Origin of the sequence: Agromyces sp. Root1464, from assembly GCF_001427265.1 — a bacterium.
GTDB lineage: Bacteria > Actinomycetota > Actinomycetes > Actinomycetales > Microbacteriaceae > Agromyces > Agromyces fucosus.
Genome location: NZ_LMFU01000002.1, coordinates 797965 through 855635, shown reverse-complemented (window position 1 = coordinate 855635; position 57671 = coordinate 797965). Strand labels below are relative to the sequence as shown.

The 57671-nt window shown below is 69.7% G+C and carries 41 protein-coding genes and 2 tRNA genes (2 of these 43 only partly in view); 34 read left to right on the top strand and 9 right to left on the bottom strand.

What is annotated here, in order from left to right; genetic code table 11:
• Both ASD23_RS09730 and ASD23_RS09725 read right to left on the bottom strand, forming a co-directional pair.
• On the bottom strand, positions 1–106 hold the start of the coding sequence (locus tag ASD23_RS09730; RefSeq protein WP_056009817.1) for a hypothetical protein. The gene continues 383 nt to the left of window position 1, outside the view; only the first 106 of its 489 coding nucleotides appear in the window; the start codon lies at positions 104–106; its stop codon lies off the left edge, out of view.
• A gap of 102 nt (positions 107–208) precedes the next feature.
• Positions 209–397: a hypothetical protein gene (locus tag ASD23_RS09725; protein ID WP_056009815.1), complete on the bottom strand. Its 189-nt coding sequence runs from the start codon at positions 395–397 to the stop codon at positions 209–211.
• Positions 398–494: 97 nt separating this feature from the next.
• Here ASD23_RS09725 and ASD23_RS09720 point away from each other — a divergent pair, with 97 nt between their 5' ends.
• The 3 genes from ASD23_RS09720 to ASD23_RS09710 are packed head-to-tail and all read left to right on the top strand — an operon-like array spanning position 495 to position 5961.
• Positions 495–1097 (top strand): TetR/AcrR family transcriptional regulator, encoded by a 603-nt coding sequence (locus ASD23_RS09720; RefSeq protein ID WP_056009813.1) that lies wholly within the window; start codon positions 495–497, stop codon positions 1095–1097.
• An 8-nt stretch (positions 1098–1105) separates the two neighbouring features.
• Complete coding sequence (locus ASD23_RS09715) at positions 1106–3991, top strand: MMPL family transporter (protein ID WP_056009811.1); 2886 nt, start codon at positions 1106–1108, stop codon at positions 3989–3991.
• On the top strand, positions 3988–5961 hold the full coding sequence (locus ASD23_RS09710) for a YhgE/Pip family protein (RefSeq protein ID WP_056009809.1): 1974 nt from the start codon (positions 3988–3990) through the stop codon (positions 5959–5961). Before ASD23_RS09715 ends, ASD23_RS09710 begins: the two co-directional genes overlap by 4 nt.
• Before the next feature lie 58 nt (positions 5962–6019).
• Here the strand turns inward: ASD23_RS09710 and ASD23_RS09705 are convergent, their stop codons facing one another.
• The gene (locus ASD23_RS09705; RefSeq protein WP_056009807.1) at positions 6020–6421 is read right to left on the bottom strand and encodes a RidA family protein; all 402 of its coding nucleotides are present in this window, start codon (positions 6419–6421) and stop codon (positions 6020–6022) included.
• An 88-nt stretch (positions 6422–6509) separates the two neighbouring features.
• Between ASD23_RS09705 and ASD23_RS09700 the strand changes: the two genes are divergently transcribed.
• The 6 genes from ASD23_RS09700 to ASD23_RS09675 all read left to right on the top strand — a co-directional run bounded on the left by ASD23_RS09700 (position 6510) and on the right by ASD23_RS09675 (position 16029).
• Entirely contained in the window at positions 6510–8756 is a 2247-nt protein-coding gene (locus ASD23_RS09700; RefSeq protein ID WP_082571341.1) for a bifunctional alpha,alpha-trehalose-phosphate synthase (UDP-forming)/trehalose-phosphatase, read from the top strand.
• Between the two features lie 9 nt (positions 8757–8765).
• A complete protein-coding gene (gene ilvD / locus ASD23_RS09695) occupies positions 8766–10460 on the top strand; it encodes a dihydroxy-acid dehydratase (protein ID WP_056009804.1) in 1695 nt (564 codons plus the stop codon).
• Positions 10461–10504: 44 nt separating this feature from the next.
• A complete protein-coding gene (locus ASD23_RS09690; RefSeq protein ID WP_056009802.1) occupies positions 10505–12313 on the top strand; it encodes an acetolactate synthase large subunit in 1809 nt (602 codons plus the stop codon).
• A gap of 2 nt (positions 12314–12315) precedes the next feature.
• Entirely contained in the window at positions 12316–12825 is a 510-nt protein-coding gene (gene ilvN / locus ASD23_RS09685; RefSeq protein ID WP_056009800.1) for an acetolactate synthase small subunit, read from the top strand.
• A gap of 35 nt (positions 12826–12860) precedes the next feature.
• The gene (gene ilvC, locus ASD23_RS09680; protein ID WP_268753233.1) at positions 12861–13946 is read left to right on the top strand and encodes a ketol-acid reductoisomerase; all 1086 of its coding nucleotides are present in this window, start codon (positions 12861–12863) and stop codon (positions 13944–13946) included.
• 196 nt (positions 13947–14142) lie between these two features.
• Positions 14143–16029 (top strand): bifunctional metallophosphatase/5'-nucleotidase, encoded by a 1887-nt coding sequence (locus ASD23_RS09675; RefSeq protein ID WP_082571340.1) that lies wholly within the window; start codon positions 14143–14145, stop codon positions 16027–16029.
• Between the two features lie 71 nt (positions 16030–16100).
• On the opposite strand, the gene ASD23_RS09670 is transcribed toward ASD23_RS09675, so the two are convergent.
• A complete protein-coding gene (locus ASD23_RS09670; protein ID WP_056009795.1) occupies positions 16101–16946 on the bottom strand; it encodes a hypothetical protein in 846 nt (281 codons plus the stop codon).
• Between the two features lie 116 nt (positions 16947–17062).
• On the opposite strand from ASD23_RS09670, the gene ASD23_RS09665 reads away from it, so the two are divergent.
• The 4 genes from ASD23_RS09665 (at position 17063) to serA (ending at position 20472) form a co-directional block, all read left to right on the top strand.
• Positions 17063–17803, top strand: a complete 741-nt coding sequence (locus ASD23_RS09665) for a copper homeostasis protein CutC (protein WP_056009793.1) — start codon at positions 17063–17065, stop codon at positions 17801–17803.
• Positions 17804–17852: 49 nt separating this feature from the next.
• Positions 17853–18350 (top strand): DNA polymerase III subunit gamma/tau, encoded by a 498-nt coding sequence (locus ASD23_RS09660; protein WP_115957501.1) that lies wholly within the window; start codon positions 17853–17855, stop codon positions 18348–18350.
• A 1-nt stretch (position 18351) separates the two neighbouring features.
• Positions 18352–18750, top strand: coding sequence for a hypothetical protein (locus ASD23_RS09655; protein WP_056009789.1), 399 nt, complete (start codon positions 18352–18354; stop codon positions 18748–18750).
• A gap of 132 nt (positions 18751–18882) precedes the next feature.
• On the top strand, positions 18883–20472 hold the full coding sequence (gene serA / locus ASD23_RS09650; RefSeq protein ID WP_056009787.1) for a phosphoglycerate dehydrogenase: 1590 nt from the start codon (positions 18883–18885) through the stop codon (positions 20470–20472).
• A gap of 65 nt (positions 20473–20537) precedes the next feature.
• Here the strand turns inward: serA and ASD23_RS09645 are convergent, their stop codons facing one another.
• Complete coding sequence (locus ASD23_RS09645; RefSeq protein ID WP_056009785.1) at positions 20538–21101, bottom strand: TetR/AcrR family transcriptional regulator; 564 nt, start codon at positions 21099–21101, stop codon at positions 20538–20540.
• A gap of 104 nt (positions 21102–21205) precedes the next feature.
• Between ASD23_RS09645 and ASD23_RS09640 the strand changes: the two genes are divergently transcribed.
• The 5 genes from ASD23_RS09640 to ASD23_RS09620 all read left to right on the top strand — a co-directional run bounded on the left by ASD23_RS09640 (position 21206) and on the right by ASD23_RS09620 (position 26445).
• A complete protein-coding gene (locus ASD23_RS09640) occupies positions 21206–22792 on the top strand; it encodes an MFS transporter (RefSeq protein ID WP_082571339.1) in 1587 nt (528 codons plus the stop codon).
• 71 nt (positions 22793–22863) lie between these two features.
• Positions 22864–23928, top strand: a complete 1065-nt coding sequence (locus ASD23_RS09635; RefSeq protein ID WP_056009783.1) for a 3-isopropylmalate dehydrogenase — start codon at positions 22864–22866, stop codon at positions 23926–23928.
• Between the two features lie 40 nt (positions 23929–23968).
• Positions 23969–25084, top strand: a complete 1116-nt coding sequence (locus tag ASD23_RS09630; RefSeq protein WP_056009781.1) for a branched-chain amino acid aminotransferase — start codon at positions 23969–23971, stop codon at positions 25082–25084.
• On the top strand, positions 25081–25572 hold the full coding sequence (locus ASD23_RS09625) for a GNAT family acetyltransferase (protein WP_235507698.1): 492 nt from the start codon (positions 25081–25083) through the stop codon (positions 25570–25572). The genes ASD23_RS09630 and ASD23_RS09625 overlap by 4 nt, the downstream gene beginning before the upstream one ends.
• A gap of 99 nt (positions 25573–25671) precedes the next feature.
• A complete protein-coding gene (locus ASD23_RS09620; RefSeq protein ID WP_056009779.1) occupies positions 25672–26445 on the top strand; it encodes a fumarylacetoacetate hydrolase family protein in 774 nt (257 codons plus the stop codon).
• A gap of 39 nt (positions 26446–26484) precedes the next feature.
• On the opposite strand, the gene ASD23_RS09615 is transcribed toward ASD23_RS09620, so the two are convergent.
• A complete protein-coding gene (locus ASD23_RS09615) occupies positions 26485–27516 on the bottom strand; it encodes an aminotransferase class V-fold PLP-dependent enzyme (RefSeq protein WP_056009777.1) in 1032 nt (343 codons plus the stop codon).
• 82 nt (positions 27517–27598) lie between these two features.
• Between ASD23_RS09615 and ASD23_RS09610 the strand changes: the two genes are divergently transcribed.
• From ASD23_RS09610 to ASD23_RS09595, 4 genes are all read left to right on the top strand, one after another.
• Positions 27599–28540, top strand: coding sequence for a LysR family transcriptional regulator (locus tag ASD23_RS09610; protein WP_056009775.1), 942 nt, complete (start codon positions 27599–27601; stop codon positions 28538–28540).
• Between the two features lie 11 nt (positions 28541–28551).
• The gene (gene gltX, locus ASD23_RS09605; RefSeq protein WP_056009772.1) at positions 28552–30066 is read left to right on the top strand and encodes a glutamate--tRNA ligase; all 1515 of its coding nucleotides are present in this window, start codon (positions 28552–28554) and stop codon (positions 30064–30066) included.
• A gap of 98 nt (positions 30067–30164) precedes the next feature.
• Positions 30165–30239, top strand: a tRNA-Gln gene (locus ASD23_RS09600).
• A 199-nt stretch (positions 30240–30438) separates the two neighbouring features.
• Positions 30439–32853: a transglycosylase domain-containing protein gene (locus ASD23_RS09595; RefSeq protein WP_056009770.1), complete on the top strand. Its 2415-nt coding sequence runs from the start codon at positions 30439–30441 to the stop codon at positions 32851–32853.
• Positions 32854–32876: 23 nt separating this feature from the next.
• Here ASD23_RS09595 and ASD23_RS09590 read toward each other — a convergent pair whose 3' ends face one another.
• Complete coding sequence (locus tag ASD23_RS09590) at positions 32877–34229, bottom strand: hypothetical protein (RefSeq protein WP_056009768.1); 1353 nt, start codon at positions 34227–34229, stop codon at positions 32877–32879.
• 373 nt (positions 34230–34602) lie between these two features.
• Here ASD23_RS09590 and ASD23_RS09585 point away from each other — a divergent pair, with 373 nt between their 5' ends.
• Positions 34603–36072: a serine hydrolase domain-containing protein gene (locus ASD23_RS09585; protein ID WP_056009766.1), complete on the top strand. Its 1470-nt coding sequence runs from the start codon at positions 34603–34605 to the stop codon at positions 36070–36072.
• A 20-nt stretch (positions 36073–36092) separates the two neighbouring features.
• Here the strand turns inward: ASD23_RS09585 and ASD23_RS09580 are convergent, their stop codons facing one another.
• Positions 36093–36728, bottom strand: coding sequence for an MBL fold metallo-hydrolase (locus tag ASD23_RS09580; protein ID WP_056012861.1), 636 nt, complete (start codon positions 36726–36728; stop codon positions 36093–36095).
• Positions 36729–36789: 61 nt separating this feature from the next.
• On the opposite strand from ASD23_RS09580, the gene ASD23_RS09575 reads away from it, so the two are divergent.
• Together ASD23_RS09575 and ASD23_RS09570 are read left to right on the top strand one after the other, a co-directional pair.
• Positions 36790–37692, top strand: coding sequence for a diacylglycerol/lipid kinase family protein (locus ASD23_RS09575; protein ID WP_056009764.1), 903 nt, complete (start codon positions 36790–36792; stop codon positions 37690–37692).
• A gap of 98 nt (positions 37693–37790) precedes the next feature.
• Positions 37791–37863: transfer RNA gene (locus ASD23_RS09570), tRNA-Glu, on the top strand.
• A 156-nt stretch (positions 37864–38019) separates the two neighbouring features.
• Here ASD23_RS09570 and ASD23_RS09565 read toward each other — a convergent pair.
• Positions 38020–38718 (bottom strand): TIGR00645 family protein, encoded by a 699-nt coding sequence (locus ASD23_RS09565; protein ID WP_235507697.1) that lies wholly within the window; start codon positions 38716–38718, stop codon positions 38020–38022.
• A 253-nt stretch (positions 38719–38971) separates the two neighbouring features.
• Between ASD23_RS09565 and ASD23_RS09560 the strand changes: the two genes are divergently transcribed.
• The 9 genes from ASD23_RS09560 to ASD23_RS09520 all read left to right on the top strand — a co-directional run.
• Positions 38972–40009: a TerC family protein gene (locus tag ASD23_RS09560; protein WP_056009762.1), complete on the top strand. Its 1038-nt coding sequence runs from the start codon at positions 38972–38974 to the stop codon at positions 40007–40009.
• A 123-nt stretch (positions 40010–40132) separates the two neighbouring features.
• Positions 40133–41026 carry a PP2C family protein-serine/threonine phosphatase gene (locus ASD23_RS09555; protein ID WP_235507696.1) on the top strand — a complete coding sequence of 298 codons (894 nt, stop codon included), beginning with the start codon at positions 40133–40135 and terminating at the stop codon, positions 41024–41026.
• Entirely contained in the window at positions 41007–42254 is a 1248-nt protein-coding gene (locus ASD23_RS09550) for an FHA domain-containing protein (protein WP_056009760.1), read from the top strand. Before ASD23_RS09555 ends, ASD23_RS09550 begins: the two co-directional genes overlap by 20 nt.
• Positions 42254–43951 carry a serine/threonine-protein kinase gene (locus ASD23_RS09545; RefSeq protein WP_056009758.1) on the top strand — a complete coding sequence of 566 codons (1698 nt, stop codon included), beginning with the start codon at positions 42254–42256 and terminating at the stop codon, positions 43949–43951. Before ASD23_RS09550 ends, ASD23_RS09545 begins: the two co-directional genes overlap by 1 nt.
• Positions 43939–44640 (top strand): hypothetical protein, encoded by a 702-nt coding sequence (locus ASD23_RS09540; RefSeq protein WP_056009756.1) that lies wholly within the window; start codon positions 43939–43941, stop codon positions 44638–44640. The genes ASD23_RS09545 and ASD23_RS09540 overlap by 13 nt, the downstream gene beginning before the upstream one ends.
• The gene (locus tag ASD23_RS09535) at positions 44637–49862 is read left to right on the top strand and encodes an Ig-like domain-containing protein (RefSeq protein ID WP_056009754.1); all 5226 of its coding nucleotides are present in this window, start codon (positions 44637–44639) and stop codon (positions 49860–49862) included. The genes ASD23_RS09540 and ASD23_RS09535 overlap by 4 nt, the downstream gene beginning before the upstream one ends.
• Positions 49863–50011: 149 nt before the next feature.
• A complete protein-coding gene (locus ASD23_RS09530; protein ID WP_056009752.1) occupies positions 50012–50683 on the top strand; it encodes a hypothetical protein in 672 nt (223 codons plus the stop codon).
• Positions 50684–50693: 10 nt separating this feature from the next.
• Entirely contained in the window at positions 50694–55211 is a 4518-nt protein-coding gene (locus ASD23_RS09525; protein WP_056009750.1) for an Ig-like domain-containing protein, read from the top strand.
• 139 nt (positions 55212–55350) lie between these two features.
• A protein-coding gene (locus tag ASD23_RS09520) for an Ig-like domain-containing protein (RefSeq protein WP_056009748.1) crosses the window boundary here: on the top strand, positions 55351–57671 show its start. It continues 2932 nt past the right edge of the window; only the first 2321 of its 5253 coding nucleotides appear in the window; its start codon is at positions 55351–55353; its stop codon lies beyond the right edge, outside the window.

Below are 57671 nucleotides of genomic sequence, written 5' to 3'. Positions count from 1 at the left end.
AGATGTGCTCGCCGCGAAGGTCGGCCGCAGTGGGGTGCGGGGTCGGGGCGGCAACATGGGCGGAGGCCTGGGCGGCAAGCCGTGCACGGCGCCAGCGGCGGAACATCGGTGACCCCTCTCGTGGGTTCTTCTCGGGTCGTTCGTCCCAGTTTCGGGCACGCTGGAGCGGATTGCGAGTGACACGCCGCGCAACGCCGTCGCGGGGTCGTTATTCGCCGATCTCGCCCTGCTTGGTCTCCTCGGCGACCGTGCCGATGGCGATCGCGAGGCTCGCGGCCCACGACACCCACATGAGCAGGAGGCGCCAGTCGCGGGGTCCGGAGGCGGTGGTCTTCACCACGCCGATGCCACTGATGATGGCGCTGATCACGGCGCCGCTGAAGAGGTACTTGCGCATGTCGCAACGCTACCGTGCCGTTTCCATGGGCTGAGAGACATCCGTGAATCTGACCGATCGTGCAGGAGCTGACCGATCGGTCAATTACCGTGGACGTATGCCCACCGATGCATCCGTGCCCTCCCGCGTGCGCGCCAGCGACGAACTGCGCCAGGTCGCACTCGAGCAGTTCGCGACCGTCGGCTTCGCCGCGAGTTCGCTGCAGCAGATCGCCGACCACGCCGGCTACTCGAAGTCCAGCGTGCTCTACCACTACGCGTCGAAGGAGGCGCTGCTCGAGGCGGCGATCGGCCCGTCGATCGACCGGCTCGAGTCCCTGCTCGGGGACTTCGTCGCAGGCGGCCGCTCGGCGGCTGCGCGGGCGGTCTTCATCGAGCGCTTCGTCGACTTCCTGCTCGGCAATCGGCTCGCCGTGCACACCTTCGTGAATCAGGGCCAGTCGCTCCGGGGGCTGCCGGTCATCGAACGTGCGAACACCGCCATCCGTGGTCTCGCCGACTCGATCTGCGCCGACGACGCGAGCCTCGCCGAGCAGATGCGCTTCGGCGTCGCGCTCGCGGGCGCCACGTACACGCTCGTCGCCGGCGCCACCTTCCTCGACGACGACGAGCAGCAGTTCGCCGACGCCGACGTGCGCGACGCGCTGATCTCCGTGCTCTCCGAACTCCTGCTGACGGCCGACGGCCGCCCGACCCGATAGGCCCGCCCATGGCTCTCCTCCTCCACCGCATCGGCCGCTTCGCGTTCCGCCGCGCCTGGTACGTCATCGTCGCGTGGGTGCTCCTGCTCGGCGGCCTGCTGGGCACCGGTCTCGCGCTCGGCGGCCAGCTGCAGGACTCCTTCGCCATTCCCGGCACCGAGTCGCAGACCGCGATCGACCAGCTCGCCGCCGTGTTCCCCGAGACCGCCGGCGCGTCCGCCAAGGCCATCGTCGAGGCGCCCGACGGCGAGACGGTGGAGGCCGCCTCGGCGCGCGATGCGATCGAGGCGATGGAGACCGAACTCGAACAGGTCGACGGCGTCGCGAGCGTGCTCGGTCCGTTCGACGAGTACGCGGGCGACCAGGTCTCGGGCGACGGTCGCACCGCCTACATCCAGATCCAGTTCGACGGCCCGGTGACCGACGTCGCGCCGGAGTCGCTCGAGGCGGTCGAGGCGACCGGCGAGCTCGGCAGCGATGCCGGTCTCACGGTGGCGTTCGGTGGCGACGTCTTCCAGGAGACGAGCTTCGGGCTGACGATCACCGAGGTGTTCGGCGTGCTGTTCGCCGCCGTCGTGCTCATCATCACGTTCGGCTCGCTCCTCGCGGCCGGCATGCCGCTGCTCACCGCCCTCGTCGGCGTCGGCGCGGCCTTCGGCGGCATCTCGATCGTGGCCGCGTTCACGACGGTCTCCTCGACCGCGCCCATGCTCGCCGTCATGATCGGGCTCGCGGTCGGCATCGACTACGCGCTCTTCATCCTGTCGCGGCATCGGAACCAGCTCGCTCGCGGCCAGGACCCCGAGGAGTCGGCCGCCGAGGCGGTCGCGACGGCGGGCGGCGCCGTGGTCTTCGCAGGGCTCACCGTCATCATCGCGCTGCTCGGGCTCCTCGTGGTCGGCATCCCGTTCCTCAGCGTCATGGGCGTCGGAGCGGCCTTCGCCGTGCTCATCGCCGTGGCGGGCGCCGTCACGCTGCTGCCGGCCCTGCTCGGCGTCTTCGGCCGCAAGCTCGTGCCGAAGCCGGGCAGCCGGGCTCACCGCCGCGCGAACGCCGACGACGACAGCGGCAAGCGCACGATGGGCCGCCGCTGGGTCGACCTCGTGCTGAAGGCTCCCGTGGCGTTCGTCGTGATCGTGGTGGGCCTGCTCGGCGCAGCCGCCGTGCCGGCCCTCAGCCTCGACCTCAACCTCCCGAACGGCTCGGGCACCGAGGGTTCGAGCCAGCGCGAGGCCTACGAGATGATCGAGGACGGCTTCGGGCCGGGCTACAACGGCCCGCTCATCGTCACCGTCGACATCACCCAGACGACCGACATCTTCGGCGACCTCGACGCCATCGGCGCCCGCATCGGCGAACTCGACGACGTCGCGTTCGTCGGCCAGGGGCTCCCGAACGCGACCGCCGACACGGCGATCATCCAGGTGATCCCCGAGAGCGCTCCGGATGCTCCGGCGACGAAGGTCGTCGTCGAGAACATCCGCGAGCTCGAGCCCTCGATCACCGCAGACTTCGGCACGCCCATCGCCGTCACCGGCTACACGGCCGTCGCGATCGACATCTCGAACCGGCTCGCCGACGCGCTGATCCCGTTCGCGCTCATCGTCGTGGGGCTCTCGATCGCGCTCCTGCTCATGGTGTTCCGCTCGGTGTTCGTGCCGATCAAGGCCGCCCTCGGCTTCTTGCTCTCGGCGTTCGGCGCGATCGGCGTCACCGTCGCGATCTTCCAGTGGGGATGGTTCGCCGACCTGCTGCACGTCGAGCCGGGTCCGATCCTGAGCTTCCTGCCGATCCTGCTCATGGCGGTGCTGTTCGGTCTCGCCATGGACTACCAGGTGTTCCTCGTGTCGGGCATGCGCGAGGAATACGTGAAGACGGGCGACGCTCGCAAGTCCGTCGTGCACGGGTTCCAGCACGCCGCACGCGTCGTCACGGCCGCCGCGCTCATCATGTTCTTCGTCTTCTTCGCCTTCGTGCCCGAGGGCGCCGGCGTGATCAAGGGCATCGCGTTCGCGCTCGCCGTCGGCGTCGCCTTCGACGCGTTCCTCGTACGCATGACGCTCGTGCCCGCGGCGATGGCGCTCGCCGGCAACGCCGCCTGGTGGCTGCCGAAGTGGCTCGCGAAGGCACTGCCGAACGTCGACATCGAGGGTGAGGGGCTGCGCACCCACCTCGAACAGGAGGAGTGGGCCGCATCCCGCCCGGCCGCCGTGAACGCCGAGGCCGCCGTCTTCGGGCTGCCCGAGCGGCCGATCGGCCCGCTGAACGTCGAGGTGCCCGCAGGCGGCGTGCTCGTCGTGCAGGGCGACGCCGTCGCTCGCCGGGTCGTCTCGGCGACGCTCGCGGGCCGGCTCGCGCCGGTCGGAGGGCGCCTCGCGGTGCTCGGCTCGCCGCTGCCGTCCGGCGCGGGCACCGTCATGCGCGGTGTCGCGATCGCCGAGGTCGCAGCAGATGCGGCGACGGGCGGCACGGTCGGAGAGCTCATCGCCGCCCGCCTCGACGCCACGCGCCCGTGGTACCGCATCGCCCCGTCGAACGGCCTCGTGCGCACCTGGACCGAGCGAGCGGCCGACGCCATCGGCCACGGCCCCGACGGGCCGCGGTTCACGACCGAGACCCCGCTGTCGGCCCTCGGCGTCGAGGCCCGCACGCTCGTCGCCGTCGCGGCGGCGCTCGCCGAACGGCCGAAGGCGATCGTCATCGACCTCGACGACGATCCGGGTTCGGCCACGGGCGGCCTCTGGCACGCGCTCGCCGCGCTCGTGCCCGCCCAGGTCACCGTGATCGTCGGCCTCGGCACCTCGGCCGTGTCACCCGCGGTCTCGCCGCAGCTCGCGGCCCGCGGCATCCGCACCCTCGAACCCGTCTCGCCCGCCCAGGAGGCCCTCCGATGAGCACCCGACTCTCCCGACTCTTCGGCTCGACCCCCGGCCAGCGGCGCGTGCGCTTCGGCGTGCTGGTCGCGGCGGTCATCGCCGTGCCGCTCGCGGTCGCCGGGCTCGTGTCGGGCGCCGTCGGCAGCGGCGGCGACAACCTCGAGCAGATTCCGGCCGTCGTCGTGAACAACGACGAGATGGTCACGATGACGCTGCCCGACGGCACCGAGCAGCCCGTGCTCGCGGGCCGCCTGCTCGTGACCGAGCTGACCGACCCCGAGACCTCCGGGTTCCAGTGGACGATCTCGAACGACGAGGAGGCCGCCGACCTGCTCGCCTCGGGCGACGCCTACGCGGTGCTGACGATCCCGTCCGACTTCTCGGACTCGGTGACCTCGCTTTCGAGCGCCGACCCGACGCAGGCGAACCTCGACATCCGCACCGACGACGCCCACGGCTACCTCGCCGGCTCGGTCGCCCAATCGGTGGGCGACGCGATGTCGGCGACCTTCGGCCGAGAGCTCACCGCGCAGTACCTCGAGGGGTTCTACACGAACCTCGCGACGATGGGCGGCTCGCTCGGCGACGCCGCCGACGGCGCGACGCAGCTCTCGAGCGGTGCGGGCTCCCTCGCCGGCGGGCTCACCACCCTCTCGAGCGGGGTCGCCTCCGCGACCACGGGCGCAGCGGATGCCGCGAGCGGCGCGCACCAGTACGCCGCGGGTGTCACGCAGTACACGCAGGGCGTCGACGGGCTGGCAGGCGGGCTCGGTCAATTGAACGCCGGTGCCGCCGGGCTCGACGACCTGTCATCGGGAATCGCCGCGTACACCGGCGGGGTCTCCTCGATCAACACGAACTACGCGGCCCTACAGCCCGGCCTGCTCGGCCTCATCGACGCGAGCATCCCCGGCGGCGCCGCAAGCTGCGCAGTGGCACCGCTTCCTGATCCGCTGACGGACATCTGCGGCCTCCGAGCCGGAGTGACGGGCATCGGCGGCGGACTCGCCCAGCTCGACACGCAGGGTGCGACCCTGTCGGCATCGGCGTCGAGCGGTATCGACGGCGTCCAGGGCGGCATCGCCCAATCGGCGGACGGTGCCGCGCAGCTGGCCGGGGGATCGGCCGCGCTCCGCGACGGCGCCGACGGCCTCGCCACGGGCCTCGACAGCCTCGCCGGCGGACTCGGCGCACTCCAGGGCGGCGCGGCGGATGCCGCGAGCGGCGCGACGCAGCTCGCGAGCGGCGCCGACACCCTCGCCGCGGGCCTGGCCTCGGGTGCCGAGAGTGCGACCGCGCTCACCGACATCGACGCCTCCAAGACCGCCGACGTGATCGCCGAACCGGTCACGGTCGCCGCGTCCCGCGACCACGAGATCGTGGGCATCGGCGACGTCATCGGCATGCTCTTCGTACCGGTCGGCCTCTGGCTCGGTGCCCTCGCGCTCTTCCTCGTGTTCCGGCCGTTCGGGCGGGAAGCGCTTCGCTCCACCGCCTCGACCGGCGGACTCGTCTGGCGCACCCTCGCACGTGCCGGCCTCATCGCCCTCGCGCAGGCCGTCACGGTCGTGCTGCTCCTGCACGGCGTCATGGGCGCGTCGTGGAGCCTGCTGCCTCAGACGCTCGCCTTCGCGGCGCTGCTCGCCCTCGTGTTCACCTCGCTGCACGCGTTCCTGACGGTCTGGCTCGGGCGGGCGGGCCTGCTCATCTCGCTCGTGCTCGTCGCGCTGCAGCTCACGGCGTCGGGCGGCCTGTACCCGGTCGAGGTGCTGAGCGGGCCGTATCAGGTGATCAGCCCGTTCCTGCCGCTCACCTGGGCCGTGCAGGGCATGCAGTTCATCGTCTCCGGCGCAGGCGGGGGATCGGTCGCGATGGCGGCGGGAGTGCTCGTCGTCTTCGGCCTCGTGGGCGTGTTCGGCACGGCCATCGTGGTCGGTCGGCGCCGAGGCATCCGCTCGATCGGCTTCGCAGCGGCGGCGCTCGGCTGAGCCCCGACGCGCGACGCGCACGCATCGGGAACCGGCAAGGGCCGGGAGGTCGGCCGGGTCAGGCGGGGTTCAGCGCAGCGATCGCGCTCACCTCGATGAGCGCGCCTGGCACGCCGAGCCCGGCGACGAGCGCCGCGGTCACGAGCGGCGGAGCCCCTGCGCCGGCGAGTCGCGGTGCGATCGCCCCGTAGGCGGCGCCGAGATCTGCGCCGTCTGCGATGAACACCGTCCACTGCACGACGTCGGCGAGCGAGGCGCCCGCCGCCTCGAGCGCGACGGCGGTGTTGTCGATGGCCCTGACGGACTGGGCGGCGACGTCGTCGGAGACGACGGCGCCGGTCTCGTCGACGCCGTTCTGGCCGCCGACGTAGATGGTCGTCGCGCCAGCGGGGACGACGGCGACATGGCTGAACGCCGGGCTCACCACGAGACCGGCCGGTTGGATTCGTGTGATCTCCATGCACGCATGGTCCCACCTGCCGCCGACAGCCGAGCCGAGTCCGGGCGGCTGTTAGCCTGAGCGGAGCGCGAGGAGGGACATCCGCTGTATGAACGCCCCTGAACCAGCACGCGACGATCTCTACGTCGACGCCGCCTACGACATGATCGTGGTCTCGAACCGCTTGCCGGTCGACTACCTGCAGGGCCCCGATGGGGAGACCACCTGGAAGAGCTCGCCGGGCGGGCTCGTCACCGCCCTCGAACCCGTGATGCGTGCCGCCGACGGCGCCTGGGTCGGCTGGGCCGGCGTCGCCGACCGCGAGTTCGACCCGTTCGAGCACGACGGCATCAACATCATCCCGGTGCCGCTCTCGGAATCGGAGCTCGAGGAGTACTACGAGGGCTTCTCCAACGACACCCTCTGGCCGCTCTACCACGACGTCATCGCGCCGCCGTCGTACCACCGGGAATGGTGGGACGCCTACGTGCGGGTCAATCGACGCTTCGCCGAGGCCGCTGCACGCGCGGCGTCGCCCGGCGCGGTCGTGTGGGTGCAGGACTACCAGTTGCAGCTCGTGCCGCGGATGCTGCGCGAGAAACGCCCCGACCTCGTGATCGGCTTCTTCAACCACATCCCGTTCCCGGCATACGGCATCTACTCGCAGCTGCCGTGGCGGCGACAGGTGCTCGACGGACTGCTCGGCGCCGACGTCATCGGCTTCCAGCGTGCCGCCGACGCCGGCAACTTCACGCGCGCGGTGCGGCGCCTCTTCGGGTACGCCACCCGTGGCAGCGTCCTCGACGTGCCCGGCCCCGACGGCGAGGTGCGGCACGTCGTCGCCCGCCAGTTCCCGATCTCGATCGACTCCGCCGGATTCGAGGAGCTCGCGCGGCGACCCGACGTGCAGGCGAGGGCCCACGAGATCCGCGAGAGCCTCGGCAACCCCGAGACGATCATGCTCGGCGTCGACCGCCTCGACTACACGAAGGGAATCCGGCACCGGCTGAAGGCCTTCGGCGAGCTGCTGCGCGACGGCCGGCTCTCGGTCGAGGACGTCACGCTCGTGCAGGTCGCGAGCCCGTCGCGGGAACGCGTCGAGACGTACCGCCAATTGCGCGACGAGATCGAGCTCATGGTCGGGCGCCTGAACGGCGACCACTCGACCCTCGGCCACCAGGCGATCGCCTACCTCCACCACGGCTATCCGCGCGAGGAGATGGTCGCGCTCTACCTCGCCTCCGACGTCATGCTCGTGACGGCTCTGCGCGACGGCATGAACCTCGTCGCGAAGGAGTTCGTGGCCTGCAGCTTCGACGACGACGGCGTGCTCGTGCTCAGCGAGTTCACCGGGGCATCCGACGAACTGCGCCAGGCGATCCTCGTCAACCCGCACGACATCGAGGGCCTGAAGGACGCGATGGTCGAAGCGGCGCACATGCCGCGCAAGGAACGCGCCCGGCGCATGCGAGCGCTCAGGCGCCGCGTCCGCGAGAACGACGTCGCGAAGTGGTCGTCGACGTTCCTGAAGACCCTCACCGGCGCGGGCATCATCGCTTCCGGTGTCCCCGACGGGTTGGATGCCGCGATCACGCGTCTGGCCCGCACCGATCGGCTGCTCGTCGCCCTCGACTTCGACGGCACGCTCGCGCCGCTCGTCGACCGACCAGAAGACGCGCGCGCGACCAATCGCGCCCGCGCAGCGATCGAACGTCTCGCGGCGACCGACGACACCAGGGTCGCGATCGTCTCCGGGCGTGCGCTCGAGAGCCTGAAGGAGGTCGCCGATCCGCCCGCCGGGACGCTCATGAGCGGTTCGCACGGCGTCGAGCTGCAACTCGACACCGGCGGCGTCACGATCGACCTCCGGGATGCCGAGCTCGCGGCCCTCGAGCACCTCACCCGGGTGCTCGACGAGGTCGCCGCGGGTGTCGACGGCGCGTGGGTCGAGTGGAAGCCGGCGGGACTCGCGCTGCACACGCGGAAGGTGGCGCCCGATGCCGCGAGCGACCTGCAACGCGCAGCGAAGGCCCGCGTCGAAGCCGAGATCCCCGAATTGACGGTGCGCGGCGGCAAGGGCGTGATCGAGTTCTCGGTGCGCCCGAGCGACAAGGGGGAGGCCCTCACCCGGCTCCGCCAGCACGCGGGTGCCAGCGCCGTCATGTACGTCGGAGACGACGTCACCGACGAGGACGCGTTCGCCGCACTCGAGTCCGAGGACCTGGGCGTGAAGGTCGGCCAGGGTAGATCGCTCGCGGCCCATCGCGTACGCAGCCCCGAAGACGTCGCCGACCTCCTCGAGCGCCTCGCCGAGGCCCGTGAAGCGACGCACGGGGGCCCCTCGCGCTGGCCATAGACTCGTTGCATGTCGGAGTTCGATCCCAAACCTCGTAGCCGCACCGTCACCGACGGTATCGAAGCCATGACCAGCCGGGGCATGCTCCGAGCCGTCGGCATGGGAGACGCCGATTGGGACAAGCCGCAGATCGGCATCGCGTCCTCCTGGAACGAGATCACCCCCTGCAACCTGTCGCTCGCCCGTCTCGCGCAGGCCGCGAAAGAGGGCGTGCACGGCGGCGGCGGCTACCCGCTGCAGTTCGGCACCGTCTCCGTCTCCGACGGCATCTCGATGGGCCACGAGGGCATGCACTTCTCTCTCGTCTCGCGTGAGGTCATCGCCGACTCCGTCGAGGTCGTCATGCAGGCCGAGCGCCTCGACGGATCAGTGCTGCTCGCGGGTTGCGACAAGTCGATCCCCGGCATGCTCATGGCGGCCGCGCGTCTCGACCTCGCCTCGGTCTTCCTCTATGCGGGCTCGATCGCGCCGGGCTGGGTGCGACTGTCCGACGGCACCGAGAAGGACATCACGATCATCGACTCGTTCGAGGCGGTCGGCGCGGTCAAGGCCGGCACCATGAGCGCAGAGGACGCGCACCGCATCGAGTGCGCGTTCGCGCCGGGCGAGGGCGCCTGCGGCGGCATGTACACCGCCAACACCATGGCCTCGGTCGCCGAGGCCCTCGGCCTCTCGCTTCCTGGCTCGGCATCGCCGGCCTCCGCCGACCGCCGCCGCGACTACTACGCGCACCGCTCGGGCGAGGCCGTCGTCAACCTCCTGAAGCACGGCATCACCGCCCGCCAGATCCTCACGAAGAAGGCGTTCGAGAACGCGATCGCCGTCGGCATGGCCCTCGGCGGCTCCACGAACATCGTGCTGCACCTGCTCGCGATCGCTCGCGAGGCCGAGGTCGACCTCACGCTCGACGACTTCAACCGCATCGGCGCGAAGGTGCCGCACATCGGCGACCTGAAGCCCTTCGGCAAGTACGTCATGAACGACGTCGACCGTCGCGGCGGCGTGCCCGTGCTCATGAAGGCGCTGCTCGACGCGGGCCTCCTGCACGGCGACGTGCTGACCGTCACGGGCAAGACCATGGCCGAGAACCTCGAGGAGCTGAACCTCCCGCCCCTCGACGGCGAGGTGCTGCGAACGCTCGACAACCCGATCCACGAGACCGGCGGGCTCACGATCCTGCACGGTTCCCTCGCACCCGAGGGAGCGGTCGTGAAGACCGCCGGTTTCGACGCTGCCACGTTCGAGGGCCCTGCGCGCGTGTTCGAGCGCGAGCGATCCGCCATGGACGCCCTCACGGCGGGGGAGATCAAGGCCGGCGACGTGGTCGTCATCCGCTACGAAGGACCCAAGGGCGGCCCCGGCATGCGCGAGATGCTCGCCATCACCGCGGCCATCAAGGGCGCCGGGCTCGGAAAAGATGTACTACTCTTGACGGACGGTCGATTCTCAGGCGGCACAACCGGCCTCTGCATCGGCCATCTGGCACCCGAAGCGGTGGACGCAGGTCCCATCGCCTTCGTGCGCGATGGTGATCTCATACGGGTCGATATCGCAGCTCGTTCCATCGACCTACTGGTCGACGATGCCGAGCTGGCTGCCCGCCGTGAAGGCTGGGCTCCGCTTCCCCCGCGCTATACCCGTGGCGTCCTCGCGAAGTACTCGAAGCTCGTGCGTTCCGCCGCAGAAGGCGCCACGACGGGCTGAGTGCTGCGTTTCCCGCACACACCGTCCACCAGAACAGGAACCGAATGACCACGGAATCCAGTCCCGTGCCATCGCCCGCATCAGTGCCCTCCGGCGCTCCCGTGGAGATCACGGGCGCCGAGGCGGTCGTCCGTTCACTCGAGATGCTCGGCATCACCGACGTGTTCGGCCTCCCCGGCGGCGCGATCCTCCCCGTCTACGACCCGCTGCTCGACAGCAAGAAGCTCCGGCATATCCTCGTTCGCCACGAGCAGGGCGCCGGTCACGCAGCCGAGGGGTACGCCTCCTCGTCCGGCAAGGTCGGCGTCGCCATCGCGACGTCGGGCCCGGGCGCGACGAACCTCGTCACGGCCATCGCCGATGCCCACATGGACTCGGTGCCGATGCTCGCGATCACCGGTCAGGTGTTCTCGAACCTCATGGGCACCGACGCCTTCCAAGAGGCCGACATCGTCGGCATCACGATGCCGATCACGAAGCACTCCTTCCTGGTGAAGGATGCCTCGGAGATCCCGGCGACCATCGCGGCGGCGTACCACATCGCCTCGACCGGCCGACCGGGCCCCGTGCTCGTCGACATCACGAAGGACGCGCAGCAGGCGAAGGCCGTCTTCCGCTGGCCGCCGAAGATCGACCTGCCGGGCTACCGGCCGATCACGAAGGCCCACGGCAAGCAGGTCGCGGCTGCCGCCCAGATGCTCGCCGAGGCGAAGCGCCCGGTGCTCTACGTCGGCGGCGGCGTGATCCGCGCAGGTGCCTCCGAAGAGTTGCTCGCCCTCGCCGAGACGACGAACGCGCCGGTCGTGACGACGCTCATGGCCCGCGGCGCCTTCCCCGACTCGCACCGGCAGCACCTCGGCATGCCCGGCATGCACGGAACGGTCCCCGCCGTGATCGCGCTGCAGGAGGCCGACCTCCTCATCGCCCTCGGTGCTCGCTTCGACGACCGCGTGACCGGCAAGGCGGCGCTCTTCGCGCCGAACGCCAAGGTCGTGCACGTCGACATCGACCCGGCGGAGATCTCCAAGATCCGCGTCGCCGACGTGCCCATCGTGGGCGACGCGAAAGACGTGCTCGTCGACCTCGAGGCCGCCTACCGCGACGCTGTCGCGGGCGCGACCGGCACTCCCGACCTCGACGAGTGGTGGGCGACGCTCGACGGACTCCGCGCGGAGTTCCCGCTCGGGTTCTCGACGCCCTCTGACGGACTGCTCGCTCCGCAGCAGGTCATCCAGCGCATCGGCGAGCTCACCGGACCCGAGGCGGTCTACGCCGCGGGCGTCGGCCAGCACCAGATGTGGGCCGCGCAGTTCATCAAGTACGAGCGCCCCAACTCGTGGCTGAACTCGGGCGGCGCCGGCACGATGGGCTACGCCGTTCCCGCGGCGATGGGCGCGAAGGTCGCCGAGCCCGACCGCGTGGTCTGGGCGATCGACGGCGACGGATGCTTCCAGATGACCAATCAGGAGCTCGCGACCTGCACGTTGAACAAGATCCCGATCAAGGTCGCGATCATCAACAACTCCTCCCTCGGCATGGTGCGCCAGTGGCAGACCCTGTTCTACGACGGCCGGTACTCCAACACCGACCTGAACACGGGCCACGACAGCGTGCGCATCCCCGACTTCGTGGCACTCGCCGAGGCGTATGGCGCGCTCGGCATCCGGGTCACGAAGGCGGAGGAGATCGACGACGCCATCAAGCTCGCGCTCGAGACGAACGACCGCCCCGTGGTGATCGACTTCGTCGTCTCGGCCGACGCGATGGTGTGGCCGATGGTGCCGCAGGGCGTCTCGAACAGCTACATCCAGTACGCCCGCGATCACTCGCCGGCCTTCAGCGAGGAGGACTGACCATGTCGACCCACGTTCTGTCCCTCCTCGTCGAAGACAAGCCCGGTCTGCTGACCCGCGTCGCCGGTCTCTTCGCCCGGCGCGGCTTCAACATCGAGTCGCTTGCGGTCGGCCATTCCGAGATCGCGGGGCTCAGCCGCATCACGGTCGTCGTCGACGTCGAAGACCTCCCACTCGAGCAGGTGACGAAGCAGCTGAACAAGCTCGTCAACGTCATCAAGATCGTCGAACTCGACCCCGCACAGGCCGTCCAGCGCGAGCACCTGCTCATCAAGGTGCGGGTCGACAACACGACCCGCTCGCAGGTGCTCGAGGCGGTGAACCTCTTCCGTGCGCGGGTCGTCGACGTGTCGACGGACGCGCTCGTGATCGAGGTCACCGGCGACTCCGGCAAGACCACCGCGTTCCTCAAGGTGCTCGAGCCCTACGGCATCAAGGAGATCGCCCAGTCGGGCCTCCTCGCGATCGGCCGTGGCGGCAAGTCCATCACCGAGCGCGTCTTCAAGAACTAGATCAACCACGTTCCCCGAGCTCGTCGAAGGGAACTCTGCACGCACACCGCTCCCTTCGACAGGCTCAGGGGACAACCCAAGGAGAAACAGCAATGGCTGAGATGTATTACGACCAGGACGCCGACCTCTCGATCGTCCAGGGCAAGAAGGTCGCCGTCATCGGCTACGGCTCGCAGGGTCACGCCCACGCGCAGAACCTGCGCGACTCGGGCGTCGAGGTCGTCGTCGGCCTCAAGGAGGGCTCGAAGTCGATCCAGAAGGCCGAAGAGGCCGGCTTCGAGGTCAAGAACGTCGCCGAAGCATCCGCCTGGGCCGACATCGTCGTCATCCTCGCTCCCGACCAGTACCAGCGCCACATCTTCGCGGAGTCCGTTCGCGACAACCTCGTCGAGGGCAACGCGCTCGTCTTCGGCCACGGCTTCAACATCCGCTTCGGCTACATCGAGGCGCCCGCGGGCGTCGACGTGATCCTCGTCGCGCCGAAGGCGCCGGGCCACACGGTGCGCCGCGAGTTCGTCGCCGGCCGTGGCATCCCCGACATCATCGCCGTGGAGCAGGACGCGACCGGCACCGCGTGGGACCTCGCGAAGTCCTACGCCAAGGGCATCGGCGGCACTCGCGCCGGCGTCATCAAGACGACCTTCACCGAGGAGACCGAGACTGACCTGTTCGGCGAGCAGGCCGTGCTCTGCGGCGGCACCTCGCAGCTCGTGCAGTACGGCTTCGAGACGCTCGTCGAGGCCGGCTACCAGCCCGAGATCGCCTACTTCGAGGTGCTCCACGAGCTGAAGCTCATCGTCGACCTCATGTGGGAGGGCGGCATCGCCAAGCAGCGCTGGTCGGTCTCCGACACGGCGGAGTACGGCGACTACGTGTCGGGCCCCCGCGTCATCGACCCGTCGGTCAAGGAGAACATGAAGGCGGTGCTCGCCGACATCCAGGACGGCACCTTCGCCGAGCGCTTCATCTCCGACCAGGACAACGGCCAGAAGGAGTTCCTCGAGCTCCGTGCCAAGGGCGAGCAGCACCCCATCGAGACGACCGGTCGCGACCTCCGCAAGCTCTTCGCGTGGAACTCGTCGGACGACGACGACTACGTCGACGGCGAGGTCGCGCGCTAAGACGCGCCGACTCCTGGCCGCGCGCTAACACGCGGCGACTCCCGGTCGCGCTGAGACGCGTCGACTCCTGAACGGCCCGCTCCGGATGCTCCGGTGCGGGCCGTTCGCGGTTGTGCGCGTCGTGCGCGAATGAGCACCGTGAATTCATGCGGAAACCCTTGCCACGAGGCATCCGGCCGTGGTCGCATTCTGTTCCATGAGCGATCACTCGAACCACGAACCCGTTCCCCGCTGGTGCGCATGCGCGGTCCCCGACGAGGAGGTCGGGAGCGCGTCATCCGGCTTCACTCGACGCAACGTCCTGATCGGCGCCTCTGCCGCGACCGCCCTCGCAGCGGCGGGGTGGTCGGCCGGCCCGGCAGCCGCGGCGACCGACGGCACGACGACCAGGATCACGATCATGGGCACGTCCGACCTGCACGCGAACGTCGTCAACTGGGACTACTACAAGGACGCCGCGTACTACGACGGCACCGCCACCCGTCCGACGAACGCGGTCGGCCTCTCGCGCGTCGCGAGCCTCGTGAAGCAGATCCGCGCCGATCGTGGTCGCGAGCACACGCTGCTGTTCGACGCCGGCGACACCATTCAGGGCACGCCGCTCGGCTTCTACTATGCGACGGTCGAGCCGGTCACCGAGACAGGGGCGATCCACCCGGTGGCCGCGCAGATGAATGCGCTCGGCTACGACGCCGTCGCGCTCGGCAACCACGAGTTCAACTACGGGCTCGACTTCCTCGACAACTGGATCGACCAGATGGACGCGCCCGTGCTGGCCGCGAACGCCGTGCACGCCGAGACCAAGGTGCCGCGCTATCGCCCGTACACGATCAGGTCGATGAAGCTCGCGAAGGGCCACCCGCCGGTGAAGGTCGGCGTGCTCGGCCTGACGAACCCCGGCGTCGTCATCTGGGACAAGGCGAACGTGTCGGGCAAGGTCGAGGTGCTCGATCTCGTCGAGACGGCCGCACGCTGGGTGCCGGTGATGAAGGCCGAGGGTGCGCACATCATCGTGGTGAGCGCCCACTCCGGCGACAGCGGCAGTTCGTCGTACGGCTCCGACCTCCCGAACGAGAACGCGGCGCGGCTCGTCGCCGAGCAGGTGCCCGACATCGACGTGATCCTCTTCGGGCACGCGCACCAGGAGATTCCCGAACGACTCGTCACGAACACGGTGACGGGGGCCGAGGTCATCATGAGCGAGCCGAAGAACTGGGGCCAGCGGCTCAGCGTGTTCGACCTCGACCTCGCGTACTCCCGTGGCAAATGGCGCGTCGTCGACCACACGGCGATCACGATGAACACGAACACCGTCGTCGACGATCCGGCGTTCGTGGCGCTCGTGCGCGACCAGCACGACGCCGTCGTGACCTACATGAACTCGCCCGTCGCGACATCGACGGCCGCGATGTCGGCCGCCGAGGCGTGCTGGAAGGACACGGCGATCCTCGACTACGTCAACGTGGTGCAGACGGCCACGGTGGCAGCAGCCGTCGCGGGCACGCCCGAGGCATCCCTCCCGATCGTCTCGATCGCGGCACCGTTCAACCGTGCGGCGAGCTTCCCGGCCGGGTCGGTGACGATCAAGGACGTCGCAGGGCTCTACATCTACGACAACACGCTCATGGCGTCGATCCTGACGGGCGAGCAGATCAGGGAGTACCTCGAGTTCTCGGCGGAGTACTTCAAGGTCGTCGCCCCCGACGCTCCCGTGGACCCGGCCGCGTGGACGAACGCCCCGACCCCGCGAGCGGCCTCCACGCCTGACTACAACTACGACCAGTTCTCGGGCGTCGAGTACACCATCGACGTCGCGAAGCCCGTCGGGCAGCGCATCTCGGCGCTCAGCTACCAGGGTGCACCGGTCGCCGACGACCAGCAGTTCCTCGTCGCCGTGAACAACTATCGGCAATCGGGCGGCGGCGGTTTCCCGCACATCGCGAGCGCGCCGGTGGTCTACAACGCGCAGGTGGCGATCCGCGAGGCGATCGTCTCGTACGCCTCGGCGGCGGGCGTGATCGACCCGACGACGTTCCACGTCGAGAACTGGCGGCTCGTTCGGGAGGGCACGCCGGTGTTCTGACGCCGCGGCCGCGAAGACGGTGAAGGCCCGCCCGGATGATCCGGGCGGGCCTTCATCGTCGTGCCGGGCCGCTACTCAGCCGCGGGAGTCTCCTCGGGAGCTTCGACGGGCTCCTCAGAGTCGATGTCGGCCGCGTCCGCGACGGCGTCGACCTGCTCCTGGCTGTAGCCGCAGTAGTTGACGGCCTCCCGCTCCCAATAGCTGACGAGGCGGTCCTTCCCGGCGGCGTGCGCGTCGGCGACGGTGCCTTCGTAGATCTGGCCGTCCTTCGACTCCTTGTTGACGTCGGGAACCTCAGCGCAGACGTGGAACACGGAGCCCGACTTCGTCCAGTACACGAGGTCCTGGCCGGTGAGCTGCTCGATCGTGTTCGACTCCTCGGTGTACTGCTCGACCGACGGCGGGTTGTAATCGACGCCGAGGGCGAGCGCGCCACCGCCGATGACGATCGCGATGATGCCGGCGAGCGCCTTCTGCTTGCCGTCCATGTCCTTGTTCGTGAAGATCAGGATGATGAGGGGCAGGAACGCGATGACCGCGATGATCGCACCGAGCTGGTTCTGCACGAAGAAGCGGACCTTGTCCTCCTTCGACGCGGGGTCGAGGCGGTTCGCCTTCTTCCAGAGCAGCGAGCCGCCGATCGCGAGCGCACCGATGACGACGATCAGGATGATGAGCAGCACCATGTTCACGGGCACCTGGCGCAGCACCCAGAAGATCGAGAAGATCTCGCCGCCGATGGCGAGCAGCCAGAGGCCGCCGGCGATCAGGCGGAACGTCGTCGCCTGCTTCTTCGCTTCAGGAGTCGGAGTCCACGTCGGAGCGGCCGAGTCGTCGGCGACGGCCGTGCCGCCGCCGTGGTCTGCTGCTGCAGTGGGTTCGACTCGAACGACCTTCTTCTTGCGCTGCTCTGCCACGTTCGTCCTTCCGAGGGGGTGAGTGCCGCGATGAGCATATTGGAACACGGGCGCGGGGTGGGGGATCGACGCGGAATCGTCACCCGGAGGCGGACCGGGCCGGTAACGTGTCGGGAATGCCACGAACGCTTCCGATCGAGATCGCCGTCCAGGATGTCGCGGGGGTGCGCGTCGCTCTCGCGGGGGGTGCCGCACGCGTCGAGCTCTGCCAGGCGCTCGGCCTCGGAGGGCTGACGCCGTCGGCCGGCCTGATCGAGGCAGCTGCCGGGGCGGCGCGCGATGCCGGGGTTCCCGGGTTCGTGCACGTGCTCGTGCGCCCGCGCGGCGGCGGATTCGTCTACGACGCCGACGAGCTCGACACGACCGTCCGAGACATCCGTGCCGCCGCGTCCGCCGGCGCCGACGGGATCGTCGTCGGCGCACTGACCGATGCGGGTGCCCTCGACCTCGAGGCCGTGCGCCGGTTCGTCGACGCCGCGGCCGGCCTCGACGTCACGGTGCACCGCGCGGTCGATGCGAGTTCCGACCCGCTCGGCTCGGTTGCCGCGCTCCACGCCCTCGGCGCGAGGCGGGTGCTGAGCTCGGGCGGAGCGGCCGATTGCCGCGCGGGCCTCGCGACGCTCGCACGCATGGCCGTCGAGTCGGGCCCGCTCGAGATCATGGCCGGCGGCGGTGTGCGCATCGGTGACATCGCCGACCTCGCGGCCGCCGGAGTCGATGCGGTGCACCTGTCGGCACGGGGCACAGCGTCGCGCGGGGGTCCGAGCGGACCGGGCGGCGGGGTCGACGGATTCGACGTGACGGACTCCGGGCTCGTCGCGGCGGCCGTCGCCGCTGCGGTGGTCGCCGAGGCCTGACGGGAACGGGTCGATCACGGGCAGCGTCGTGCTCGCTAATGTGGTGCACATGACCCGCGACTCCGACGACGACGCGCTCCGGTGGGAGGGCGACGACGACCCGACGCTCGCACCGGGCTGGAAGACGGTCGGCTCGCCGACGAGTGCGGCGCCGCGGCCCGACGCCGCGGCCGAGGCGCACGGTGGTGCCGACGCGCGCGGTGCCGTTGAGGAGCTCGGCGACGAGTCCGCCGTCGACGAACCCGAGGGCGCGGATGCCGCTGCGCAGACCGGCTCGGCCGAACTCGTCGTGCTCGGAGTACTGGGCGGCATCTACCTGCTGTACGCGATCGGCTGGCTGATCACGGCTCTCGGCGAGGCGCAGATCTTCGCCGACCCCGTCGCGCAGTTCATGTACGGCCTCGGCAGTTGGTTCGCCGTCATCGCCGCACCCCTCTGGTTCGGCACGGTGCTCTGGCTCGCGTCGGGCAACCGGCGCGCGCGGCTCGTCTGGTTGATCGTCGGCGCCGTACTGCTCGTTCCCATCCCGTTCATTCTGCGAGGTTGAGATGACCGAGGCATCCGCTCCCACCGGCTCGACCGGCGCCGTCCCGGCCTCAGCCGAGCAGGCCTCCGCCGGTCGGGCGACGCCGCTCTGGCTCTCGATCACGATCGCGGTCGTCTTCGGCGTCTTCTACGCCTACGACGTGTGGGAGGCGGTCGGCAACCTCGTCGGCATGAACCTCTACGCCGACGGCCTCGGCATCGCCCTGACAGGCGGGGGGTGGGCGCTGCTCGTGATCGGCATCGCATTGCCGCTGCTGGTCTTCGGCACCGCATTCTGGCTCGGGCGCCGGCGCGGACCCCTCGCCCAGATCGTGCTCTTCCTCGCGGGCTTCGCGCTCGTGCAGGTGCTCGCCGCGGACGTCAGCGCTCTGTTCGAGCTGAGCGGCCTCGACCTCTCGTGACGGGGCGACGTCACACAACGATCGCCGCATGCACGCTCCAGTAGAGTGAGACGGTAGGCGCCCCGACGGCGTGTGGCGCATCCCACCGCAAGTCGCAGTGTCGTGCGCGCGCATCACCCGAAGGAATCGTTCGTGACAAAGCCGGTCGTGTTGATCGCTGAAGAACTCTCGCCCGCCACCGTCGAGGCCCTCGGCCCCGACTTCGACGTCAGATCCGTCGACGGCACCGATCGGCCTGCGCTGCTCGCAGCACTGGCCGACTCCGACGCGATCCTCGTGCGCTCCGCGACGAAGGTCGACGCAGAGGCGATCGCCGCTGCGCCGAAGCTGAAGGTCATCGCCCGAGCGGGCGTCGGCCTCGACAACGTCGACATCAAGGCCGCGACCGCGGCCGGTGTCATGGTCGTGAACGCGCCCACCTCGAACATCATCTCTGCGGCCGAGCTGACCGTCGGTCACATCCTGAGCCTCGCCCGTCACATCCCGGCGGCGCACTCCGCGCTCGCGCAGGGGGAGTGGAAGCGGTCGTCGTACACGGGCGTCGAGCTCTACGAGAAGACGATCGGCATCATCGGCCTCGGCCGCATCGGCGCGCTCATCGCCGCGCGCCTGCAGGCGTTCGGCACCAACGTGATCGCGTACGACCCGTACATCACCGCTGCGCGCGCGCAGCAGCTCGGCGTGCAGACCGTGACCCTCGACGAGTTGCTCGAGCAGAGCGACTTCATCACGATCCACATGCCGAAGACGCCCGAGACCACGGGCATGATCGGCACCGAGCAGTTCGCGCGCATGAAGCCGACCGCGTTCATCGTCAACGTCGCGCGCGGCGGGCTCATCGACGAAGACGCGCTGCACGACGCACTCGTCGCCCGCACGATCGCCGGCGCTGCCGTCGACGTCTTCGTCTCCGAGCCGCCGCGCGACTCGCCGCTGCTCGGCCTGCCGAACATCGTCGTGACGCCGCACCTCGGCGCCTCGACCGACGAGGCCCAGGAGAAGGCGGGCGTCTCGGTCGCGAAGTCGGTGCGTCTCGCCCTCGCCGGCGAACTCGTGCCCGACGCGGTCAACGTCGCCGGTGGCGTCATCGACCCGTACGTGCGCCCCGGCATCCCGCTCGTCGAGAAGCTCGGCCAGCTCTTCGCGGGCATCGCCAACGGCCCGCTGACGAGCCTCGACGTCGAGGTGCGCGGCGAGCTCGCCGACTACGACGTGAGTGCGCTGAAGCTCGCGGCGCTGAAGGGCGTCTTCACGAACGTCGTCAGCGAGACGGTCTCGTACGTCAACGCGCCGCTGCTCGCCGAGCAGCGTGGCATCGACGTGCGACTGATCACCTCGGCCGAGTCGCCAGAGTATCGCAACGTGATCTCGCTGACCGGTGCGCTCGCCGACGGCACCCAGGTCTCCGTCTCTGGCACGCTCACCGGTCCGAAGCAGATCGAGAAGCTCGTCGGCGTCAACGGCTACGAGCTCGAGGTGCCGATCGCGACGACCCACATCGTCATGGAGTACGCCGACCGCCCCGGCATCGTCGCGGTCTACGGCCGCGAGTTCGGCGAGGCCGGCATCAACATCGCCGGCATGCAGATCGCGCGCCGCGAGGCGGGCGGGCAGGCGCTCAGCGTGCTGACCGTCGACTCGCCGGTGCCCGGCGAGGTGCTCGAGCGCGTGCGCGAGGCCATCGACGCGAGCCTCTTCGTCGAGGTCGACATCACCGAGTAGCGATTCGAACGGCCGGATGCCCCGGCGCGCTGCTGCTCGGCAGCGCGCGCCGGGGCATCCGTCGTCTAGCGACCGGCCTGCGCGATGCGCTCGAGCAGGGCGACGAGCTCGTCCATCTGCGCCGGGCCGATGTCATCGGAGTCGAGCGCCGACGCGTCGACCTCGGCGCGCAGGGCCGAGTGGTAGTACAGGCCGTCGCCGATGAGCGTGATCGCGAGGGCGAGGGCGGGATCGTCGATGTGGCGGCCCATCTCCTCGAGCCAGCGCGAGCGCACGGCGTCGATGGCGGCGGCGGCTTGCCTGTCGCCGCCCTGGGCGAGACGCACCGTGGCGACGAAGCTGTGATCGATCGCCGACTCGAGGTCGACCGACGAGCGGACGAAGTAGGAGATCGGGCCGTCGGGCGCCGAGTGGATGCGCTCGACGTCGTCGTCGACGAGGCGGTGCAGGCGCTCGATGAGGCCGGCGATGAGGGCGTGCCTCGAACCGAAGTGATAGAGCAGGCCGCCCTTCGAGACGCCGGCCGCCCGGGCGGTGGCGTCGAGCGTCGCAGTGCGCTCGCCGTCGGTGATGATGATGCGCTCGAAGGCGTCGAGGACGGCTTCTCGGGCGGCGGGTGGGCGGCTCATGATCCCAGTGTGGCCGACGGGGGAGCAATTGGTGATGCTTCAGGCACGTCTGTTACTATACCAACTGGACGGTACAGTAACCGCCTGAGACGAACGAGCCTGAGATGACCGACACCAACCAGACCGCACTGCACGCGAACGAGACGACCTCCCCGACGGCACCCGACACGCCGACCGAGCAGACGGCGCGCGCGCCCCGTCGCGCCTGGGTCGCCCTCGCCGTGCTCATGCTGCCGGTGCTGCTCGTCTCGGTCGACAACACGGTACTGAGCTTCGCGCTGCCCGCGATCTCGCAGGACCTCGCGCCGACCGCCGCCCAGCAGCTCTGGATCATCGACGCCTACCCGCTCGTGCTCGCCGGCCTCCTCGTCGCGATGGGCAGTGCCGGCGACCGCTTCGGCCGCCGTCGCATGCTGCTCATCGGCTCCGTCGGGTTCGCACTGCTCTCGATCGTGGCCGCGTTCGCGCCGACCGCCGAGGCGCTCATCGCCTCCCGTGCGGCACTCGGCTTCTTCGGTGCGATGCTCATGCCGTCGACCCTGTCGCTGCTCCGCACTGTCTTCGTCGATCGCGAGCAGCGCCGGCTCGCGATCGCGATCTGGGCCTCGGGCTTCGCCGCGGGCAGCGCCCTCGGGCCGCTCGTCGGCGGCGTGCTCATCGAGCACTTCCACTGGGGTTCGGTGTTTCTCCTCGCCGTGCCCGTGCTCGTGCCGCTCGTGATCCTCGTGCCCCTTCTCATCCCCGAGAGTCGCGACCCCGCGCCCGGACGCATCGACATCCCGAGCACGCTGCTCTCGCTCGCCGCGATGGTGCCGGTGGTGTTCGGCATCAAGTCGCTCGCCACCGAGGGCGTCTCGGGCTTCGGCATCCAGGCGATCGTGTTCGGGCTGTTCTGCGGACTCTGGTTCGTGCGCCGCCAGCTCAAGAGCCGCTCGCCGATGCTCGACGTGCGCCTCTTCCGCCAGGGATCGTTCGGCGGCGCGGTGCTCGTGAACCTCTTCAGCGTCATCGCGCTCGTCGGGTTCCTCTACTTCGTGTCCCAGCACCTGCAGTTGATCGCCGGGCTGAGCCCGGTCGCGGCGGGGCTCGCCCTGCTGCCCGGGCTCGTCGCGATGATCATCGCCGGCCTCGCGGTCGTGCCGATCGCTCGCCGCGTGCGACCGCGCGTGCTCGTGCCGATCGCGCTGCTCCTGTCGGCCGGCGGGTACGCGGTCATCGCGTTCTTCGCGACCGCCGGGTCGATCGCCCCCGTCGTCATCGCCTTCGTGATGCTCGGCGTCGGCATCGGCGCAGCGGAGACCGTCTCGAACGAACTCATCCTCTCGAGCGCTCCGCCCGAGAAGGCGGGTGCGGCCTCCGCCGTCTCCGAGACGGCGTACGAACTCGGCGCCGTGCTCGGCACGGCGGTGCTGGGCTCCATCCTCGCGGCCCACTACAGCGCCGCGATCGTGCTGCCGACCGAGCTGACCGCCGCGCAGGCCGCAACGGCGAGCGAGACGCTCGCGGGCGCCGCCACGGTCGCCGAGCAGCTGCCCGCGGCGATCGGCGAACAGCTCGCGGCATCCGCTGCCCTGGCCTTCGACGAGGGCGTCGTCATCACCTCGCTCATCGGCGTCGCGCTCATGGTCGCTGCCGCGGTCGTCGCCGTGCTGGCCCTCCGCAACCCGAAGGGCGCCGTCGCGCACGAGTGAGAACGGCACCGCGGGTGTCACGCGCGCGTGCGGCCAGTACGCTGGGAGGGCTGGCGCACGAAGGAGAATTCATGGTGGACACGGTCAAGCTCGCGGTCATCCCCGGTGACGGGATCGGCCCTGAAGTCGTCGAGCAGGCGCTGAAGGCGCTCGCTGCGGCCACCGAGGGGTCGGGAGTCGCATTCGAGCAGACCGAGTTCTCCCTGGGCGCCGCCCGCTACCTCGCCACCGGCGACGTGCTGACCGACGACGACCTCGCCGCGATCAAGGGCCACGACGCGATCCTGCTCGGTGCCGTCGGCGGCGTGCCCGGCGACCCCCGCCTCGCGGGCGCGAACATCGAGCGCGGCCTGCTCCTGAAGCTCCGCTTCGAACTCGACCACTACGTGAACCTGCGCCCGTCGGTGCTCTACCCCGGCGTCGCGAGCCCACTCACGGCACCCGGCGAGGTCGACTTCGTCGTCGTGCGAGAGGGCACCGAGGGGCCGTACGTCGGAAACGGCGGCGCGATCCGCGTCGGCACTCCGGCCGAGGTCGCCAACGAGGTCTCAGTCAACACCGCATACGGCGTCGAGCGCGTCGTGCGCTACGCGTTCGCCGCGGCATCCGCTCGACCGCGCAAGAAGCTCACGCTCGTGCACAAGACCAACGTGCTGGTCTTCGCCGGCTCGCTGTGGAAGCGCACGGTCGACGCCGTGGCGGCCGAGTTCCCGGGCGTCACGGTCGACTACCTGCACGTCGACGCGGCGACGATCTTCCTCGTCACCGACCCGGCTCGATTCGACGTCATCGTCACCGACAACCTCTTCGGCGACATCCTCACCGACCTCGCCGGCGCGATCAGCGGCGGCATCGGACTCGCGGCCTCGGGCAACATTAACCCCGACGGCCGATTCCCGAGCATGTTCGAGCCGGTGCACGGCTCGGCACCCGACATCGCCGGTCAGGGCATCGCCGACCCGACCGCCGCCATCCTCTCCGTGGCCCTCCTCCTCGACCACCTCGGCCGGACGGAAGCCGCGCAGCGGGTGCAGCGCGCGGTGGTCGCCGACATCGCCGAACGCGGCGACACCCGCCGCACGACCTCCGAGGTCGGCGACGCCATCGCCGCACGCGTGAGGCTCACGCAGAACTGATCCAGCGCACTCCTGATCCAGCGCATCGAAGGAAACGAAAATGACGATCAACCTCCCGCTCCAGGCCCCGTCGGCAGCCGGTCTCATCTGGCAGGTCATCCGCAACGGCGAGGCGAAGACGCCCGCCGAACGCGACGCAGTGCTCGCCGACCCCGGATTCGGCAACCACTTCACCGACCACATGGTCGACATCTGCTGGTCGGAGAAGGGCGGCTGGCACCGCCCGCGCGTCACGCCCTACGGCCCGATCTCACTCGACCCCGCCGCCGCGGTGCTGCACTACGCGCAGGAGATCTTCGAGGGCATGAAGGCCTACCGTCACGCCGACGGCTCGATCCACACGTTCCGGCCCTTCGAGAACGCCGCCCGCATGCAGCGCTCGGCACGTCGCATGGCGCTGCCCGAGCTGCCGAGCGAGATCTTCATCGAGTCGCTCAAGCAGATCATCGCCGTCGACGCCGACTGGGTGCCGAGCGCGCCCGAGACGAGCCTCTACCTGCGGCCGTTCATGTTCGCGAAAGAGGCGTTCCTCGGCGTCCGCCCCGCGAAGAAGGTCGCGTACTACGTGATCGCGAGCCCTGCGGGCGCCTACTTCCCGGGCGGGGTCGAGCCCGTGAACATCTGGCTGTCGACCGACTACGCGCGCGCCGGCAAGGGTGGCACGGGAGCGGCCAAGACCGGCGGCAACTACGCGTCGAGCCTGCTGCCGCAGGCCGAGGCCTACGAGAAGGGATGCCAGCAGGTCGCGTTCCTCGACGACGCCGGCAACCTCGAAGAGCTCGGCGGCATGAACATCGTCCTCGTCAAGCGCGACGGCACGCTCGTCACGCCCGAGTCGCCCTCGATCCTCGAGGGCATCACGCGCGACTCGATCCTGCAGCTCGCGACCGACCGCGGCCATGCGGTCGAGCGGCGCGCCATCTCGCTTGACGAATGGCGCAGCGGCGCCGAGTCCGGCGAGATCGTCGGCGCCTTCGCCTGCGGCACCGCCGCGGTCGTCGTGCCCATCGGGCGCCTGCTCGGCACCGACTTCGAGATCGTGCACACGGGCGCCGAGGCATCCGAGCTCGCGCTCTCGCTTCGCCAGGAGCTCACCGACATCCAGTACGGCCGCGTCGAGGACCGCCACGGCTGGCTCACGCGTCTCGACGCGTGACGGGTGCCGTTGACGGCGGCGGCGTGGTCGACGGCGTGCGCATCCGTTCGTTCGACGTCGCCGACACCGAGCCGGTCGTCGAACTCTGGCGATCGGCCGGGCTCGTCGTGCCGTGGAACGATCCATACCGCGACATCGAGCGGAAGCTCGCGGTGCAGCCCGAGCTCTTCCTCGTGGGGGAGTCCGGCGGCGCCGTCGTCGCGACGGCGATGATCGGCTACGACGGGCATCGCGGTTGGGTGAACTACCTCGCGGTCGACCTCGAACGGCGCGGCGAGCGCCTCGGAGCGCTCCTCATGGCGGAGGCCGAGCGGCTCCTCACCGAGCGAGGCTGCCCGAAGCTGAACCTGCAGGTGCGATCGACGAATACGGGCGTCATCGAGTTCTACCGCAGCCTCGGCTACCAGGTCGACGAGGTCGTGAGTCTCGGCAAGCGGCTCGTCCCCGATGCTCCGGCCGGCGTCATCCCGCCCGAACCGCGTCGCTGAGTCGCAGGACGGTTCGACTCGACACGCCGACCATGCGCGGCGTGTCGGACGCATCGTCCTGCGACTCGGTGCCCAGAGCGCCGCGGGTAGGCTGAAGTCATGAAGATCGCGCGTTTCAGCCACGACGACACCATCGCATTCGGCATCGTCGACGAAGAGGAGCACGAGCTCGTCGTGCTGAAGGCCGACCCCATGTTCGCGGGCTACGAGCCCACAGGTGAGCGCGTCAAGCTGACCGATGCGAAGCTGCTCGCACCTGTCATCCCACGTTCGAAGGTCGTCGCGGTCGGCAAGAACTACCGCGAGCACGCCGAGGAGATGGGCGGCGAGGCGCCGGCCGAACCGCTGCTGTTCCTGAAGCCCAACACCTCGGTGGTCGGGCCGGGCGATGCGATCGTGTTGCCGAGGCAGAGCGAGCGGGTCGAGCACGAGGGCGAGCTCGCGGTCGTGATCGGCCGCATCGCGAAGAACGTCTCCGTCGACGATGCCGAGGACTACATCTTCGGCTACACCATCGCCAACGACGTCACGGCCCGCGACCTGCAGCAGCGCGACGGCCAGTGGGCTCGCGCCAAGGGCTTCGACTCGTTCTGCCCGCTCGGCCCAGTGATCGACACGCATGTCGACTTCGAGACGGCGACGATCGAGACGAGCGTGAACGGCGAGCGACGCCAGTCGGGACGCCTCTCCGACATGGTGCATTCGGTTGCCTCGATCATCGCCTACGCGTCGAGCGTGTTCACCCTGCTGCCCGGCGATGTGATCCTCACGGGCACGCCCGCCGGGGTCGGCCCGATCGTCGACGGCGACACGGTCGAGGTCGACGTTACCGGACTCGGCACGCTCTCGAACCCGGTGCGCTCGGCCGCGTAGCGTCTGCTGCTGCGCTCGACGGGACGCTCGACGGAGCGCTCAGCGCCCGAGAGCGGATGCCGCGAGCTCGACGTCCTCGTCGTCGTTCCAGACGTGGAACGCGACACGTGCCCGACCGGCGCGCCCCGAGGCGGTGATGCCCGCGGTGCCGAGTGCGGCCAACGCACTGCCGTCGAGGTCGGGCCACGCGACGATCGCACTGTCGGAGGGCGCCAGGTCGAGCCGCGAGCGGAACGCGTTCGCGAGCCCGACATCGTGCCGCTGCACCTCGCGCATGTCGAGCGAGGCCGCGAGTTCGAGCGCGGCTTCGGCGCCGGCCCAGGCCTGCCACGCGGGGGAGACGTCGAAGCGCTGCGCTCCCGCGGCGAGGTGTAGCTCGGGGCCGTAGCACGACGCCCACGGGTCGGTGCCCGAATACCAGCCGGCCGCGTGCGGCGTCAGCTCGTCGACCGCCCGAGTCGAGAAGGCGGCGAAGGCGGCCCCGCGAGGCGCCGACAGCCACTTGTACGCGTGGCAGATCACGATGTCGGCGTCGATCGCGTCGGTCGGCATCCAGCCGGTGGCCTGGGTGGTGTCGACGAGCGTGAGCGCGCCGGCCGCCCGTGCCGCAGTGGCGACGGATGCCGCGTCGGCGACCTCGCCCGTCGCCGACTGCACGAGCGAGTAGGAGACGAGCCACGTCGAGTCGGTCACGGCGCCGGCGAGCTGGGCGAGCGGCACGTGGCGCACGCGCAGGTCGCCTCTGGCGAGGAACGGGGCGATGATGGAAGAGAAGTCGCCGTCGACGCACACGATCTCAGCACCCGCAGGCGCGGAGGCGGCGACGAACCCTGCGAAGACCGAGACCTGAGAACCGGTGGCGATCTCGCTCGGCGCGCGGCCGAGCAGCGTCGCGGCGTGGCCGCGGGCCCGGTCGTGGATCCGTCCGTACTCGACGCCGCACGCGGCCCCGGTCGACCATGACTCGAGGTCGCGTCGCACCGCGTCGCGCGTGACGTCGGCGGGAAGGCCCATCGTGCAGGCGGCGAGGTAACCGCGTCCTGCGGCGTAACGCTCTCGAGTGTGGTGCATGGAATCCAGTCTCAGCGAGCCCGATTCATTCGACAAGGCCCGGAGAACGATCACACACATGCGCTGAGGTTATGATTCAGGCATGTCGGATGCCTCGATCGACGCCCTCGCCGCCGCCCTCGACCTGCAGACGGTGCGCGTGGTGCACCGCATCGCCGAGCACGGCTCGCTCACGGCGGCTGCGGAATGGCTCGGCTACAGCCAGCCCGCCGTGAGCCAGCAGCTGCGGCGGTTCGAGGATCGCACCGGCATCGCGCTCGTCGAGCGCGTGGGTCGCGGCATCCGGTTGACGGAATCGGGCCGCGTGCTCGCGCGCCATGCGCAGGACGTCGCCACGGCACTCGAGGCCGCAGCCGGCGAACTCGCCGAACTCCGCGGACTCCGCGCCGGCCGCGTGCGCCTCGTGGCCTTCCCGTCGGCCTCGGCCACGCTCGTGCCGCGGCTCATCGCGTCGCTCGCCGCAGCGCACCCCGGCATCGACGTCACCTATGTCGAGGCCGAACCTCCCGAGGCCGTGCGGGCCGTGCGGGCCGACCAGGCCGATCTCGCGATCACCTTCAGCTATCCCGGCGACCGCGACGACCCGCATCAGGCGAGCGCTCGCGGGCTCGATGTGCGCGTCTACGGCGACGAACCGATGCAGCTCGTGCTGCCGGCGGGGCATGCCGCCGCGGCATCCGACTTCGTCGACCTCGGCATGCTGCGCGACGAACCGTGGATCGCCGGATGCCCGCGTTGCCGCGGTCACCTGCTCGAGCTCGCAGGAGCGGCCGGCTTCGTGCCGCGCATCGCCTTCGAGACCGACAACTTCGTCGCCGTCGAGGGCATGGTCGCGCAGGGGCTCGGGGTGGCGCTGCTGCCAGCGCTCGCGCTCGCGGCGTCCCCGCGGAACGCGGACGTCGTGGCGAGGCCCACCGCTCGCGCCGACGTGCGCTCGCTCCACCTCGTGACCGCACGCGGCGCCGAACGGGTGCCCGCCGTCGCCGCGGCACTCGCCGCGCTGGAATCGCTCGCCGCTCGATAGCATTGAGGGGTATGTCTGAGACAGCTCACCCCACGACCACAGCCGCCGGTAGCGACATCCGCGTGCGCTTCTGCCCATCGCCGACCGGAACGCCGCACGTCGGCCTCGTGCGCACCGCCCTCTTCAACTGGGCCTACGCGCGCCACACCGGCGGCACCTTCGTCTTCCGCATCGAAGACACCGACGCCGCTCGCGACAGCGAGGAGAGCTACGGGCAGATCCTCGACGCGCTCACCTGGCTCGGTCTCACGTGGGACGAGGGCATCGACGTCGGCGGCCCGCACGGACCGTACCGGCAGTCGCAGCGAGGAGAGATCTACCTCGAGATCATCGAGCGACTGAAGGCGTCCGGTCACCTCTACGAGTCGTACTCGACCGCTGAGGAGATCGACGCACGCAACGAGGCGAACGGCCGGGCGAAGCAGCTCGGGTACGACAACTTCGACCGCGACCTCACCGACGAGCAGCGCGCGGCGTTCCGTGCCGAGGGTCGCCAGGCCGCGCTGCGCCTGCGCGTGCCCGAGGCCGACCTCGGCTTCGACGACCTCGTGCGAGGCCGCATCGACTTCCCGGTCGGGTCGACGATCGACTTCGTCGTCGTGCGCCCGAACGGCGCGCCGCTCTACACGTTAGTAAACCCCGTCGACGATGCGCTCATGGGCATCACCGACGTGCTCCGCGGCGAAGACCTGCTCTCGTCGACGCCCCGTCAGATCGCCCTGTACCACGCGCTCATCGACATCGGCGTGACCTCGTTCGTGCCGCGCTTCGGACACCTTCCCTACGTCATGGGCGAGGGCAACAAGAAGCTCTCCAAGCGCGACCCCGAGTCGAACCTGTTCCACCACCGCGACCGCGGGTTCATCCCCGAGGGGCTCATCAACTACCTCGCGCTCCTCGGCTGGGGCTTCTCGGCCGACCGCGACGTGTTCTCGCGCGACGAGCTCATCGCTGCGTTCGACGTCGCGAACGTGAACCCCAACCCGGCCCGCTTCGACCTGAAGAAGGCGGAGGCGATCAACGGCGACCACATCCGGCAGCTCGACGTCGTGGACTTCGCGGCGCGCACCGTGCCCTACCTGCAGGCGGCAGGTGCCGTCTCCGATCCGATCACGCCGGCGCAGGAGGCCGTGCTCGCCGAGGGCGCTCCGCTCATCCAGGAGCGCATCGCGCTGCTGGGCGAGGCTCCCGGCATGCTGGGCTTCCTGTTCACGGATGCCGCGGGGCTCGAGTTCGACGAATCGGCCGTCGGTGCCTTGACCGACGACGCCCCTGCGGTGCTCGTCGCGGCTCGAGACGCCCTCGACCGGCTCCCGGCCGAAGAGTGGACGCACGGGCAGATCGAGGAGGCGCTGCGCGGCGCGCTCATCGACGGCCTCGGGCTCAAGCCGCGTGTGGCCTTCGGTGCGGTGCGCACCGCGCTCTCGGGGCGCCGCATCTCGCCGCCGCTCTTCGAGTCGATGCAGATCCTCGGCAAGGTCGATTCCCTCGAGCGCATCGACCGTCTGACGGCACTGCTCGCATGATGCGGGCAGGCGCCCGCCCGGTGAGCGCTGCTCAGTTTGGCGGGCGTCGCGCCGTAGGCTAGAGTTACATGTCGGCACGGGGCTTCGGTTTCGGCCATTGGGGTATGGTGTAATTGGCAACACGGCGGTTTCTGGTACCGTTGTTCTTGGTTCGAGTCCAGGTACCCCAGCCAATTTTTTGTGAAGAAGGCCCGGTCATCCGGGCCTTTTTCGTTTTCCGGCACAGTCGCTTCCGACCGATCGGCATGTGGGCTGGACTTCCGGGATGCGCTGCGATTCCATTGAGTGTCGGCACACATTTCGAGCCTCCTACCGGCTCGGCACCATCGTGAGACGCCGGCGGGGAATGGGTGAGCCATGGGTTCTGGGAACATGCGGAATCGTGACTTCCGAGAGACACGCACGCCGCTCGGCGTCATCGGCGGCTTCTTGGGCCTCATCGCGGCGAGCGTCGGCGTGGCCATGCTCATCGTGGCGGGCGTGACGCCGGCGATCGCGACCGTCGGCATCGCGGCATCCGGAAGCATCGGCATGTTCGAGAACCTCCCGGGCTACCTCGAGATCGACGACCTCTCCGAGAAGAGCAACATCTACGCCACCGGCAGCGACGGTTCCACCGTGCTGCTGGCGTCGTTCTACGACCAGAACCGCGTCGAGGTCGGCTGGGACGCCATCAGCCAGTACGCGAAGGATGCCGCGATCGCCGGCGAAGACCCCAGGTTCTACGACCACGGCGGCGTCGACCTGCAGGGCACGATCCGAGCGGCGATGACGACGGCGACCGGCGGCAACACGCAGGGCGGGTCCTCGATCGCGCAGCAGTACGTCAAGAACATCCGCGTGCAGGAGTGCGAGGCGGAGGCGCACGTCACCGCCGTCGCCGATCTGACCGAGGAGGAGGTCGTGGCGCTCAGCTACGACGACCGAGCTGCGCTCGTGGATGCCGAGAAGAACAAGTGCTACGACGCGGCGACCGAGTCCGACGGAAGCGCCGGCATCGAGCGGAAGCTCAAGGAGATGCGGCTCGCCATCGGCGTCGAGAAGCGATACTCCAAGAGCGAGATCCTGCTCGGATACCTGAACATCGCGGGCTTCGGCGGCACCGTCTACGGCATCGAAGCCGCAGCCAGCTACTACTTCTCGACGACCGCGGCGAACCTGACGCTCGCGCAGGCGGCGTCGCTGCTCGCCATCGTGAACAACCCGGTCGAATTCCAGCTCGACAAGCCCGACAGCGAGGCGAACGGCGCGGCGAACGGCTACGCGAGGAACAAGGATCGACGCGACTACATCCTCTTCCACATGCTCGACGAGAAGAAGATCACGCGCGAGGAGTACGACGCGGCGATCGCGACGCCCGTCGAGCCGGCCATCAAGGAGCCGAGCACCGGCTGCCAGACGGCGAACGAATCCGCGTACTTCTGCGACTACGTGAAGAACATCCTGCAGACGGATCCGGCCTTCGGTGAAGACGAGGAGACGCGCATGCGCAACTTCCGTCGAGGCGGGTACGACGTCTACACGACCCTCGACCTCGACCTCCAGAGCGCCGCGGTGACGGCGCTGGCGCAGAACGTGCCGCAGGTCTACCCCGGCTGGGACGTCGGCGGCGTGATCTCGAGCGTGCAGGTCGGCACGGGACGGGTGCTCGCGATGGCCCAGAACAAGATCTACAGCCAGGACCCCGAGGTGCTGGCGATCGGCCCGCAGTACACGAGTGTCAACTACAACACCGACTTCACCCAGGGCGGGTCGAGCGGCTTCCAGCCGGGATCGACCTACAAGGTCTTCACTCTCGCGCAGTGGTTGAACGAAGGGCACCCGCTGAGCGAGCGGGTCGACTCGAAACCGAAGACGAACTGGGGCGTCTTCCAAGACAGTTGCAACGGACCGATCAACACCAACAGCGAGAAGTGGAGCCCGAAGAACGACGCGAACGAGTCCGGCGGCAACTACTCCGCGCTCGAATCGACCATCGGCTCGATCAACACGGGCTTCATCGGCATGGCCAAGAAGCTCGACCTGTGCGGCATCCGCAAGACGGCCGAGGCGTTCGGCATGCACCGGGCCGACGGCGATCCCCTTCAGCAGGGGCCCTCGTCGGTGCTCGGCACGAACGAGGTCGCTCCGCTCAGCCTCGCCGTCGCCTTCGCCGGCATCGCGAACAACGGCGTGACGTGCACTCCGGTGGCGATCGACCGGATCGTCGATCGCGACGGCAATGATGTGCCGGTGCCGACGTCGACGTGCACGCCCGCGGTGACACCCGAAGTCGCCGCGGCGATGCACTACGCGATGCAGAGCGTGATGACGGGCGGCACGGCGACGGAATCGAACCGCAACGTGAATCCGCACGTGCCGCTGATCGGCAAGACCGGCACGACAGACGGCAACAAGGACACGTGGATGGCAGGTGCCAGTTCGAAGGTGGCGACCGTTGCGGGCGTCGTCAGCGTGTACGGGGATGCGAACCAGCGCGGAATCGGGGGCTTCGGCAACGGCACTGCTGCGACGGCACGACACCGCATGTGGCCCATGGTCATGTCGGTGGCCGCGGCGAAGTACGGCGGCGATCCGTTCTCCGTCGTGGGCCCGAATGAAAGGGTCGCGCCGTCGGTCGGGCCCGTGCCCGGTACCGAACCCCCGGCTCCGGAGCCGACGACGCAGGTTCAGGGTCTCGACGAGGATTCCGGAGCGGACTGGCCGGACCCCGGATCGGGCGGCGGCGGCCCGGGCGATGACGGACGCCGGGGCGGCCCCGGTCGTGGAGACGAACGGGGCCACTGACCGGCGACCGCCGGCACCACGGATCAGGCGGTGACGGACTCCCGACGGGCGAATCGAACGCGGTGGGTGATCCACACGGCGATCGCCGCGGCGCCGACTCCCAGCGCGACGAGGAGCCACGGCACCATCGTCGAGGGGGAGACGCCGGCTGCTCCGGTCGCGAGCGTCGCGCTGCCCTCGGCGACGAGCGCATTGCCGTCGCTCAATTCGGCGGTGCCGTCGGCGAGATCGGATGCGCCGGTCGAGAGCGTCGCCGCGCCCGAGGCGAGGTCGCTCGTGCCATCGGCGAGCTTGGCCGCGCCGGCGGAGAGGTTCTTCGTGCCTGTGGCGAGATTCGCGGCACCGGCGTTCAACGTGCTCGTTCCGACGGACAGGTTGTCGGCTCCCTCAGCGAGCCGGTAGGTGCCGTCGACCAGCGAACTCGCGCCGGCCGAGACCTGCGAAGCGCCGGCACTCAACTCGCCGCTCTTCGCCGCGAGGTTCGCCGCGCCCGCCGCGAGTTCGCTCGACCTCGCGGTGAGTACCGAGGTGGCCTCGGCATCGAACTTGACGAGCCCTGCGTCGACCAGGCCGACACCGACCTGCAGCTTGCCGAACCCCCCGTCGAGGACCGCGGGAGCGGTTCCCTGCATGCCCGTGACGCCGACTTGGAGCTGGTCGGTGATCGTTTCCAGCGCCGCGTAGCGCGCCGCGTTGTTCGGGTCGCTCAGGTCGAGGTCGGCCTTGAGTGAGACAAGGGTCGTCTCGAGGAGACCGAGTCCGCCCGACAGCTTGTCGGACTCCGTCTTCAGGTATCCCTTCGCGCTGTCCTTGAACTCGGTCATGCCGGCGTTCAAGGACGTCAGACCACCACGCAACTCGGGGATCTTCGAGTCCGCCGTGGCGGCGCCAGCCGCGAGCGCCTGTGCCCCTGCCGCGACCTGGCCGGCGCCTGCCGCGAGCTGTGCCGCGCCATCGGCCGACTTGCTCGCGCCAGTGCTCAGCGAGTCGGCGCCCGTGGCCGTTGCGGATGCCCCGTCGGCCAGTGACGCCGCACCGAGCGCTGCCTTGTCTGCGCCGGACCGCACCTGTTCCGCGCCTGCCGCTGCTGAGGCGGCACCCGTCTCGAGGGATGTCGCGCCGGTCGCGGCGGCAGCTGCGCCCTCGCTCAATTCGACGGAGCCGGCGGAGAGGTCGCCCGCGCCGGCAGCGACCTGCTGCGAACCGTCGCTGACCTCGGTGGCGCCGGCGGAGAGCTCGGCGGAGCCGCCCGCGATCTTGCTCGTGGTGAGCAGGAAGAGGGTCGTCATCGTTGCGAGCGCGAGGGCGAGCACGATGACGGCGATCTTGAGGCCGACGCCGTGCTGGTGGTCGGACGCGGATTCGATTCTCGTCATTGAGAGACTCCAGGTGTGCGGGCGCGCGACATCGCGCGCCGAGATGGGGGTGCAGGATTCGCGACCGGTGCCGTGGCCGCCGCCGTGGCACGGCGAGGGTGGGCCGGGCGCGTGAGGCGCGGGGTGCCGGCATCCGACGGCACCGACGTTGGCGCCGCGGGGGAGCGGAGCGACCCCGAAGTGACATGAACGTATCAGCGGCTGAGGTTTCGTCAACGGATGCCAAGGAAGTTGTGTGCGAATCACCAACGGATGGGCGGCGAAGGCGCGTCCCGCTTGTCGGAGAGCGACAGACGCGAGCCAGGAACTCATGCGAAACCTCCGACTTGTACGCTGGTTCCGCCCCGCCGCGGGGCGCCGGATGAGGAGCATCATGACCGTCGCCATCGACACACTGCAGGCCGTCGAGACCGTCTTCGCGGAGCGGATCGCGACCGGCACCGCGCCGGGCGGGAGCTGGGCGGTCTTCGATCGCAGCGGCGTCGTCGCGAGCGGCGGCACCGGCGCCGCGTCGCTCGACGCGGGGCGCCCAGTGCCGGGCCCCGACACCCTGTTCCGCATCGCGAGCTGCACGAAGAGCTTCACGGCCGCGGCCCTGCTGCTGCTGCGCGATCGCGGCCTGCTCGACCTCGACGCCACGGCGCGATCGCTCGTCCCCGAGTTCGCCCCCGAGGTGCCCGGCGGCATCGACGCCGATCCGACCGTGCGCATGCTCATGACGATGTCGGGTGGCCTGCCCACCGATGACCCCTGGGCCGATCGCGAGGAGTCGATGACGCGCGAGGAATTCAGTGCGACGCTCGCCGCGGGCATCCGCTGCGCCACGGTCCCGGGCACGGGCTTCGAGTACTCGAACCTCGGATACGCCGTGCTCGGCCAGATCGTCGAACGGGTCTCGGGCGTGGCGTTCACCGACTTCGTGACGCACGAACTCATCGAACCCCTCGGGCTCGACATGCGATTCGACCGGCCCGCCGACGCTGCGACGTCCGTCGCGACGGGCCATCGACGGGTCGAGGACGACGGATGGCTCGGGCTCCCGTTCACCGGGCCGGGGGTGTTCTCGGCGATCGGCGGGCTGTTCGCCTCGGCGAGGAGCCTCGCAGCTTGGGGGAACTGGCTCGCGGAGGCGTCGACGGGTCTCGAGCGCGGCCCGCTCAGTGCGGCGAGCCGCCGCGAGATGCAGCAGCTCGTGCGTGTCGCACCGAAGCGTTACAGCCCGCCGGCCGTGCCCGGTGCGGTTCTGGCACCACCGCCCGTCGTGTACGGCTACGGGTTCGGCCTCTTCGTCGAGCTCGACGAGCGATTCGGTTCGATCGCCTCGCATTCGGGCGGGTACCCGGGCTTCAGCGCACACATGCGCTGGCACGCGGCATCCGGACTCGGCGTCGTCGCCTTCGAGAACGCGACGTACGCTCGCGTGTCGCAGGGTGCGGAGGTCGCGCTCGCGATCCTGCTCGACGCAGCGGATCGGCTGAGCCCGGTCACGCCGTCACCGGCGCCGTGGCCCGAGACACTCGAGGCATCCGTCGCGCTGAGCGCGATCGTGAACGAGTGGTCGGATGCCGCGGCGTCGGCAGTGCTCGCGACGAACGTGGGCCTCGATGTGCCGTACGCCGAGCGCCGAGCCGCGATCGAGGCTGCATGGGTGGCCGTCGGCGGACGCACGGCCGCGAGCCGAACGCCGATCGACACCCAGTGCGATTCGCCCGACCACCTGGTCTGGTTCCTGCCGGGCGCGACCGGACGGCTCCGCGTCGAGGTGCGGATGACGCCGCTCGCCGCCACTCGCGCGCAGACCTTCCTCGTGAAGGTCGACGGCCCCGAGGCATCCGGCGCCTGAGCCTGCTTGCGCGAGGATCGTCAGAAGTCGAGCGTCTCGCCCGGCTCGAGCGGCACGTACTCGCCCCCGCCCTGCTCGGTCGCCCAGGCGAGCCGGGCGTTCGACAGCGCCTTGCCGGCGCGTGAGAGCACCATCTCGTGCGTCGGGAACGCTCGCCGGGGTGCGACCTCGACGACGTAGTCCATGGCCTCGCTGATCTTCATCCAGGGCGCCCCTGCGGGCGCCGCGAGGATCTCGACGGGCACTCCCGGCATCGTGAACGAGTCGCCACCGTAGTAGAGCGCGTCGTTCACGAGCACGCCGAGGTTGTCGATCACGGGGATGGAGGGGTGGATGACGGCGTGCCGGCCGCCGAAGAACCGCAACCGGAACGGGCCCACCTCGACGACGTCTCCCGACTGCACGGTCTCGACGGGGAAGTCGGCCGCCGCGGCGGCGACGCCCGCGGGACCGAAGATGCGCACGTCGGGGTTCGCCTCGCGGATGCGCGTCAGCTGCTCGGGAGTCCAGTGATCGTCGTGCTGGTGCGTGATCACGACGGCCACGGCGCCCGACGACTCGGTGATCGGCGTCGTGAACTTGCCGGGGTCGACGTAGAACTTGTCGCCGGAGTCCTCGACGACGAGTGCGGCGTGTTCGAGTTTCGTGATGCGCATGCTTCGAGCCAACACCTCGGCGGCGGCGGCGCGCAAGGTCGCGGCCTGCCAGACTCGCTCCATGTCCACCACGCCACGGCGACTCATCGTCGCCATCAACCCCGCAGCCTCGTTCGGCCGCCGCCGCGCAGTCGGTCCAGCAGTCGCTGAACGGCTCATGCGCGAGGGGTACGCGGTGTCGGTGCTGCGGGAGGCCAACTTCGAACTGCTGCGCCGCGAGGTCGAGTCCGCGTTCTCGCTCGGCACCGACGGCCTGGTCGTCGTCGGTGGCGACGGCATGGTCTCGCTCGGCGTCAACCTGCTCGCCGGCACGGGCGTGCCGCTCGGCATCGTCGCCGCGGGCACCGGCAACGATCTCGCGCGCGGTCTCGGGCTGCCGTTCGAGGATCCGGCTGCGGCGACCGAGGCGCTCGTCGAGGCCCTCGGCAGGCCGCCGCGCGTGATCGACGCCGGGCTGGTCCGGCACGGTGAGCTCCGCACGTGGTTCGCGTCGGTCGTCTCGGCCGGGTTCGACGCCGTCGTCAACGAACGCGCGAACGGGATGACCCGCCCCAAGGGACCGAGCAGGTACACCCTCGCGATGGTGCGCGAGCTCATCACCTTCCGCCCCCGCAGCTACACGATCACGATCGACGGCGTGCGCCGCGAGCAGCGCGCCATGCTCGTCTCGGTGGCCAACAACTCGTCGATCGGCGGCGGCATGCGCATCGTGCCGCACGCCGACCTCTCGGACGGGCTGCTCGACGTCTTCATCGTGCACCCCCTCTCGCGTGCCCGCCTCGTCGCCGTCTTCCCGAAGGTGTTCGCGGGTCGTCATGCCGACCATCCGGCGGTGGAGTTCCTCACGGGCCGCCAGGTGCGCATCGAGGCCGACGACATCGTCGCCTACGCCGACGGCGAGCGCATCGGCCAGCTTCCGGTCGACGTCGAGATCGTCCCTGGGGCGCTCTCGGTGTTCTGTTGAGCCGGTGTCGTCGGGCTGATGACCCCGAGCGGATGTCGCAGCGGCCTCGATTTTGCGGCGGCCCCGATGCTGTGTCATACTCTTCAAGTTGTCGATTCGGCCCCATCGTTTAGCGGCCTAGGACACCGCCCTCTCACGGCGGCAGCGCGGGTTCAAATCCCGCTGGGGTCACGTATGTGACATGCGACAACACAAGCAGAAAAGCCCTCGCATTTGCGAGGGCTTTTCTGCGTTTCAGGCGTAGGAGCGCTGTGCCGCGGGCGGCGGCCCCGCACGAACTGCGTCGGGGCGCGGCATCCGTCTCGACGCCGCGCCCCGACGTGTGGTTCAGCGGTGCGAGCCGGAGTCGACGGGCTCGAGCTTCGTGGAATCCGTGCCCAGGCCCGAGTGGGCGTCGGGGTATGCGACGGGGACTCCGTCGTGCACCTCGTGCGGTGCGACCTTGTGGTAAGACATGCGGTCGATGAGCGCGAGCGCGAGCGCCGACAGGATGAACACCGAGTGGATGATGACCTGCCACATCACACCCTCGGAGCTGTAGCTCTGGCCGGTCTCGGTGCCCTTGGCCAGGCCGTCGGTCATGTCGCCGACCTCGATGAAGGTCTTCAGCAGGTGGATCGACGAGATGCCGATGATCGCCATCGCGAGCTTGACCTTCAGCACGTTCGCGTTGACGTGGCTCAGCCACTCGGGCTGGTCGGGGTGGCCGTCGACGTTGATGCGCGAGACGAACGTCTCGTAGCCGCCGATGATCACCATGATGAGCAGGTTCGCGATCATCACGACGTCGATGAGGCCCAGGACGGCGAGCATGATGTCCGCCTCGTCGATCTTCTCGGGGTGTGCGATCACGCCCTCGGCGAGATGCCAGAGCTCGATCATGAACACGACCACGTAGATCGCCTGGGCGAGGATGAGCCCGAGGTAGAGCGGCGCCTGCAGCCAGCGGCTCGCGAAGATGGCGTAGCCGACGAGGGCCGAGCCCGGGGTCGTGCGGTACTGGCGGGCGGGGGGTGTCGAGCTCACAGGCACTCCTTCTCGTGGGGACCCCGATTCTATTGGCGCGCGTCGAACGAAAACCTGTGCCGGGTAGCGCCTGGGCGCTGGCCGGGTTCGGCTAGACTCGCGAGAGCGAAGGGGAGTATCCCGCGAGGCCAGGCCTCGACCCACGATCGTCAGTACGAGCGCCATTGCCGCCGCTCCGGGCGTGGGACCTGCGAATCGGCAGGGGGAGAGACTTTCGGATTCCGTCGTCCCCGCACACTCCGAAAGGCAAACGTTGCTCGAACTCCCCATCTGGTTCGAAGTCGGATCCCTCGTCGTCCTGACGCTGATCCTCGTCGCCGACCTCCTGCTCGTCCTGAAGCGCCCGCACGTTCCGTCGATGAAGGAATCGACCCTCTGGGTCGTCTTCTACGTCGTGCTGGCCTTGATCTTCGCGGGCCTCATGTACTTCTTCGCGGGCGGCGAGTTCGCCGGGCAATTCCTCGCCGGCTGGCTGACGGAGTACAGCCTCTCGATCGACAACCTCTTCGTGTTCGTCATCATCATGGCGAAGTTCGCGGTGCCGAGGAAGCTGCAGCAGGAGGTGCTGATGGTGGGCATCATCATCGCGCTCGTGCTGCGCGGCATCTTCATCCTGCTCGGCGCCTCGCTCATCGAGAACTTCTCGTGGATCTTCTACATCTTCGGCGCCTGGCTCGTATGGACCGCGATCCAGCAGGTGCGAGGTCACGAGGACGACGAGGACAAGGACACGTTCATCGTGCGGATCCTGCGCCGCCGTGTCTCGATCACCGACGAGTACGACGGCGTCAAGCTCCGCACGGTCATCGACGGCAAGCGCTTCTTCACGCCGATGCTCATCGTCTTCATCGCGATCGGCACGACCGACCTGCTCTTCGCCCTCGACTCGATCCCGGCGATCTTCGGCATCACGCAGAGTCCGTTCATCGTGTTCACCGCGAACGTCTTCGCACTCATGGGCCTTCGTCAGCTGTACTTCCTGCTCGGCGGACTCCTCGAACGCCTCGAGTACCTCAAGTACGGCATCGCCTTCATCCTCGCGTTCATCGGCGTCAAGCTCGTGTTCCACGCCATGCACGTGAATGAGCTGCCGTTCATCAACGGGGGCGAGCACATCGAGTGGGCGCCCGAGATCTCCACCTGGATGTCGCTCGGCGTCATCCTCGCGGCGATGGCGGTCGCGACCGTGGCGAGCCTCCTGAAGGCACGGCACGACGCGAAGTCGCGTGGGCACAAGCTCATGGACGAGGTGCCGCACTTCACCGAGGACTCCCACTCCGACGGCAAGTGACCTCGATGGGGCCGTCCCGATCCACAGGCGTCATCGAGAGCGCCCCGGAGTTGCTAGCGTGGAGGCTCGGCGCCGGACGCATCGTCGCGGTCGCCACCCTTCCCGCTCGATCCGAGGAGAACCGTGTCAGGTGATGGCGAGGGCGTCGTCGCCCTGACGCGAGGAGCCGCGCTCATCGCGCACAGCGCGCGAACCGACGTGGGTCGTGTCCGCAGCGTGAACGAGGACTCGTTCCTCGCGGAGGCACCCGTCTATCTGGTGGCCGACGGCATGGGCGGTCACGCGCGTGGAGACGCCGCCAGCCAGGCCGTCATCGAGACGTTCTCCCGGCACCTCGAGTTCGGTGTCCCCTCGTCGCCCGAGCAGGTGCTCGACGCGATCCACAGCTCGAACGAGGCGGTGCGCTCGCTCAGCGAGGCCGGAGAAGAGGGCACCGCGGTCGCGGGAACGACGCTGTCGGGCATCGCCCTCGTCGATGCCGGCGACGGCGCGGGTTTCCACTGGATGGTCTTCAACATCGGCGACTCGCGGGTCTACGCCTGGGACGGCCGCACCCTCGAGCAGTTGAGCGTCGACCACTCCGCAGTGCAGGAGCTCGTCGACGCCGGCCTGATCCAGCCCGAGGAAGCCGAACGCCACCCCGAACGGAACGTGATCACTCGAGCGCTCGGTGCCGACGAGTTCGTCGATCCCGACGTCTGGCTGATCCCCGCGGCGGGCCGTCAGGTGTTCCTCGTGTGCAGCGACGGCCTCACCAAGGAGGTCGACGATCGCACGATCGCGCACATCCTCGCGGGCGACACGGGGCACGCGGCGGGGCTCGCCGGCGAACTGGTCGACCTCGCGCTCGCGCATGGCGGCCGCGACAACGTGACGGCGATCGTCGTCGAGTCCGTGCTCGGATCCGACGACGATGATGATGAGACGACGCGCGATCGGCGCGGACGACTGTCGAGAGCGGCCGAGGACACGCGGCCGCGTACCGGGGGAGGCGGAGATGGCGACGTACCGGCATGATTCCGAGGCGGCGTGGTTCGCGGCCGTTCGCGGCGGAGTGATCCTCGTCGTTCCCGCTGATGCGGCCGATCGACTGGCCGCGCTCTGGCCCGAGCTCGCGACCGGGGACCCGACCTCCCTCGTGCTCGACCGGCTCACCGCCCAGGGGCTCGCGGCGACGCCGTCGTTCGCACTCGTCGTGCGCGACGAGGAGGCCGGCACGGCGCGTGTCGTGGTACGCGGCCCCATCACCGTGCGCTCCGCGTCCGACGAGATCCACGACGCGGGCGTCTCCACCTGGGTCGAGCGCGTGCTCGACGGCGGCTCCTCGATCGAGGTCGTCGTCGATGGAGGTGCGGATGCCTCCGCGCCGCAGTTGCCCGTCGTCGAGGCCGTCGTGCCGCTGCGCTCGATCGTCTCCGACGGTGTCGAACCCGTCGCGCCCGTGCAGCTCGACGCGCCGTCGACCGCCGCGGCCCCGGCCAGCGAGGCCGCTCCCGTCGCAGCTCCCGTGCCGGTGGCTCCGCCCGCTCCTGCTCCCGCGGCTGCTCCGGCTCCCGCGGCCGCTCCTGCTCTCGCGGCTGCTCCGGCGCCCGCGGCCGCCCCGGCTCCCGCGGCACCGGTCTCTCCGGCTCCTCCGGTGCCCGCGCCTGCGCGAGTGACGGCCCCGGTCGAACTGACGATGGTGCCCGATGAGGAGACGATCGCCGGCCCCTCGTCAGCATTCACGAACGGCCTGCCCGCCGGTCCGCCGACGGCGGCACCTGCGGCCGCTCCCGTCGACGGCGATCACGACGGGATGACCGTCGCGAGCATCGACATCAAGCGACTCCGCGAAGCGCGCGCAGCGCGCGCCTCGGCCGGAACGCCGGCCGAGGAGGCGCCGACGCTGCAGGCGGCCGAGCCCGTGGCGCAGGCGAGCATCAGGATGCCCGACGGCACGCTCGAGGCGATCGGCCACGAGGTCGTGCTCGGCCGCGCGCCGAGCGTGAGCAAGGTGTCCGGCGGCCGCATCCCGAGACTCATCACGATCGGCCTCGGCGATCCCGACATCTCGCGGAGCCACGTGCGACTCGCGCTCGAGGGCGACACCGTCGTCATCACCGACCTGCACTCCCGCAACGGCACCCACGTGGTGGCGCCCGGCAAGCCCCCCGTGAAGCTGCGATCCGGTGAGCCCACCCCGGTGCTCACCGGCACCGTCGTCGACCTCGGCGGTGGCTGGACCATCCAGGTGGTGGGCGGCTGATGCGCCGCGCCCCGTCGATTCCGCCGGAGCTGCCCGGATACGCGGCCCACGGGCTGCTCGGGTCGGGCGGGTTCGCCGACGTCTTCCTGTACGAGCAGAAGCTGCCCCGACGCAAGGTGGCGGTGAAGGTGCTGCTCGCCGAGGGGCTCGGCCGCGACACCAAGGCGCAGTTCGTCGCCGAGGCGAACCTGATGGCGCAACTGTCGGCGCATCCGTTCATCGTCACGATCTTCCATGCCGACGTCTCGGCCGACGGTCGCCCGTACTTCGTGATGGAGTACTGCTCCGGGCCGAGCCTCGCCGAGCGGTACAAGCGTCAACCGTTCTCGATCGAAGACGCGCTGCGCACCGGCGTGCGCCTCGCCGGCGCGATCGCGACCGCCCACGCCGCAGGCATCCTGCATCGCGACATCAAGCCGGCGAACGTGCTCACGAACGACTACGGCTGGCCTGCGCTCACCGACTTCGGCATCTCGTCGAACCTCGAGGGCGAACTGCCGGTGCACACCGTGACGGCGAGCGAACTCGCCTCGGGCACCGCATCCGGCCCGTCAGCCGTCGGCATGAGCGTGCCGTGGTCGCCTCCCGAGATGTTCGAAGACGACCCGCGGCCCGACACCCGCAGCGACGTGTTCTCGCTCGCGGCGACCGTGCACACGCTCATCGCCGGGCGCACCCCGTTCGAGATCCCCGGCCGCTCGAACGGGTCGCTCGACCTCATCGGGCGCATCGAGCGCGGAGCGATCACGCCGATGGACCGCCCCGACGTACCGCGCAGCCTCGTCGCCGTGCTCGCGAAGGGCATGGCCAGCCGGCGCGACGACCGCTACCCGAGTGCCGTCGAGTTCGCTCGAGCGCTGCAGCGCGTCGAGCTCGAGCTCGGCTACGCGGCCACGAGCATCGAGGTTCCGAACCTCGCGAGCGCACGCGAGGAGGCGGAGCCCGACGACGACGATGCGACCCGCGCTCGGTCGGTGCGCACGGTCGACGCGCAGGCGCCTCGCGCCGTGCAGGCCGATGACGACGCCACTCGGGCACGTTCGCCGCAACAGATCCAGGCGCAGGCACCCGCCGCGTCCGTCGTCGGCCCGGTCGACGACGGCACCGTCGTGCGCCGGCCCGCGGCGGTCGAGATGTCGGATGCCACGATCGTGCGTTCCCCCGGCGGGGGTGCGCCGTCGGTGGACGTGATGACCGCACCGGATTCGACGATCGTGCGCCCGGCACGACCTGGGGTGCACGGCGAGCCGGTCGCGGCGTCGCGTGCAGCCGAGACATCCGCACCTCGACGCAGCCGAGTCGGACTCGTCATCGGCATCGTCGCCGGTGCCGTCGTCGCCGCCGTGATCGGCATCGCGATCGCGATGTCCGGCACGTTGGCCGAGTCGCCCGCGGTCGAGACTGCGAAGCCCGGCGGCGAGAACGCCGTCGTCACGGGGGCGGTGCCGGCTCCCGTGGTCTCCACCGGCGTCGCGAGCGCCGACGGGTCGAGCGTCAAGTTCGAGGTGTCCCACTCCGACCCTGAAGACGACGACCTCTACCGGTGGTGGCGGTCCGACGGCTCCGGCGAGAAGCAGGTGTCGAAGGGTCCGACGATCACCGTCGAGGGAACGTCCGCGGGCAACCGCACGTGCATCGAGGTGCAGGTGCAGCGCGGGAGCAAGGTGTCCGATGCGAAGACGGGGTGCACGCCGTGAGGCCGCTCCGCGTCGAGTACTGCGGTGAGTCGTACACCGTCGAGGTCGGCGAGCCGTTCACCATCGGTCGGGAGTCCGACCTCACGATCGACGACAACCCCTACCTGCATCGCACGTTCCTCACGCTGTCGTCGGAGTACGGGCTGTGGTGGCTCTCCAACGTCGGGCAGATCCTCTCCGCGACGATCTCCGACGCGACGGGCAGCGTGCAGGCATGGCTCGCGCCGGGCGCGAAGCTCCCGCTCGTCTTCCAGACCGTGCACGTGATGTTCAGCGCCGGTGCGACGACCTACGACTTCACGGTGCACGCCGAAGAGGACTTCTACAACACCTCGCTCACCGCTGCCCCCACCGACGGCGGCACGACGATCCTCCCGGTGACGCTCACCTCCAGCCAGCGCCTGCTCGTGGTGTCGCTGGCCGAGAACGTGCTCGCGCAGCCGGCCGGCGGGCGGGCGCTCGTGCCGAGCTCAGCCGAGGCCGCGGCCCGTCTGGGCTGGAGCATGACGACCTTCAACCGCAAGCTCGACAACGTCTGCGAGAAGCTCGACCGCATCGGCGTCGACGGCCTGCGCGGCGGCAGGGGCAAGCTGGCGACGAACCGTCGTGCTCGACTCGTGGAGTACGCGGTCGCGACACGCCTCGTGAGCATCGACGACCTGCCGTTGCTCGACGCGGCGACCGAGTGACGCTCTTCCCGTCGTTCCGGGCGCGCAGGGGCCTCGCGTCGGTGGTCGTGCTGTCGCTCATGGCGGTGGGCGGTGTCACGGTCGCGGCCCTGCACCGCGGATTCCCCGTCACGGACCCCGATCTGAGGGCCCGTGAGGTCTGGGTCACCAATGGCGACGATCTCCTCGCCGGGAGGCTCAACCGGCAGATCGAGGAACTCGATGCGGCCGTCGCCACCCAGTCGAACAGCACCGACGTGCTCCAAGACGGCGCCGACGTCTTCCTCTACGATCGCGACGCCGGCTCGATCGAGCGCATCGACCCGGCCTTCACCACGCTGACGGAGCGCGTCGAGGTGCCGATCGGCTCGCGAGTGGCGTACGGCGGCGAGGTGCTCGCGGTGCTGTCGCCGCGTGGCGAGGTCTGGACGATCCCCGCCGGCGGCGAGCTGTCATTCGACGCCGGCGCGACGAAGCCGGTACTCGAGGTCGGCGCCGATGCCGAGCTCGCGGTCGGAGTCGACGGCGCGACCTTCGTGTCGGAGCCCGGTGCGCGCGAGTTGCACCGGCTCGACGGCGACGGGGGCGCGACGCTCTCCACGGAGCTGCCGGAGCTCGGTGCGCATCAGTTGGCCGTGGTCGGGGAGCACGCCGTCATCCTCGACACCGACCGCGACGTGCTGCTCGTCGACGGGCGCGAGATCGAGCTGCCGGGTGACGGCCTGCGCTTGCAGCAGTCCGGAGCGGGGCACGAGTCGGCGTACATCGCGGGTGCCGCTTCGCTGTTCGAGGTGCCGTTGGCCGGAGGGACGGTGCGAGAGTTCGACGCGGATGCCGCGGCGTCGGCGCCTGCCCAGTCGGGCGACGAGGTCGCCGCACCCGTGTTCGTCGACGGTTGCGTGCACGCGGCGTGGGCGAACTCGGCGTCCTACCTCTCGCTGTGCGATGCCTCGAAGCCGCTGCAGTCGCGGATCGAGCCATCGACGCTCGGCGCCCGACTCGAGTTCCGCGTCAATCGCGACGTGGTCGCATTGAACGACCTGACCTCGGGCAACGCGTGGCTCGTCGATGCGAACCTCCGGCTCGTGGACAACTGGGAGGAGGTCACGCCGCCCGAGGAGTCCGATGCGCTCGAGGGCGACGAGAAGAGCGCCCAGCAGGTGTTCGAGGACACGCTCGCGGAACGGACCGAGTCCAATCGTCCGCCGACGGCGCGCGACGACGAACTCGGCGTGCGGCCCGATCGCACGACGTTGCTCGAGGTGCTCCAAAACGACACCGATCCCGACGGCGACGTGCTCACGATCGGTTCGGTGTCCGACGTCGCGGCGTCCCTCGGGCGGCTCGAGGTGATCGACGACGGCCGCGCGCTCCAGTTCACGCCGGCCGCCGAGGCGGCGGGAACGGTGTCGTTCCGCTATGCCGTCGACGATGGGCGCTCGGGCGTCGCCGAGGCGGCGGTGAACGTCCGGATCGTCCCGATCGGGGAGAACACGGCACCCACGGCGTCGCGGGAGGCCGCAGTCGCCGTCGAACAGGGGCAGCAGATCGGCTACAACGTGCTGGCCGACTGGACCGATCCCGACGGCGACGACGTGTTCCTCGTGAACGCATCGCCCACTGGCGGCGACGCCGTGCGGTTCAGTCCCGACGGGCACATCGCCTTCGAGCATCGGAGCGGCGAGCTCGGGCTGAAGGAGGTCGCGTACACGGTCTCCGACGGCCAGACGTCGGCTGCCGGCACGCTGACGGTCGACGTGCAGGCCGTCGGAGCGCTCAACCCCGTCGGCACGCCGGACTTCGCGCAGGGTTTCGCCGGCGAGCCCGTCCTGCTCGAGCCCCTGGTGAACGACCTCAGCCCATCGGGTGCGCCACTGGCACTGCTCGGCCTCGATGAGACCCCCGGCGGGCTCGCCGCGACGCCCGATCTCGAACGGGGGACGATCGCGTTCTCTTCGCCCGAGCCGGGCGACTTCACCGTGCTCTACGACCTCGGCGCAGGGGCATCCGTCAGCGTCGGCCTCATCCGCGTGCGCATCGTCGAGCGACCGGCGGAGGACCCGCCGCCCATCGCCGTCGTCGATACCGCCTACCTGCGACCGGGGGAGCCGACCACGGTACCGGTGCTGGCGAACGACGTCTCCCCGTCGGGCCGGGTGCTCGCGGTGCAGTCCGTCGACACTGCCGAGATCGACGACCTCGTCTCGGTCGAGGTGCTGACGAACACCGCCCTGCGGATCATCGCGACGGAGGCGCTCGATCGCCAGTTGCAGCTGCGGTACACCGTCTCCGACGGCAGCGGCGTGTCCAGCGCTACGGTGACGATCGTTCCCGTGCCGCCGCTCGTGAAGCACCAGCCGCCCGTCGCGCTCGACGACGTCGTGAAGGTTCGCGCCGGCGACATCGCGACGGTGGCGGTGCTCGAGAACGACTACCACCCGGATGCCGCGGCGATGCATGTGCTGCCAGAGCTGGCCTCGCCCGTGCTCGGCGGCGGCGTGGCTTTCGTCGACCGTTCGCGCGTGCGGTTCCAGGCCCCCGACGAACCGGGTACCTACACCGCGGTCTACACGGTCGCCGACGACTTCGAGCAGACGGCTCGCGCGAGCATCGCCTTCACCGTCGTCGCACGCGACGACGGCGGCAACACGGCGCCGACGTTGCCGCCGCTCACCTCGCGCACGTTCGCCGGCTCCGCGGTAACGATCGACATCCCGCTCGACGGGCTCGACCCCGATGGCGACTCGCTCGCGCTGACGGGAGTGCTCGGCGGGGCGATGCTCGGGCGGGTCGCCGGCCAGACGAGCACGTCGATCACCTACGAGGCGTTCGCCGGCTCCAGCGGTACCGACACGATCACCTACGAGGTGCACGACGCGCTCGGCGAACGGGCGACCGGTGCGATCCGGATCGGCGTGATCCCACCGCCCGAGACCTCGCCGCCGCCGAACGCGGTCGACGACGCGATCGAGATGAGGCCGGGTCGCCGTGCATCGGTCGAGGTGCTCCTGAACGACTCCGATCCGAGCGGGCGCCCCCTCAGCGTGGTCGACCTGCCGCAGGTCGACGACGCCATCGAGGCGGAGATCCGCGATCGCCGTCGCGTGGTCGTCACGGCTCCCGACCGGGAGGGCGCGTTCACGCTTCGCTACGAGGTGTCCAACGGTCGGGGCGGGGCCGATACCGCGTTCGTGCAGATCCTCGTCAAGCGCGATGCCGTGATCCTGCCACCGACCGCGTCCGACCAGGTGATCGAGCCGGCCGAGGTCGTGGGCGACGAGGCAGTGCTGGTGGACCCCCTGCGCGATGCCTCGAATCCGGGCGGCCTCGTCGACGAGCTCGCGGTGCGAGTCGAGGGACCGAACGCCGCTCGCGCCACGGTGCTCGACAACGGCAGCATCGAGGTGCGGCCGAGCTCGCGCCGATTCGCGGTCGCGTTCCGGCTGACGAACGAGCTCGACGAACTCGACGCCATGGCGTTCATCGTGGTTCCCGCAGCCGGTGAGGATGCCGCGGACCCGTACCTCGCCGATCTCGGGCGCATCGTGATACCCATGAACGGGCGGATCTCGTGGGAGATCCCGGACATCGTCATCGCGCCGTCGGGTCGTCCGGCGCGCGCACTGAGCGCGACGAGCACGAACTGGGCGGAGCCGTCGTTCGTCGACGAGCAGACGCTGCAGTACGTGCCGAAGCGCGACTACCGGGGCGAGGCGTCGGTCACGTTCGAGGTCACCGATCGGGCCGATGCGAGATCCGGTGATCGACGCAGCGTGTTCCTCACCATCCCGGTGTTCGTCGGTGACCCCGAGTTCGCCGACACGCCACCCGTGTTCACACCGCGAGCCGAGACCATCGAGGCCGGCGAGGCGCCGCTTTCGCTCGATCTGCGGTCATCGACCTCCCACCCGAACCCGGCGATGCTCGAGCGGGTCGACTACACGAACCTCCGAGGGGCGACGGCCGACATCGCGGCGACGGCGGCCGGCGGCATCCTGACCGTCTCGGCTCCGCTCGGCGTCCCGACGGGAACGACGACGCGACTCTCGTTCGACGTCGTGCTCGGCGAGTTCACGGTGCCCGGCCACGTCGACGTCACGGTCGTGTCGTCGACCCGCGCGAAGCCCCAGGCGCTCGACGACGGGCCGTTCGAGATGCTGCGAAGCGACTCGGCGACGTTCGACGTGCTCGCCAACGACGTCAATCCGTTCCCCGGCACTGCACTGCGGGTCATCGGCGCGGAGATCGACCAGACCGACGTCGGGTCGAGCGCAGCGGTGTCGCACACGGCGACGGGGATCACGGTACGGACCGGTGCCTCGTTCACGGGAACGCTCAGCGTGATCTACCGCGTCCAGGATGCCACGAAGGATGCCGCGCGCGAGACGCAGGGCAGGGTCATGGTGACGGTTCGCGACCGGCCCGACGTGCCGAAGGCGCCCCTCATCGTCTCGGAGCAGAACGGGTCGGTGAGCGTCCGATGGTCGGCTCCACCCGACAACAACTCGGCGATCTCGGGATATCGCCTCTCGTGGAATGGCGGCAGCGCCGACTTCGCCGCCGACGCCGCAGGGCTCGCGCACACCGTCTCGGGGCTCGCCAACGGCACGGCCTATCGGTTCCAGGTGGAGGCGACGAACGGCATCGGCACGTCGGGCGCGTCGCCGTCGAGTGCCTCCGGAACGCCCTTCGGCCTGCCGGGAGCCCCTGCGAGCGCGAACCTCGTCGCGTCGGCCTCAGGAGACGCGCGGCTCTCGCTCAGCTGGGCGCCTCCGTCCGACAACGGCGGTCGCGGCATCACGCGATACGAATGGACGTTCGAGGGCACACCGGGGGGATCGGGCACGGCGACCGGTACGACGGCGACGGCCACCGGCGCGAACGGGGCGGGCTCGCGATACTTCGTCGCGGCGTGCAACGTCGCCGGCTGCGGCCCCCGCACCATGTCGGGCACGGCGACGCCGACCGCGCCGTGGGTGCCGGCCAACGGCACCACGGTGACGCAGAGCACCTGCCCGGAACCCGACTCGACGTACACGAACCCGCCGACGAACGCCGAGCGGGGGTGCACGATGAACTCCGCCGGCATGATCCCGGCCGGCACGGTCATCGACGCCGTCTGCCGGTCGCAGCGCTGGGGCGAGAGCTACTTCTACATGGCGCAGGCGAGCGGCGTCTACAACGGATGGTTCGTGCTCGCCGCGCACACGAACCGTGGCGCACGCACCGTGCCGGATTGCTGAGCACCGACCCTTCGCCTCGGTGCCGCGCACGGTGCCGAGCGGGGAGTCCTCCCCATGTCGACGTTCGCGGCCCGCGTGTTACCGTGTACGCCGGTGCGGGGGTCTGGCTCGGCTCCGATCCGGGGTCGAGCAGAGCAGAGGTGTGACGAGTGGGTGCCTTCACGTCGTGGGTGCGCGGGCGGAAGGTCGCAGCCTCCACCGTCGCGATCACGCTCCTCGCGGGTGTTCCGCTGACGTTCGCGGTGCTCCACCAGGGCTTCCCCGTCACGGATGTCGACCTGGCCGCGCGCGAGGTGTGGGTGACGAACGGCAAGGAACTGCTGGCGGGTCGTCTCAACCGCCAGATCGAGGAGCTCGATGCCGCGGTGAACACGGCGTCGAACGCGTTCGACGTGCTGCAGGACGGCGAAGACGTCTTCCTCTACGACAAGAGCCTCGGCTCGATCGAGCGCATCGACCCCGCCTTCACGACCCTCGGTCAGGGTGTCGCGGCCCCTCCGGGATCTGAGGTCGCCCATGGCGGCGAGACGCTCGCGATCCTCTCGCCGAAGGGTGAGCTCTGGGTCACGAGTGCGGCCGGTGAGCTGCAGCTGAATCCGGCCGACACCGAGCCGACCGTGAGCCTCGGCGCGGGTTCGCACCTGGCGGTGTCGAAAGCCGGCGTGGTCTTCGCGAGTTCCGCAGCAGACGACGAACTCGTGACGATCGCGTTGCCGGGCGCCGAGCCCGAGGTCAGCGCGCTGCCCGCGTTCGGCGAGCACCAGCGGCGCCGCGAGGGAACTCGACGAGCGGGCGCTCAAGATCCAGCAGGTCGGCGCTGAGAACGATTCAGTGCTGCTCGCGACGGGTGACTCGCTGCTCCAGGTGCCGCTCGCCGGCGGCGACGTGAAGGTCATCGACGCCGACGTCGATGCGCCGGCCGCGGCCGGCGAGGTCGCGAGCCCGGTCTGGCTCGACGGATGCGCGCACGGCGCGTGGGCCTCGGTCGGCCGATACCTCAATGCGTGCGACGGCGTGGAGCCCTCGCTGCAGACGATCGATCAGGTCACGAAGGGTTCGCGACTCGAGTTCCGGGTGAATCGCAGCGTCATCGCCCTGAACAACCTGTCGAACGGCGACGTCTGGCTCGTCGACTCGAACCTCCGGCTCGTCGACAACTGGGACGAAGTGACGCCGCCCGACGAGAGCGACGCCGAAGAGGGTGACGAGAAGGCTTCGAAGCAGACCTTCGAGGACACCCTGGCGGAACGAAGTGAGACCAACCGGCCGCCGACCGCTCGCGATGATGCACTGGGCGTCCGCCCTGAGCGCACGACGCTCCTCGAGGTCCTCGAGAACGACACCGATCCCGACGGCGACGTGCTCACCGTGACGAATGTCAGCGAGATCGCCGAGCAGTCCGGCCGCCTCGAACTGATCGACGGCGGCCGCGCACTGCAGTTCACCCCGGCTTTCGGCGCGTCCGGAACGGTCTCGTTCCAGTACACCGCCGACGATGGTCGTCTTGGTGTCGCGCAGGCCAGCGTCGACCTGACCATCCAACCGACGGCCGAGAACTCGGCGCCGGTCGCGGTGCGTGAGGGCGCCATCAGCGTCGAGCTGGGCAAGTCGATGGGCTACAACGTGCTCAGCGACTGGCTCGACCCCGACGGCGACGATGTCTTCCTCGTGAGCGCGTCGCCGACGAGCGGCGACTCGGTGCGGTTCGCACCCGACGGCTTCGTCACCTTCGAACACAAGACGGGCGAGCTCGGCACGAAGGAGGTGCAGTTCGTCGTCTCCGACGGCATGGTCACCTCGACCGGCATCCTCACCGTCGAGGTCACGGAGCCGGGAGCGCTGAACCCGGTCGGCACGCCCGACTTCGCCGAGGTCTTCGTCGGCGAGACCACGCTGATCCAGCCTCTCGTCAACGACCTCAGCCCATCCGGCGAGCCGCTGGCGCTGCTCGGCGTCGAGGATGCGCCGAGCAGCGCATCCGTGACGCCCAACCTCGAACGCGGCGCGATCACCTTCACGTCCGATCAGGTCGGCAGCCACATCTTCCTCTACAACCTCGGCGCGGGTGCCGCGACGAGCGTCGGGCTCATCCGGGTCGACGTGAAAGAGGTGCCGGGGGAGTCGCCGCCACCGATCGCGGTGAAGGACACCGCCTATCTGCGTCCCGGTGAGCCGACGACACTCTCGGTGCTCGCCAACGACGTGTCCCCGAGCGGGCGCGTGCTCGCGGTGCAGACGGTCGACACCGAGGCATCCGGCGACCTGCTCTCGGTCGAGGTGCTGAACAACACGGTGACCCGCATCACGGCGTCGGAGGCGATCACCGAGCAGTTGCAGTTCGCGTACACGGTCTCCGACGGCCTCGCCAGTTCGACGAGCACCGTCACGGTGGTGCCCGTGCCGCCGCTCGTGAAGCATCAGCCACCGGTCGCGGTCGATGACGCGGTGACGGTGCGCGCCGGCGACATCGCGACGGCGTCCGTCCTCGAGAACGACTACCACCCGGATGCTGCGCCGCTCACGCTCGATCGCGAGCTCGTGGACGTCTCGGCCGCCGGTGGGCTCGTGTTCGTCGCCGACGACACGGTGCGGTATCAGGCGCCGCAGGAGCCCGGCGTGTACACCGTCGCCTACCGAGTGCTCGACGACTTCGAGCAGACGACGACCGCGACGGTGCGCTTCACGGTCGTCGGCCCCGACGCGAAGTCGAACCGGCCACCGCTGCCCCTGCCGCTCACCTCGCGCACCTTCGAGGGCACGGCGGTGGAGATCGACGTGCCGCTCGACGGCATCGATCCCGACGGCGACTCCGTCACGCTCGTCGGCATCACGACCCCGCCATCCCTCGGTCGCGTCATCGAGAACGGCAGCACGAGCCTCAGCTACGAGGCGTTCGCAGGATCCGCCGGCACGGAATCGTTCACGTACGAGGTCGCCGACACGGCCGGCAAGACGGCCACGGGCACCATCCGCATCGGCGTCATCCCGCGACCCACCGAGGCGCTTCCCCCGAACGCCGTCGACGACGTCGTCGAGCTTCGCCCCGGTCGCCGGGCGGCGATCGACGTGCTCGCGAACGACTCCGACCCGAGCGGTTACCCCATCAAGGTGCAGAAGAAACTGCCCGAGGTCGGCGAAGGCCTCACCGCGAGCGTGAAGAACAACCGCGTGCTCGTCGAGGCTCCCGACTTCGAGGGCGGCAATTCGGTCCGCTACGAGATCACGAACGGGCATGGCGGCGCCGACGGCGCGTTCATCCAGGTGCTCGTCGCGAAGGACGCGAAGATCGAGCCGCCGACGGCGCACGACCAGGTGATCGAGCCGAAGCAGGTCGCCGACGAGAACTCCGTCACGGTGGACCCGCTCAAGGACGCGCAGAATCCCGGCGGGCTCGTCGAGGACCTCGTGGTCTCGGTCGAGGGACCGAACGCGGACAATGCCGAGGTGATGACCGACGGCACCCTGAAGGTGCGGCCCACCTCGAAGCGCCAGGCGATCGCCTATCGACTCACGAACGAGGTCGACCAGCTCACGGCGATGGCGTTCGTCATCGTGCCGCCGAAGGTCGACCCCGACGAGGCGGAAAAGAAGGATGACGAGGAAGAGGAGAAGACCTTCCCCCCGCCGTACCTCGCTGAACTCGGTCCGCAGATCGTGCGCATGAACGGCACGATCTCGTGGAACGTCGGCGACATCGTGATCGTGCCGTCGGGCAAGCCTGCCCGCATCCTCTCCGCGACGGCATCGAACAGCGACGGGTCGTCACCGATGACGGATGCGTCGACGCTCACGTTCAAGCCGGCGAAGGACTTCCGCGGTCAGGCGACGGTGACCTTCGAGGTGACCGACGGCGAGAGCGCGGATGATCCGAAGGGGAAGAAGGCGTTCCTGACGATCCCCGTCACGGTCGGCGACCCGAACTTCGAGGACGCGCCGCCCACCTTCACCCCGCGCAGCATCAAGGTCGAGGCGGGGGAGAAGCCGCAGACGGTCGATCTCCGCCAGTCGAGCGGGCACCCGAGCGACAAGGTGCTGCAGGAGCTCACGTACAACGGGCTCGAGGGGCAGAACGCCGACTTCACGGCGAGCATCAGCGGGTCGAACCTGACGGTCGGCGCACCCCTCGGCGTGCAGCCGGGATCGACGACGACGCTCACGTTCACGGTCGACTACAAGGAGTTCTCGGTTCCCGGGTCGATCGAGGTCGAGGTCGTGACCTCGTCGCGGCCGGAGGCGCAGGCGCGTAACGACGGGCCGGTCGAGATGCTGCGCTCGCAGACGAAGAAGATCAACGTGCTCGCCAACGACATCAACCCGTTCGCTGCTGAAGGCACGCCGCTTCGCATCATCGAGGCGGAGATCGATCAGCAGTCGGTGGGTTCGGCCGCGAGCGTCAGCTTCACGGCGACCGACATCTCCGTGACGACCGGGCCGACGTTCACGGGCACTCTGAGCGTCGTGTATCGCGTGCAGGACGGCACGAAGGATCCGACCCGTGAGGTCGCCGGTCGGGCCACCGTCATCGTGCGTGCTCCGCCCGATGCGCCGGGCAAGCCGACGGCGACCGTTGGCGACCAGTCGGCGACCGTGCGTTGGAACGCTCCCGCGAGCAACAACGATCCCATCACGGGGTACACCGTCAGCTGGGCCGGCGGAAGCGACTCGTTCGGTGCATCGGCTGCCGGCAGCGCGCAGACCATCACCGGCCTCTCGAACGGCACGAGCTACAAGTTCACCGTGACGGCGACGAACGACACCGGCACTTCGCAGGCCTCGGCCGCGAGCGATCCGGTCATCCCGTTCGGCAAGCCCAGCGCTCCGCCGTGGGCGGACCTCTGGGCCTCGAGCGACGGTTCCGGCGAGATCAGGCTGACGTGGGGCGCTGCGTCGGCCAACGGCAGCCCGATCACCTCGTACAACTGGCAGTTCGTGCTGAACAGCACGAAGTCGGGCTCGACGTCGGGGCTGAGCGCGCCGGGAAACGCCGGCATCGGGTATGCGCACAACTTCAAGGTCCAGGCCTGCAACGCAGGCGGTTGCGGCGAGTGGACGCTCTCCGACACGGCGACCGCCACGCAACCGGCACCCAAGGTGACGCTGTCCCGGGGCACCCCCCAAAGCGGCGGCTTCTACTACAACGTCGATGTCGAGTGGTTCCCGCCGAACACGACCCAGACGCTCCAGACGTACTGCAACGGTCCCTTCCGCACGATGACGATGTCGATCGGTGCCGACGGCAGGGGCTCCTTCCGTGGGAGTTGGGCTGCGTCGAGCGGCTACTGCGGGTGGTCGGACGCCTACGTGACAGTGGGCGGCCATGAGAGCAATCACGTGGACTTCAGGGGATAGGGCGTACAGCAGGCGAGCGATTGCGTGGGGAGTCCTCCCCATGCCGCGGCGCCCAGTGATCGTGTTAGCGTGTACCCCGGTGTGGGGGTTCGGCTTCGACGCCATGTCGAGCTTCGAATCGCGATCAGGGGAGTGACGAGTGGGTGCCTTCACGTCGTGGGTGCGCGCGCGAAAGGTCGCAGCCTCCACCGTCGCGATCACGCTCCTCGCCGGGGTTCCGCTGACCTTCGCGGTGCTCCATCAGGGCTTCCCCGTCACGGATGTCGACCTCGCCGCACGCGAGGTGTGGGTGACCAACGGCAAGGAACTCCTCGCGGGTCGTCTCAACCGGCAGATCGAGGAGCTCGACGCCGCCGTGAACACCGCCTCGAACGCGTTCGACGTGCTGCAGGACGGCGAAGACGTCTTCCTCTATGACAAGAGCCTCGGCTCGATCGAGCGCATCGACCCCGCCTTCACGACCCTCGGTCAGGGTGTCGCTGCCCCTCCCGGTTCCGAGGTCGCCCACGGCGGCGAGACGCTCGCAATCCTGTCGCCGAAGGGGGAACTCTGGGTCACGAGTGCTGCCGGAGAGCTGCAGCTGAACCCGGCCGACACCGAGCCGATCTCGCAGCTCGGCTCGGACTCCCGCGTCGCGGTGTCGAAGGAGGGGGTGGTCTACGCCACGTCCCCCGAACATGACGAGCTCGTGAAGATCGCCGAGCCCGGTGCCGAGCCCGAGGCGAGCGCGCTGCCCGCGATCGGCGAGCACCAGGGCGCCGCGAGGGAACTCGACGAGCGGGCGCTCAAGATCCAGCAGGTCGGCGCTGAGAACGATTCAGTGCTGCTCGCGACGGGTGACTCGCTGCTCCAAGTGCCGCTCGCCGGCGGCGACGTGAACGTCATCGACGCCGACATCGACGCACCCGCCGATTCGGCAGCGGTCGCGAGCCCCGTCTGGCTCGACGGGTGCGCGCACGGGGCGTGGGCGGGCGTCGGTCGATACGTCAGCGCGTGCGACGGGCAGAAGCCCGAGGTGCAGTCGATCGATCAGGTCACGACGGGCTCACGACTCGAGTTCCGGGTCAATCGCAGCGTCATCGCGCTCAACAACCTGACGAACGGCAACGTCTGGCTCGTCGACGCGAACATGCGACTCGTCGACAACTGGGACGAGGTCACTCCGCCCGAGGAGAGCGACGCGGAAGAGGGCGAGGAGAAGGCCTCGCAGCAGACGTTCGAAGACACCCTCGCCGAGCGCAGCGAGACGAACCGGCCGCCGACCGCGCGCGACGACACGTTCGGGGTGCGGCCCGGCCGCACCACCGTGCTCGAGATCCTCGAGAACGACACCGACCCCGACGGCGACGTGCTCACCGCGACGAACATCAGCGAGATCGCCGAGCAGTCGGGCCGTCTCGAGGTCATCGACGGCGGGCGCGCCCTGCAGTTCACTCCTTCGCCGGATGCCGCGGGGACCGTCTCGTTCCAGTACACCGCCGACGACGGCAGGTTGGGCGTGGCTCAGGCCCACGTCGACCTCACCATCCGGCCGACGGCCGAGAACAACGCCCCGGTCGCGATCCGGTCTGGCGCGATCAGCGTCGAGCAGGGCAAGTCGATGGGCTACAACGTGCTCGCCGACTGGGTCGACCCCGACGGCGATGACGTCTTCCTGGTGAGCGCCTCGCCGACGAGCGGCGACTCGGTGCGGTTCGCACCCGACGGCTACGTCACGTTCGAGCACAAGACCGGCGAACTCGGCATGAAGGAGGTGCAGTACGTCGTCTCCGACGGCACGCTCACGACTGCCGGGGTGCTCACAGTCGATGTCAAGGAGCCCGGGGCCCTGAACCCGGTCGGCACGCCCGACTTCGCCGAGGTGTTCGCCGGCGAAACCACGCTGATCCAACCTCTCGTGAACGACCTGACTCCGTCGGGCGAGCCGTTGGCGCTGCTCGGCGTCGAGAACGCCTCCACGTCCGCGACGATCACGCCGAACCTCGACCGCGGGGCGATCGCCTTCTCCTCCGACCAGGTCGGCACCCACATCTTCATCTACAACCTCGGCGCCGGTGCGGCGACGAGCGTCGGGCTCGTCCGGGTCGATGTGAAGGACCCTCCCGGGGAGTCGCCGCCGCCGATCGCGGTGAAGGACACGGCGTACCTGCGGCCGGGCGAGCCGACGACCCTCGCGCTGCTCACCAACGACGTCTCGCCGAGCGGGCGCGTGCTTGCGGTGCAGACGGTCGACACCGAGGCATCCGGCGACCTGCTCTCGGTCGAGGTGCTGAACAACACCGTGGCGCGCATCACGGCGTCAGAGGCGATCACCCAGCAGTTGCAGTTCGAGTACACCGTCTCCGACGGCATCGCGAGTTCGACGAGCACGGTCACCGTCGTGCCCGTGCCGCCGCTCGTCAAGCACCAGCCGCCGGTCGCGACCGATGACGCGGTGACCGTGCGCGCCGGCGACATCGT

Coding starts and splice junctions, on each gene's coding strand:
- ASD23_RS09630 (WP_056009781.1), top strand. CDS start 23,969: ATGACGATCAACCTCCCGCTCCAGGCCCCGTCGGCAGCCGGTCTCATC.
- ASD23_RS09645 (WP_056009785.1), bottom strand. CDS start 21,101: ATGAGCCGCCCACCCGCCGCCCGAGAAGCCGTCCTCGACGCCTTCGAG.
- ASD23_RS09705 (WP_056009807.1), bottom strand. CDS start 6,421: ATGGAGATCACACGAATCCAACCGGCCGGTCTCGTGGTGAGCCCGGCG.
- ASD23_RS09710 (WP_056009809.1), top strand. CDS start 3,988: ATGAGCACCCGACTCTCCCGACTCTTCGGCTCGACCCCCGGCCAGCGG.
- ASD23_RS09665 (WP_056009793.1), top strand. CDS start 17,063: ATGCCACGAACGCTTCCGATCGAGATCGCCGTCCAGGATGTCGCGGGG.
- ASD23_RS09675 (WP_082571340.1), top strand. CDS start 14,143: ATGAGCGATCACTCGAACCACGAACCCGTTCCCCGCTGGTGCGCATGC.
- ASD23_RS09590 (WP_056009768.1), bottom strand. CDS start 34,229: ATGACGAGAATCGAATCCGCGTCCGACCACCAGCACGGCGTCGGCCTC.
- ASD23_RS09635 (WP_056009783.1), top strand. CDS start 22,864: ATGGTGGACACGGTCAAGCTCGCGGTCATCCCCGGTGACGGGATCGGC.
- ASD23_RS09545 (WP_056009758.1), top strand. CDS start 42,254: ATGCGCCGCGCCCCGTCGATTCCGCCGGAGCTGCCCGGATACGCGGCC.
- ASD23_RS09660 (WP_115957501.1), top strand. CDS start 17,853: ATGACCCGCGACTCCGACGACGACGCGCTCCGGTGGGAGGGCGACGAC.
- ASD23_RS09615 (WP_056009777.1), bottom strand. CDS start 27,516: ATGCACCACACTCGAGAGCGTTACGCCGCAGGACGCGGTTACCTCGCC.
- ASD23_RS09725 (WP_056009815.1), bottom strand. CDS start 397: ATGCGCAAGTACCTCTTCAGCGGCGCCGTGATCAGCGCCATCATCAGT.
- ilvN (WP_056009800.1), top strand. CDS start 12,316: ATGTCGACCCACGTTCTGTCCCTCCTCGTCGAAGACAAGCCCGGTCTG.
- ASD23_RS09700 (WP_082571341.1), top strand. CDS start 6,510: ATGAACGCCCCTGAACCAGCACGCGACGATCTCTACGTCGACGCCGCC.
- ASD23_RS09690 (WP_056009802.1), top strand. CDS start 10,505: ATGACCACGGAATCCAGTCCCGTGCCATCGCCCGCATCAGTGCCCTCC.
- ilvD (WP_056009804.1), top strand. CDS start 8,766: ATGTCGGAGTTCGATCCCAAACCTCGTAGCCGCACCGTCACCGACGGT.
- ASD23_RS09655 (WP_056009789.1), top strand. CDS start 18,352: ATGACCGAGGCATCCGCTCCCACCGGCTCGACCGGCGCCGTCCCGGCC.
- ASD23_RS09575 (WP_056009764.1), top strand. CDS start 36,790: ATGTCCACCACGCCACGGCGACTCATCGTCGCCATCAACCCCGCAGCC.
- ASD23_RS09585 (WP_056009766.1), top strand. CDS start 34,603: ATGACCGTCGCCATCGACACACTGCAGGCCGTCGAGACCGTCTTCGCG.
- ASD23_RS09610 (WP_056009775.1), top strand. CDS start 27,599: ATGTCGGATGCCTCGATCGACGCCCTCGCCGCCGCCCTCGACCTGCAG.
- ASD23_RS09620 (WP_056009779.1), top strand. CDS start 25,672: ATGAAGATCGCGCGTTTCAGCCACGACGACACCATCGCATTCGGCATC.
- ASD23_RS09715 (WP_056009811.1), top strand. CDS start 1,106: ATGGCTCTCCTCCTCCACCGCATCGGCCGCTTCGCGTTCCGCCGCGCC.
- gltX (WP_056009772.1), top strand. CDS start 28,552: ATGTCTGAGACAGCTCACCCCACGACCACAGCCGCCGGTAGCGACATC.
- ASD23_RS09720 (WP_056009813.1), top strand. CDS start 495: ATGCCCACCGATGCATCCGTGCCCTCCCGCGTGCGCGCCAGCGACGAA.
- ASD23_RS09550 (WP_056009760.1), top strand. CDS start 41,007: ATGGCGACGTACCGGCATGATTCCGAGGCGGCGTGGTTCGCGGCCGTT.
- ASD23_RS09595 (WP_056009770.1), top strand. CDS start 30,439: ATGCGGAATCGTGACTTCCGAGAGACACGCACGCCGCTCGGCGTCATC.
- ASD23_RS09640 (WP_082571339.1), top strand. CDS start 21,206: ATGACCGACACCAACCAGACCGCACTGCACGCGAACGAGACGACCTCC.
- ASD23_RS09580 (WP_056012861.1), bottom strand. CDS start 36,728: ATGCGCATCACGAAACTCGAACACGCCGCACTCGTCGTCGAGGACTCC.